The sequence below is a fragment of the Arthrobacter sp. AL05 genome, assembly GCF_029960715.1.
Lineage (GTDB): Bacteria > Actinomycetota > Actinomycetes > Actinomycetales > Micrococcaceae > Arthrobacter.
In genome coordinates, this window is sequence record NZ_JASBRC010000004.1 from 115,344 (window position 1) to 171,297 (window position 55,954).

54 protein-coding genes and 2 pseudogenes (2 of these 56 only partly in view) are annotated in these 55,954 nt (G+C 64.3%); 16 read left to right on the top strand and 40 right to left on the bottom strand.

Translation table 11 applies throughout. From position 1 onward, the window contains the following. Positions 1–210 carry the start of a succinyl-diaminopimelate desuccinylase gene (gene dapE, locus QK287_RS06865; protein ID WP_282359649.1) on the bottom strand. 945 nt of this gene lie to the left of the window's left edge, so the window shows 210 of its 1,155 coding nt (coding positions 1–210); its start codon is at positions 208–210; the stop codon falls past the left edge of the window. 136 nt (positions 211–346) lie between these two features. Between dapE and dapD the strand changes: the two genes are divergently transcribed. Both dapD and QK287_RS06875 read left to right on the top strand, forming a co-directional pair. After that, on the top strand, positions 347–1,357 hold the full coding sequence (gene dapD / locus QK287_RS06870) for a 2,3,4,5-tetrahydropyridine-2,6-dicarboxylate N-succinyltransferase (RefSeq protein ID WP_226776100.1): 1,011 nt from the start codon (positions 347–349) through the stop codon (positions 1,355–1,357). Between the two features lie 69 nt (positions 1,358–1,426). Further along, positions 1,427–2,278, top strand: a complete 852-nt coding sequence (locus QK287_RS06875; RefSeq protein ID WP_226776099.1) for a hypothetical protein — start codon at positions 1,427–1,429, stop codon at positions 2,276–2,278. Between the two features lie 42 nt (positions 2,279–2,320). Here the strand turns inward: QK287_RS06875 and QK287_RS06880 are convergent, their stop codons facing one another. The 5 genes from QK287_RS06880 to fdxA form a co-directional block, all read right to left on the bottom strand. Continuing rightward, on the bottom strand, positions 2,321–2,932 hold the full coding sequence (locus tag QK287_RS06880; RefSeq protein WP_226776098.1) for a hypothetical protein: 612 nt from the start codon (positions 2,930–2,932) through the stop codon (positions 2,321–2,323). Positions 2,933–2,989: 57 nt separating this feature from the next. Continuing rightward, a complete protein-coding gene (locus tag QK287_RS06885; RefSeq protein WP_226776097.1) occupies positions 2,990–3,628 on the bottom strand; it encodes a TetR family transcriptional regulator C-terminal domain-containing protein in 639 nt (212 codons plus the stop codon). Between the two features lie 175 nt (positions 3,629–3,803). Further along, positions 3,804–5,087: a citrate synthase gene (locus QK287_RS06890; RefSeq protein WP_226776096.1), complete on the bottom strand. Its 1,284-nt coding sequence runs from the start codon at positions 5,085–5,087 to the stop codon at positions 3,804–3,806. Between the two features lie 228 nt (positions 5,088–5,315). Next, positions 5,316–6,464, bottom strand: a complete 1,149-nt coding sequence (gene dapC / locus QK287_RS06895) for a succinyldiaminopimelate transaminase (protein WP_226776095.1) — start codon at positions 6,462–6,464, stop codon at positions 5,316–5,318. Positions 6,465–6,475: 11 nt separating this feature from the next. Further along, positions 6,476–6,802, bottom strand: a complete 327-nt coding sequence (fdxA, locus tag QK287_RS06900) for a ferredoxin (RefSeq protein WP_226776094.1) — start codon at positions 6,800–6,802, stop codon at positions 6,476–6,478. A gap of 167 nt (positions 6,803–6,969) precedes the next feature. On the opposite strand from fdxA, the gene QK287_RS06905 reads away from it, so the two are divergent. Further along, the gene (locus QK287_RS06905; protein WP_226776093.1) at positions 6,970–7,221 is read left to right on the top strand and encodes a hypothetical protein; all 252 of its coding nucleotides are present in this window, start codon (positions 6,970–6,972) and stop codon (positions 7,219–7,221) included. A 150-nt stretch (positions 7,222–7,371) separates the two neighbouring features. On the opposite strand, the gene QK287_RS06910 is transcribed toward QK287_RS06905, so the two are convergent. The 3 genes from QK287_RS06910 to typA all read right to left on the bottom strand — a co-directional run bounded on the left by QK287_RS06910 (position 7,372) and on the right by typA (position 10,821). Further along, positions 7,372–8,181, bottom strand: coding sequence for a type IV toxin-antitoxin system AbiEi family antitoxin domain-containing protein (locus tag QK287_RS06910; protein WP_226776092.1), 810 nt, complete (start codon positions 8,179–8,181; stop codon positions 7,372–7,374). 299 nt (positions 8,182–8,480) lie between these two features. Then, a complete protein-coding gene (locus QK287_RS06915; protein WP_226776091.1) occupies positions 8,481–8,858 on the bottom strand; it encodes a hypothetical protein in 378 nt (125 codons plus the stop codon). 34 nt (positions 8,859–8,892) lie between these two features. Beyond that, positions 8,893–10,821 carry a translational GTPase TypA gene (typA, locus tag QK287_RS06920; RefSeq protein ID WP_226776090.1) on the bottom strand — a complete coding sequence of 643 codons (1,929 nt, stop codon included), beginning with the start codon at positions 10,819–10,821 and terminating at the stop codon, positions 8,893–8,895. Between the two features lie 269 nt (positions 10,822–11,090). On the opposite strand from typA, the gene QK287_RS06925 reads away from it, so the two are divergent. Beyond that, the gene (locus tag QK287_RS06925; RefSeq protein WP_282359651.1) at positions 11,091–11,981 is read left to right on the top strand and encodes an SGNH/GDSL hydrolase family protein; all 891 of its coding nucleotides are present in this window, start codon (positions 11,091–11,093) and stop codon (positions 11,979–11,981) included. Positions 11,982–12,063: 82 nt separating this feature from the next. On the opposite strand, the gene QK287_RS06930 is transcribed toward QK287_RS06925, so the two are convergent. The 5 genes from QK287_RS06930 to QK287_RS06950 all read right to left on the bottom strand — a co-directional run bounded on the left by QK287_RS06930 (position 12,064) and on the right by QK287_RS06950 (position 19,632). Next, positions 12,064–13,776, bottom strand: a complete 1,713-nt coding sequence (locus tag QK287_RS06930) for an ABC transporter ATP-binding protein (protein WP_282359652.1) — start codon at positions 13,774–13,776, stop codon at positions 12,064–12,066. Positions 13,777–13,787: 11 nt separating this feature from the next. Continuing rightward, complete coding sequence (locus tag QK287_RS06935; protein WP_282359653.1) at positions 13,788–14,777, bottom strand: ABC transporter permease; 990 nt, start codon at positions 14,775–14,777, stop codon at positions 13,788–13,790. Further along, a complete protein-coding gene (locus tag QK287_RS06940) occupies positions 14,767–15,696 on the bottom strand; it encodes an ABC transporter permease (protein ID WP_226776086.1) in 930 nt (309 codons plus the stop codon). Before QK287_RS06940 ends, QK287_RS06935 begins: the two co-directional genes overlap by 11 nt. A gap of 219 nt (positions 15,697–15,915) precedes the next feature. Next, positions 15,916–17,553, bottom strand: a complete 1,638-nt coding sequence (locus QK287_RS06945; protein ID WP_282359654.1) for an ABC transporter substrate-binding protein — start codon at positions 17,551–17,553, stop codon at positions 15,916–15,918. A gap of 249 nt (positions 17,554–17,802) precedes the next feature. Next, positions 17,803–19,632 (bottom strand): ABC transporter ATP-binding protein, encoded by a 1,830-nt coding sequence (locus tag QK287_RS06950; protein WP_282359655.1) that lies wholly within the window; start codon positions 19,630–19,632, stop codon positions 17,803–17,805. 79 nt (positions 19,633–19,711) lie between these two features. Here QK287_RS06950 and QK287_RS06955 point away from each other — a divergent pair, with 79 nt between their 5' ends. Then, the gene (locus tag QK287_RS06955) at positions 19,712–20,341 is read left to right on the top strand and encodes a PH domain-containing protein (RefSeq protein WP_282359656.1); all 630 of its coding nucleotides are present in this window, start codon (positions 19,712–19,714) and stop codon (positions 20,339–20,341) included. Between the two features lie 39 nt (positions 20,342–20,380). On the opposite strand, the gene QK287_RS06960 is transcribed toward QK287_RS06955, so the two are convergent. From QK287_RS06960 to QK287_RS06985, 6 genes are all read right to left on the bottom strand, one after another. Further along, a complete protein-coding gene (locus QK287_RS06960) occupies positions 20,381–21,469 on the bottom strand; it encodes an ABC transporter permease (protein ID WP_226776082.1) in 1,089 nt (362 codons plus the stop codon). Further along, on the bottom strand, positions 21,466–23,007 hold the full coding sequence (locus QK287_RS06965) for an ABC transporter permease (RefSeq protein WP_226776081.1): 1,542 nt from the start codon (positions 23,005–23,007) through the stop codon (positions 21,466–21,468). The genes QK287_RS06960 and QK287_RS06965 overlap by 4 nt, the downstream gene beginning before the upstream one ends. 180 nt (positions 23,008–23,187) lie before the next feature. After that, positions 23,188–24,972: an ABC transporter family substrate-binding protein gene (locus tag QK287_RS06970; RefSeq protein ID WP_282359657.1), complete on the bottom strand. Its 1,785-nt coding sequence runs from the start codon at positions 24,970–24,972 to the stop codon at positions 23,188–23,190. 523 nt (positions 24,973–25,495) lie between these two features. After that, a complete protein-coding gene (locus tag QK287_RS06975) occupies positions 25,496–26,164 on the bottom strand; it encodes an SDR family NAD(P)-dependent oxidoreductase (protein ID WP_282359658.1) in 669 nt (222 codons plus the stop codon). 508 nt (positions 26,165–26,672) lie between these two features. Then, complete coding sequence (locus QK287_RS06980) at positions 26,673–26,828, bottom strand: hypothetical protein (protein WP_226776078.1); 156 nt, start codon at positions 26,826–26,828, stop codon at positions 26,673–26,675. A gap of 31 nt (positions 26,829–26,859) precedes the next feature. Beyond that, positions 26,860–27,021 carry a hypothetical protein gene (locus QK287_RS06985; protein ID WP_282359661.1) on the bottom strand — a complete coding sequence of 54 codons (162 nt, stop codon included), beginning with the start codon at positions 27,019–27,021 and terminating at the stop codon, positions 26,860–26,862. A 449-nt stretch (positions 27,022–27,470) separates the two neighbouring features. On the opposite strand from QK287_RS06985, the gene QK287_RS06990 reads away from it, so the two are divergent. Beyond that, the gene (locus QK287_RS06990) at positions 27,471–27,833 is read left to right on the top strand and encodes a DUF488 family protein (protein ID WP_282359662.1); all 363 of its coding nucleotides are present in this window, start codon (positions 27,471–27,473) and stop codon (positions 27,831–27,833) included. A gap of 396 nt (positions 27,834–28,229) precedes the next feature. Here the strand turns inward: QK287_RS06990 and QK287_RS06995 are convergent, their stop codons facing one another. Further along, positions 28,230–28,673 (bottom strand): hypothetical protein, encoded by a 444-nt coding sequence (locus tag QK287_RS06995; RefSeq protein ID WP_282359663.1) that lies wholly within the window; start codon positions 28,671–28,673, stop codon positions 28,230–28,232. Positions 28,674–29,799: 1,126 nt separating this feature from the next. Between QK287_RS06995 and QK287_RS07000 the strand changes: the two genes are divergently transcribed. From QK287_RS07000 to QK287_RS07015, 5 genes and pseudogenes are all read left to right on the top strand, one after another. Continuing rightward, complete coding sequence (locus tag QK287_RS07000; protein ID WP_282359664.1) at positions 29,800–30,213, top strand: hypothetical protein; 414 nt, start codon at positions 29,800–29,802, stop codon at positions 30,211–30,213. 64 nt (positions 30,214–30,277) lie between these two features. Beyond that, a complete protein-coding gene (locus tag QK287_RS07005; RefSeq protein WP_282359665.1) occupies positions 30,278–30,469 on the top strand; it encodes a hypothetical protein in 192 nt (63 codons plus the stop codon). A gap of 170 nt (positions 30,470–30,639) precedes the next feature. Further along, on the top strand, positions 30,640–31,062 hold the full coding sequence (locus QK287_RS18505; RefSeq protein WP_348774701.1) for a transposase family protein: 423 nt from the start codon (positions 30,640–30,642) through the stop codon (positions 31,060–31,062). Positions 31,063–31,130: 68 nt separating this feature from the next. After that, positions 31,131–31,961, top strand: a complete 831-nt coding sequence (locus QK287_RS18510) for an ISL3 family transposase (protein WP_348774700.1) — start codon at positions 31,131–31,133, stop codon at positions 31,959–31,961. A 15-nt stretch (positions 31,962–31,976) separates the two neighbouring features. Further along, positions 31,977–32,261: pseudogene (locus QK287_RS07015) on the top strand (transposase); the annotation flags it as partial. Between the two features lie 631 nt (positions 32,262–32,892). On the opposite strand, the gene QK287_RS07020 reads toward QK287_RS07015, so the two are convergent. The 6 genes and pseudogenes from QK287_RS07020 to ychF form a co-directional block, all read right to left on the bottom strand. Further along, entirely contained in the window at positions 32,893–33,282 is a 390-nt protein-coding gene (locus QK287_RS07020; RefSeq protein ID WP_282359666.1) for a hypothetical protein, read from the bottom strand. Between the two features lie 189 nt (positions 33,283–33,471). Beyond that, positions 33,472–33,927 (bottom strand): hypothetical protein, encoded by a 456-nt coding sequence (locus QK287_RS07025; protein WP_282359667.1) that lies wholly within the window; start codon positions 33,925–33,927, stop codon positions 33,472–33,474. Between the two features lie 236 nt (positions 33,928–34,163). After that, positions 34,164–34,673, bottom strand: a pseudogene (locus QK287_RS07030) (transposase); the annotation flags it as partial. Between the two features lie 423 nt (positions 34,674–35,096). Continuing rightward, a complete protein-coding gene (locus QK287_RS07035; protein WP_282359668.1) occupies positions 35,097–35,546 on the bottom strand; it encodes a hypothetical protein in 450 nt (149 codons plus the stop codon). Between the two features lie 25 nt (positions 35,547–35,571). Continuing rightward, positions 35,572–35,838: a DUF6507 family protein gene (locus tag QK287_RS07040; protein ID WP_348774699.1), complete on the bottom strand. Its 267-nt coding sequence runs from the start codon at positions 35,836–35,838 to the stop codon at positions 35,572–35,574. 309 nt (positions 35,839–36,147) lie between these two features. Next, a complete protein-coding gene (ychF, locus tag QK287_RS07045) occupies positions 36,148–37,233 on the bottom strand; it encodes a redox-regulated ATPase YchF (protein WP_282359670.1) in 1,086 nt (361 codons plus the stop codon). A gap of 91 nt (positions 37,234–37,324) precedes the next feature. Here ychF and QK287_RS07050 point away from each other — a divergent pair, with 91 nt between their 5' ends. Then, the gene (locus tag QK287_RS07050) at positions 37,325–38,605 is read left to right on the top strand and encodes a DNA recombination protein RmuC (RefSeq protein WP_282359671.1); all 1,281 of its coding nucleotides are present in this window, start codon (positions 37,325–37,327) and stop codon (positions 38,603–38,605) included. A 21-nt stretch (positions 38,606–38,626) separates the two neighbouring features. Here QK287_RS07050 and QK287_RS07055 read toward each other — a convergent pair whose 3' ends face one another. Beyond that, complete coding sequence (locus tag QK287_RS07055; protein ID WP_226776073.1) at positions 38,627–39,718, bottom strand: 4-hydroxy-3-methylbut-2-enyl diphosphate reductase; 1,092 nt, start codon at positions 39,716–39,718, stop codon at positions 38,627–38,629. A gap of 9 nt (positions 39,719–39,727) precedes the next feature. Then, positions 39,728–40,606, bottom strand: a complete 879-nt coding sequence (locus tag QK287_RS07060) for a hypothetical protein (protein ID WP_282359672.1) — start codon at positions 40,604–40,606, stop codon at positions 39,728–39,730. Positions 40,607–40,841: 235 nt separating this feature from the next. On the opposite strand from QK287_RS07060, the gene xseA reads away from it, so the two are divergent. After that, a complete protein-coding gene (gene xseA, locus QK287_RS07065) occupies positions 40,842–42,128 on the top strand; it encodes an exodeoxyribonuclease VII large subunit (protein ID WP_282359673.1) in 1,287 nt (428 codons plus the stop codon). Positions 42,129–42,224: 96 nt separating this feature from the next. Further along, complete coding sequence (locus tag QK287_RS07070; RefSeq protein WP_226776070.1) at positions 42,225–42,461, top strand: exodeoxyribonuclease VII small subunit; 237 nt, start codon at positions 42,225–42,227, stop codon at positions 42,459–42,461. Between the two features lie 15 nt (positions 42,462–42,476). On the opposite strand, the gene QK287_RS07075 is transcribed toward QK287_RS07070, so the two are convergent. The 9 genes from QK287_RS07075 to QK287_RS07115 all read right to left on the bottom strand — a co-directional run bounded on the left by QK287_RS07075 (position 42,477) and on the right by QK287_RS07115 (position 51,448). After that, a complete protein-coding gene (locus QK287_RS07075; protein ID WP_226776069.1) occupies positions 42,477–43,331 on the bottom strand; it encodes a PPK2 family polyphosphate kinase in 855 nt (284 codons plus the stop codon). Positions 43,332–43,406: 75 nt separating this feature from the next. Then, positions 43,407–44,627 carry a pyridoxal phosphate-dependent aminotransferase gene (locus tag QK287_RS07080; protein ID WP_226776068.1) on the bottom strand — a complete coding sequence of 407 codons (1,221 nt, stop codon included), beginning with the start codon at positions 44,625–44,627 and terminating at the stop codon, positions 43,407–43,409. A gap of 166 nt (positions 44,628–44,793) precedes the next feature. Beyond that, a complete protein-coding gene (locus tag QK287_RS07085; RefSeq protein ID WP_282359674.1) occupies positions 44,794–45,756 on the bottom strand; it encodes an ABC transporter substrate-binding protein in 963 nt (320 codons plus the stop codon). After that, positions 45,753–46,499 (bottom strand): ABC transporter permease, encoded by a 747-nt coding sequence (locus tag QK287_RS07090; RefSeq protein WP_282359675.1) that lies wholly within the window; start codon positions 46,497–46,499, stop codon positions 45,753–45,755. The genes QK287_RS07085 and QK287_RS07090 overlap by 4 nt, the downstream gene beginning before the upstream one ends. Further along, entirely contained in the window at positions 46,496–47,230 is a 735-nt protein-coding gene (locus QK287_RS07095; RefSeq protein WP_282359677.1) for an ABC transporter permease, read from the bottom strand. Before QK287_RS07095 ends, QK287_RS07090 begins: the two co-directional genes overlap by 4 nt. Then, complete coding sequence (locus tag QK287_RS07100; protein ID WP_282359678.1) at positions 47,230–48,324, bottom strand: ABC transporter ATP-binding protein; 1,095 nt, start codon at positions 48,322–48,324, stop codon at positions 47,230–47,232. The genes QK287_RS07095 and QK287_RS07100 overlap by 1 nt, the downstream gene beginning before the upstream one ends. Before the next feature lie 267 nt (positions 48,325–48,591). Next, on the bottom strand, positions 48,592–49,764 hold the full coding sequence (gene rsgA, locus QK287_RS07105) for a ribosome small subunit-dependent GTPase A (RefSeq protein WP_282359679.1): 1,173 nt from the start codon (positions 49,762–49,764) through the stop codon (positions 48,592–48,594). Between the two features lie 276 nt (positions 49,765–50,040). Continuing rightward, positions 50,041–50,493 carry an NUDIX hydrolase gene (locus QK287_RS07110; RefSeq protein WP_226776063.1) on the bottom strand — a complete coding sequence of 151 codons (453 nt, stop codon included), beginning with the start codon at positions 50,491–50,493 and terminating at the stop codon, positions 50,041–50,043. 25 nt (positions 50,494–50,518) lie between these two features. Continuing rightward, complete coding sequence (locus tag QK287_RS07115) at positions 50,519–51,448, bottom strand: BadF/BadG/BcrA/BcrD ATPase family protein (RefSeq protein WP_282359794.1); 930 nt, start codon at positions 51,446–51,448, stop codon at positions 50,519–50,521. A 51-nt stretch (positions 51,449–51,499) separates the two neighbouring features. Between QK287_RS07115 and QK287_RS07120 the strand changes: the two genes are divergently transcribed. After that, positions 51,500–52,552 (top strand): nitronate monooxygenase, encoded by a 1,053-nt coding sequence (locus QK287_RS07120; RefSeq protein ID WP_282359680.1) that lies wholly within the window; start codon positions 51,500–51,502, stop codon positions 52,550–52,552. 97 nt (positions 52,553–52,649) lie between these two features. Here QK287_RS07120 and QK287_RS07125 read toward each other — a convergent pair whose 3' ends face one another. Next, the gene (locus tag QK287_RS07125) at positions 52,650–53,699 is read right to left on the bottom strand and encodes a LysR family transcriptional regulator (protein WP_282359681.1); all 1,050 of its coding nucleotides are present in this window, start codon (positions 53,697–53,699) and stop codon (positions 52,650–52,652) included. 66 nt (positions 53,700–53,765) lie between these two features. Between QK287_RS07125 and QK287_RS07130 the strand changes: the two genes are divergently transcribed. Beyond that, positions 53,766–55,067 carry an MFS transporter gene (locus tag QK287_RS07130; protein ID WP_282359682.1) on the top strand — a complete coding sequence of 434 codons (1,302 nt, stop codon included), beginning with the start codon at positions 53,766–53,768 and terminating at the stop codon, positions 55,065–55,067. Here the strand turns inward: QK287_RS07130 and QK287_RS07135 are convergent. Next, positions 55,057–55,954, bottom strand: the 3' portion of a protein-coding gene (locus QK287_RS07135; protein WP_282359684.1) for a PLP-dependent aspartate aminotransferase family protein. The gene runs 266 nt beyond the window's last position; the window shows 898 of its 1,164 coding nt (coding positions 267–1,164); the start codon falls outside the window, past its right edge — the gene reads right to left on this strand; its stop codon occupies positions 55,057–55,059. The genes QK287_RS07130 and QK287_RS07135 overlap by 11 nt on opposite strands.

Consider the following 55,954-nt stretch of genomic DNA (forward strand, 5'->3'; position numbering starts at 1 on the left):
AATGATTGCGTCACCGTCGCGGACCACGTCCAGCCCGTTGATGGCACGCAGGGCATGCTCCACCGCGTCGGCCAGTTCCCCCTCAGCGCCGGAAACACTGTAAATGTCGATCAGCTGCGCTGTCAGCAGGGCAACGTCCTGGTGCAGGTCCAGGCGGGCGGCAGCGTGGGTGCGGGCGTTTGGGTGCAGGTTCGGGTCCGGGGCAGTCACCCTCCCACTTTATCCGCTGGCCTCCCTGGCCGTCCCGCGTATGCGGCATTCCGGGTAACCCCGTCAGCGTCAACCACCCGGTCATGTGGAAGGTGCCGGTTTCGGCCACCGCAGCCGCCGTCGATACACTGGGAACATGACTGAAACCGCTTCTTCCGCCGTGCCCGCCGACGCCCGCTCCGCCTACGGATACGGCGTTGCCACGATCGCGACCGGCAACGGTGCAGCCACCGTGCTGGATGTCTGGTTCCCGGCCCCGGCCCTGGGGACTGCGGCCGAGAGCCTCCGGGATGTAGCCAACGCGGACCAGGCGCTCCTCGAGATCGCCTCGACCGGCGCTGACGCTGACCGCGGCACCGAGCAGAAGGTCGTGTTCGTCCAGATCCACCTTGACGAAGCGCCCGCCGATACCGCAGACGCCTACTTGCGCCTGCATCTGCTCTCCCACCGCCTGGTCAGGCCGAACAGCATCAACCTGGACGGGATCTTCGGCAAGCTCCCCAACGTTGTGTGGACCAGCTTCGGGCCGGCCGCCGTTGAGGGCTTCGAACTGACCCGCGCCCGGCTGCGCAGGCGCGGCGCCGTCACCGTCTACGGCGTGGACAAGTTCCCCCGCATGGTCGACTATGTTGTCCCCTCCGGCGTGCGGATTGCCGACGCCGACCGCGTCCGCCTCGGTGCGTACCTGGCTGAAGGCACCACAGTGATGCACGAAGGATTTGTGAACTTCAACGCCGGTACGCTCGGCAGCTCGATGGTCGAAGGCCGTATTTCGGCCGGTGTGGTCGCCGGTGACGGGTCCGACGTCGGCGGCGGCGCCTCGATCATGGGGACCCTGTCCGGCGGCGGCAAGGAAAAGATTTCGCTGGGCGAACGCGTACTGCTGGGCGCCAATTCCGGGGTGGGCATCAGCATCGGCGATGACTCCGTCGTAGAGGCCGGCCTGTACGTGACGGCCGGCACCCGCGTCCGCGTGGTCGGCGCCAATGACGCCGACGGCGAAGACACCAGCCGGATCGTCAAGGCCGTTGAGCTCTCGGGTGTGCCCAATCTACTGTTCCGCCGCAACTCCTCCACCGGCGAGGTTGAGGTCCTCCCCCGTAAGGGCCAAACCGTTGAACTCAACGAGGCACTTCACGCAAACTAGGCCGGGGTGCGCAAAGATAAAACCGTCGGCAGAATACCGCGGCCCCGGCAGGGCCTGAGGGAGTAGTTCGTGGCACGCAGAGGCAGCTTGCGCCGTCGGCTTGTGCTGCTGCTGACCCTCGCGCTGGTCGCCGGCGGGATCTACACGGCCGTGACCTTCCTGCAGCGCTCGGAAGTCCTTATCACCGAACGTTGTACAGCTGTGGGTGGCAGCAGCGATGATCTTGCCGCGGATCAGGCCGCCAATGCCGGCTTGATCGCGGCCGTCGCCGTCCGGCGGGGCCTCCCGGCCCGGGCGGCCAGTATTGCCTTGGCCACGGCAATGCAGGAGTCCAAGCTCCGGAACATCGGCCACGGCGACGAAGCCGGCCCGGACTCGCGTGGCCTCTTCCAGCAGCGCCCCTCGCAGGGCTGGGGCACAACGGATCAGGTGATGGATCCCCACCATGCGAGCAACGCCTTCTACGATGCCCTGGTGAAGATCCCGGGCTTCCAGAACATGGCCATCACCGACGCCGCGCAGCGCGTCCAGCGATCGGCCTACCCGAACGCTTACGCGGCGCATGAGCCGATGGCCCGTGCTTTCGCCTCCGCACTGACCGGACAGACCCCCGCGGGCCTCGACTGCACCCTGCGGGACCCCGATGCGGCGGGCGACCCGGCCGCCGTGCAGGACAGGCTGACCGCCGACTTTGGCGCAATTCCTGCCACCACGGAGGCCCGGAGCCTTGTACTGGAAACCGAAGGTGCCCAGGCGTGGGCCGTCGCCCAGTGGGCGGTTGCCAACGCCAAGGTCCTCTCCGTCACGGAAGTCCAGGTCGACGGGCGCCAATGGAGCAGGCAGAAGCGCAACGGCTGGCAGCCGGCGGAAATGCCGGCCGGGCTTCTCAGGATCACCGTCGCCGAAGAGCCGGCGCGCTAAGCGGTGAGTTCGGTCCGCATGCAGTGCACGGACCGGCGGAACTCAGACCAGCAAATCCACCACGGGCTGCACAAAGCTGCGGAACAGCTCCGGCTGGGAGAGCAGCTCAGAGCTCATCACGATCTTGTCCGGCTCCAGATACCAGGCCCGGGGTTCTGCAAGTGGAAGTTCAATGATGGTCAGGGTGAAATCCCTGGCGGCCCGGCCCACCTCGAGCAGCCTGTCATCCACCATGTCCTGCAGCAGCTGCACCGACCCAGCGACTTCACGTTCAGCTTCCAACGTCAGGTACTCGCCGCGGCGTTCCCGGGCCCAGGACAGCGCAGCTCCAAAATGCGCCTGGAGTACCCGCCGGAGGGCAGGGGAATTGCCGAAGTCACGGAAGCCGGGCGGACCCAGTTCCGGCGACATCTCGGGATGCGCTTTCAGGAGTTGTTCCCACCACGCCTCCCATTCCGTCCTCAGCGCGCTAACCCCGCCCACCTCCGCGATGAGGTGTGTGTGGTCAGCGGGCCGGATTTTCGGCGCCGCGTGGCATAGGGCTGGATGCCCGGCGCCGTCCAGCCCGGCCGCGTCGCGAAGGTACAGTGCAATGAGCATGGGACCCGAAGTATCCATGGTGATCCGCCAACCCGGCCCGCCTGTGTGGTGCATCCAATTGCCTCCTTGGCACGACGTACGACTCCAGTGTATTCCTCGCGTCAGCCCAGGTTAATGGCTGCCGGGGTGGCTGCCCAGTCCGGTGAGATGGGCCTCCAGCACGTCGCTGCATACCTGCGCGGTCATCCATTCGGGCTGCAATAACGCGTGCATGGTGAGGCCGTCGAGGGTGGCCAGCAGCCGCTCAGCTTCGGTGACCAAACGCTGCTCGTCCTGGCTGGCGTCGGTTCCGGCCGCGGACGAAAGATCCATCACGAGCCGTCCGACGATCGCGGCGACGGCCCGGTGGCTCCGGTCTGCCTCCGCGGCGAGGAAAGGCTTGGTCCGCGCTGCGTTCTTAAAAGCCATCCAGACGCAGGCGTCGACAGCGCGTTCCTCGTCGAGCGGAAGGAACTCGCCCAGCAGGGTTAACACGCCCCGATGGTGTTCCGGGGTCCCGGGCCGGGTCCCGGCGAGGCGCTCGTCGGCGGACTCCAGCCTGCCGACGACCCGGTCCACAACCACTCCGAACGAATGGGCCAAAAGTTCGTCGCTGCTGGCGAAGTAATGGCGGACGGATCCGACAGCCAGTTCGGCCTCGTCTGCGACTTCGCGCAGCGACGCCCGTTCAAGTCCATCGGCTGCGACAATCCGGAAGACCGCTTCGACAACTTCCTGGCGCCGGATTGCGGCGTCGACAAATTTGGGCATTATTCCTTTTTAGCACGAATGTGCCCGCACGACGCCGGGGCGCACCGGCAACCGGCGTCCCACCTCGGCAAATGGTCACCACCGGACCCATGGGCACCATCCCGAGGAGAGATATATACGACGCCGGCCGCTCACCTCGTGGGGTGAGCGGCCGGCGTCGTACTTCTTGAGTGCATTACACGGAGGGGTAGTTGCGCTCCGGCTCGCCGATGTAGAGCTGCCGCGGACGGCCGATCTTGGTGTTGGGGTCACTGATCATTTCACGCCACTGGGCGATCCAGCCCGGCAGACGGCCGATCGCGAAGAGCACGGTGAACATCTTCTCGGGGAAACCCATGGCCTTGTAGATCAGGCCGGTGTAGAAGTCCACATTCGGGTAGAGCTTGCGCTGGATGAAGTAGTCGTCATTCAACGCCTTCTCTTCCAGGCGCAGGGCGATCTCGAGGAGTTCGTCGTTGCCGCCGAGCTTCGTGAGGATCTCGTGCGCCGTCGCCTTCACGATCTTGGCCCGGGGGTCGTAGTTCTTGTACACACGGTGTCCGAAGCCCATCAGCCGGACGCCGTCCTCCTTGTTCTTGACCTTCTCCATGTAGTCCTCGGGCTTGGTGCCGTCGGCCTGGATCTGGCGGAGCATCTTCAGTACGGCCTCGTTGGCGCCGCCGTGGGCAGGGCCGAAGAGGGCGTTGATGCCTGCGGAGACGGAGGCGAAGAGGTTGGCGTTGGAGGAACCAACGAGCCGGACCGTTGACGTCGAGCAGTTCTGCTCGTGGTCCGCATGCAGGATCAGGAGCAGGTCCAGTGCCTTGGCGACGACCGGGTCCACCTCGTACTGCTCGGCGGGCAAGCCGAAGCTCAATCGCAGGAAGTTCTCCACTAGGTTGTGCGAGTTGTCCGGGTAGAGCATTGGCTGGCCGATGCTCTTCTTCAGGGCGTACGCGGCAATAACCGGCATCTTGGCCAGCAGCCGGTAGGTAGAGACCTCCACCTGCTCGGCATTAAAAGGATCCAGCGAGTCCTGGTAGAACGTGGAAAGTGCGGACACCGCGGAGGACAGTACCGGCATCGGGTGGGCATCACGCGGGAAGCCGCTGAAGAAGCCCTTGAGCTCCTCGTGGAGCAGGGTGTGGTGGCGGATCCGCTGGTCAAAGGCTTCCAGCTCAGTGGGGGTCGGCAGGTTGCCGTAGATCAGCAGGAAGGAAACTTCCAGGAAGCTGGAGTGCTTGGCGAGCTGTTCGATCGGGTAGCCGCGGTAGCGCAGGATTCCGGCATCACCATCGATGTAGGTGATGGCGGAGGTGGTTGCCGCAGTGTTCATAAAGCCGGGGTCAAATGCAACGGCACCGGTCTGCTTCAGCAGCTTGGAAACGTCGTAGCCTTCGTTTCCTTCTACAACCTGGATGCGCGGGAGTTCAAGCTCTCCGCCGGCGTGCCGCAGGGTTGCGCTGGTGGTCTCAGTCATGGAGTCTCCTCTGAGGCCTCGGGGCCCCTGTAGAAAGCTGGTCCAACTTCTGGTGAAGCTGCCCACGGAACCTGTTTTAGCCACGGATTCCAACGGCTGCGCTGCCTTCTTGTGGAAAGCCACCATTGATAGTCAGTTAAAAACTACCGGCAGATCCCGGGTGGCACTAATCCAAGGCCACCAGGGACCGACCTAAACGCACCGGATGTGGCACGTGTCACAGCATTCCTACGGCCCCACGGCCAAACGGGCGGCCGCCGCGTCGATCCGTTCGTCACTTGCCGTCAGCGCAACCCGGATAAATCCGTTGCCCGCGTCACCGTAAAACACGCCCGGTCCCACTACGATTCCGCGGTCAGCGAGACGGCCGACGGTCTCCCAGGTGGCCTCTCCGGCGGTCGCCCAGAGGTAGAGACCTGCCCGGGACTCGTGAATCGCCAGCCCAAACCGTTCCAGTGCTGGCACAATGCGTTCACGGCGGCCGCGATAAAGGTCCTTTTGCGCCTGCACATGGACGTCGTCGCCGAGGGCGACGCGCATGGCTTCTTGGACCGGGTACGGAACGATCATCCCGGCGTGCTTGCGGCTGTTGACCAAGTTCGCCACGATGGCGGGGTCGCCAGCCACAAAAGCCGCGCGGTATCCGGCCAGGTTGGACTGTTTGCTCAGCGAGTACACAGCCAGGAGTCCCTCATGGGAGCCCTCCGCAACCTGGGGATCCAGGATACTGGGGACCGGGGAGCCCCCGCGCTGAACGTCCCATTCGCCCCAGCCGAGTTCGGCGTAGCACTCGTCCGAGGCGACGACGGCGCCGAGTTCGCGGGCCTGGCGTACGATGCGGCGCAGTGATTCGGCATCGCGGACGCTGCCGGTGGGGTTCGCCGGCGAGTTGACCCAGACCAAGCGCACCCGTGCCCGGGTTCCGGCATCGAGTTGATCGAGGTCGTCGGCCGGGACGTGCTCTGCCCCGGTAAATGTGGCACCGATATCGTAGGTGGGGTAGGCGACTGTGGGTCGGACAACGACGTCGCCCGGCTTCAGGCCGAGCAGGAGCGGGAGCCAGGCCACGAGTTCCTTGGAGCCCACCGTGGGCATAATGTCCTGTGGATCCAGGCCGGGGACGCCGCGTCGGCGTTCGAACCATGCCGCGATGGCTTCCCGGAGCTCTGCGGTGCCGTGGACTGTCGGGTAGCCGGGAGCGTTTGAGGCTGCACGCAGTGCTTCCTGCACCACCTCGGGAGTGGTGTCCACCGGGGTTCCGATGGACAGGTTGGCGACTCCCCCGGGGTGTTCTGCGGCCCTGGCCAGATACGGTGCCATGGCCTCCCACGGATAGTCGGGCAGGCTGAGACCGAAGTTTCGCAGCGCAGGTGCCACCGGGAACCGCCTTAGTTCTCTTGGTTCTGCGGAGGCAGGACAGCGATCATCGGGTGGTCCGTGTGGGTATTTCCGACCTTTGCGGCCCCGCCCGGGGACCCCAGCTCATCAAAGAATTCGACGTTGGCCTTGTAGTAGTCCGCCCACTCCTCGGGAGTGTCGTCCTCATAATAGATGGCTTCGACGGGGCAGACCGGCTCGCAGGCACCACAGTCCACGCACTCATCGGGGTGGATGTACAGGGAGCGTTCACCTTCATAGATGCAATCGACTGGGCATTCTTCAATACATGCCTTGTCCTTGACATCTACACACGGCTGCGCGATTACGTAGGTCACGTCCCTGGCCTCTCCACGTTGGTTCCGGCGGCTGCCGGATTACTGCTCCCGGCCTGAGCGCCGGGCTGCTGACTTCTGAGCCTATTATCTCCCAGCCGGTTCCCGCGAACCTAGCCGGGCGTCACACGGGCCCGTCCGATTGAATCAAGCCACCCTAGGATGAACAAGTGAGTTCACCGATGCCTTCGCCCCAAGAGTTCCTGGCCACCGCCGAGCCCGGCACCCGGGTGGTGGTCCGATACCGGATTGAGGGCGGATTCACAGATGCCCTGGGCGAGCTCATTGCGCGCGACGACGACGCGTGCACCGTCCGGACCCGCCGTTCCGACGACGTGATCCCCTTTCGGTTGGTGGTGGCCGCCAAAGAGGTCCCCCCTGCACCGCCGCGCCGGACCCCAACCGGACATGCCCTCCCGTGACCGTGGCCACTGGACATATCACCACTATGCCCACGACGCGCCGCCTCCAGTGGACATGCCCACCGGTTCGGCCCGCGAAAAGTGCACATGTCCTCCGCTAACCCGACCGCACTTGGCCCGCACAATTCCCCAGGCAGGGCATGTCCATTGCTAGGCGGCGACGGACGACCTGTTCAACGCGTCCCGAACCATGCCGATGAATTCCTCGGGCCGGTTCAGGAGTAACGAATAGCTGACGACAAGGATCGGTATGCCCCGCCGGGTCATCACGTTCCACCGACGCCGGTCCTCCTCGAAGCTTGTCCGGTCCATGTGGAAGCCAGCGCCGTCCGTCTCAATGCCAAGCTTGCCGTCCACCATAAGATCGATATGACCCATTCCGGGGATATTGACCTGGGACTCGACATGGAATCCGGCGCTCCGCAGCCAGTACCGGGCCATGCATTCGATGATGGACTGCGACTGCGGGACGATGGCGGACACGATTCGGCGCTCCCTCTCATCGTTTCGGCCACTCAGCCTGAGCCGCAGCCCGGACAGCGGTACGCCTTTGAGGGCGACGGCCGACTCCGCAATCACCAGGCCGTCAAGGTCCGGCAGGCATCGCAGGCTTTGAACGACAGTGTCCACCAAAGTGGGCGGCGCAGCGGACCGGTGGCATACGAAACCGGAGTAGCTGCGGCTATGGGGAACCGCGACATGAGGAAGCACTGGCGTCTTAAGAACCCACAGACCATGGAACTGCGCGGCCGTTGCACACGCAGGCTCGGCCGGCAGCGACCGAATGGCGATAAGCCGGGCATCGGCGGTGGTAAGCGCGTAAACGCCGCGGGCCACCCGGGATACGGCACCCGAGCCGAGCGCAGACTCGAGCTGAAAGCTCGAGACACCGGCGGCAGCGAGGTGTTTGGCGCGGGCGACGCCGTCGTATTTTGCCAGAACATCTATGGCAGTGACCATAAAAAAAGCGTGGCACCCGAGCGAACGGTCGGAACAGTGCCGTTCAACGCCATGTGCAAAAGAACGGGTCAAGCGTTCCGGGCAATTGCCGAACTTGTTCTGCGGTCAAGAATGAGCATGTCCGCAGCCGAAGGGGTGCCCAAGGGGTACCGAAGGATGAGCATGTCCGCCGCCGCGGACGACGGATGGATATAGTGCCCTCATGCGCACGCGTGGCACCGAAGAATGGGCATGTCCGCCGCAGAAGGGCACCGAAGAATGGGCATGTCCGACGGGCGAGAGGGTGCCGAGCAGCGGGCCTACCCCTGGATGCGCCGGTAGCGCAGACCCCACACCAGCATGCCGACGGTGACCACCGCGATGCCGTAGATCCAGAGGCTGCCGGCCAGGTCGCCAATGATCAGCCGCCTGCCGTTCTCCAGGGTGGACCACCAGCCCGTCAGCGCGTAGCAGATGACTCCGCAGACCGCCGTCGGAAGGGCGGAACGAAACCTGGCGCTGAGCCACAGCTCGACGGCGCCAAGCAGGACCAGCGCCGCAACCGCGCCCCACGGCACCTCGACGCCGCCCACCAGGATGTCCTGCCCATGCAGCGCGGTGCCCGCGAGGGCAACAAAAAGAGCTGCCGGCACGGCGGCGGCAATACCGCCTGCCATGCCGGCAGCTCCATTATTCACAAACCATCCTTCGTGACAGCGACGGGCGCTGTGACTAGACCTTCGCGCGTGCCCGGTTGGACTTGGCGCGCTGGTTGACGTCCAGGATGAGTTTCCGGATACGGATGGATTCCGGCGTCACCTCGACACACTCGTCTTCGCGGGCGAATTCGAGGGACTCTTCGAGGGTCAGGTCGCGCGGCGGCGTCAGGTTCTCGAAGGTGTCGGAGGAAGCCGCACGCATGTTGGTGAGCTTCTTTTCCTTGGTGATGTTGACGTCCATGTCGTCGGCCCGGGAGTTCTCGCCGACGATCTGGCCTTCGTAAACCTCGGAGGTGGGGCGGACGAAGAATGATCCGCGTTCCTGCAGGTTGATCATGGCGAACGGTGTAACAACACCTGCGCGGTCAGCGATCATCGAACCGTTGGTGCGGTACTCGATCGGACCGGCCCAAGGCTCGTAGCCCTCGGAGATGGACGCCGCGATGCCGGCGCCTCGGGTGTCAGTGAGGAACTTGGTACGGAAGCCGATCAGGCCACGGGCCGGAACGATGAATTCCATCCGGCACCAGCCGGTGCCGTGGTTCGCCATGTTCGTCATGCGGCCCTTACGGGCGGCCATGAGCTGGGTGACGGCGCCGAGGTACTCTTCCGGCACGTCGATGGTCATGTGCTCCATCGGCTCGTGCACCTTGCCGTCGACGGTCTTCGTGACCACCTGCGGCTTGCCGACGGTCAGTTCGAAGCCTTCGCGGCGCATCTGCTCAACCAGGATGGCCAAGGCGAGCTCACCACGGCCCTGGACTTCCCAGGCGTCCGGGCGCTCGGTCGGGAGCACCTTGATGGAGACGTTACCGATCAGTTCCTTGTCCAGACGGTCCTTGACCTGGCGGGCCGTGACCTTGGCGCCCTTGACCCGGCCGGCCAGCGGCGAGGTGTTGATACCGATGGTCATGGAGATGGCCGGATCGTCAACAGTGATCAGCGGCAGCGGCTGCGGGTTGTCCACGTCGGTCAGGGTCTCACCGATGGTGATCTCCTCGATGCCGGCGACGGCGACGATCTCGCCGGGGCCGGCGGACTCGGTCGGGACACGGTCCAGGGCCTTGGTGGCCAGCAGCTCGGTGATCTTGACGTTCTTCATTTCACCGTTCGCGCGGGCCCACGCAACGGTCTGGCCCTTGCGCAGGGTGCCGTTGTAGATACGCAGCAGTGCCAGGCGGCCCAGGAACGGGGAGGCATCCAGGTTGGTGACGTGCGCCTGGAGGACACCGTTCGGGTTGTACGTCGGCGCCGGAATGTGCTCAATGATGGCCTTGAACAGCGGCTCGAGGTCTTCGTTCTCGGGAGCCGAACCGTCTGCGGGCTGTTCGAGGGAGGCGCGGCCAACCTTGGCAGCGGCGTAGACAACGGGGACGTTGAGGATCTTGTCCAGGTCCAGGTCCGGAACTTCGTCGGCGAGGTCTGAGGCCAGGCCCAGGAGGAGGTCCATGGATTCGTGGACAACTTCTTCGATCCGTGCGTCAGGACGGTCGGTCTTGTTGACCAGGAGGATCACGGGCAGGTGGGCCGCGAGCGCCTTGCGCAGGACGAAGCGGGTCTGCGGCAGCGGGCCTTCAGAAGCGTCAACGAGGAGGACGACGCCGTCAACCATCGACAGGCCGCGCTCAACCTCGCCACCGAAGTCGGCGTGGCCGGGGGTGTCGATGACGTTGATGGTGATGGTCTCGCCGTTGGAGGACGGTCCGTTGTAGGCCACCGTGGTGTTCTTGGCCAGGATGGTGATGCCCTTTTCGCGCTCGAGGTCACCGGAGTCCATCACACGGTCTTCGAGGTGGTTGTGTGCGGCAAAGGAGTTGGTCTGCTTGAGCATGGCGTCGACCAGAGTGGTCTTGCCGTGGTCAACGTGGGCCACGATCGCGACGTTGCGCAGGTCACTGCGCGATGCAGTGGCTACCGCGGTGTTGGTGGTGGTTTCAGACATGCGTAATTGCTCGATTCAGTGGTGAAGTCAGCTGTTGTATCGCGACATTTCCAACCGGAACGCACGACGGATGCGCCCCTTTGGCACAGGGCACCTTCTTCCATTCTAAACGCTTGGGCATTTATTGGCCTAAAAACCCTCATTCCGGTCGGAAGGCCGGGTCAGGCACCACGGGAAATCGAGCGTTGACTGTGAGTAAAGTCACTGGCTTTTCCGTCCCTGATGCCCCATGCTTGCTCTGACAGCAGCAGCCAGCTCGGAGACATCAAATGCGCATCGCCCCGGCCCTGTCCCGCTTGGTTGCCCCGATAATCGCCGCAGGCGTCTTGGTGGGAGGCTGCGGGCAGATTCCCCCCGCCACGACCGCCAGCCCCGGTGCGGAAGCCGTCACTGGCCCTTCCGTCCGGAATGCCCAATCGGCAATTCCGGGCAGCCTGCGGCCCGGAACCGTCTTCCGGAATCCGGCCAGCGGCCGCAATGAGATGGTCGTGGCGGACATCTCCCGGACCGCGGTGCTGATTGGTGATTCACAGTCCGAACCCACATCGTCCTGGCCCCGGAGAGCACTGGCCAGCCTGGGATACGAGGTCCATTTCTGCGGCCGCGGGGGCACCGGCTTTGTCGCATCCAACGGAGCGACTGGTAACTACATCGACGCCCTGCAGCACGGTGACTGGCTGCTGCCCTACGGCTCACCGCCTCTTGTTGTGATCGAAGGCGGCGGCAATGATGCCTCCCGCGGGGCAAGCGATGCGCAGATTTCCGCCAACGCCGAGCGGCTGATCGCCAGCATCCGGCAACGCTACCCCGACGCACGGCTGGCCATGGTGGGGACCCTCGCCCGTGGGACGGCCAACGGCGGAGGACGCCGCAGCGAAGTCAACACGCTGCTGGGCACTGTGGCGGCCAGGAATTCAATCCCCTTTGTGGGCGTCGGCGACTGGTTGACGCGTTACAACCTCACCAATTCCATGGCCGACGGAGTCCACATGAACCCCGCAGGGCACACGGCACTGGGTCTTCTGCTGGCCGGCCGGCTGGACGACCTGGGGTTCAGGCCAGCGGGGTCCGTGTCCGCTGGCTCCGGGCAGGCGGGGTCCGTGTCCGCCGGCTCCGGGCAGGCGGAATCCGGTTCGACCGAATCCGCCGCCGGCCGCTAAGAACGCAGGCATTAAGCGGCAGGAGCCGGTGTCCGCCCCGCAGGCGGACACCGGCTCCTGCCGTGTGCTTCGGTCAATCAGCTCATGCCACTTCCGGAGGCAGCATCAGCCGCGCACCCGGGATGGCGTTGAGCAGTGCCTTTGTGTAGTCCTGCTGCGGCGCGTCGAAGACCTCATCCGTGGAGCCGGTCTCGACCAGCCTGCCCTTCTCCATGACGCAGACGTGGTCCGCGATCTGCCGCACCACAGCGAGGTCGTGGGTAATGAAGAGGTAGGTCAGACCCAACCGTGACTGCAGTTCCGCGAGCAGGTTCAGCACCTGGGCCTGCACCAGGACGTCGAGGGCCGAGACAGCCTCGTCGCAGATGATCACCTCGGGGTCCAGCGCCAGGGCACGCGCGATCGCCACGCGTTGACGCTGCCCGCCGGAGAGCTCGTTCGGATACCGCTGCATGGTGGACTGCGGCAGTGCCACCTGATCCAGCAACTCCCGGACCTTCTTTTCGCGGCTGGCTTTGTCCCCGATCTTGTGGGTCCGCAGCGGCTCCTCAATGGTCCGGAAGATGTTGTACATCGGGTCCAGGGATCCGTAGGGGTCTTGGAAGATCGGCTGTACCCGCCGGCGGAAGGCGAAGATTTCCTTGCTGTTCAGCGTGGAGGTGTCCACGCCGTCGAAGATGATCTTCCCCGCCGTGGGCTGCAGCAGGTTCAGCACCATCTGCGCCACCGTGGACTTGCCGGAACCCGACTCCCCCACAATTGCCGTTGTGGTTCCGCGCCTGACGCTGAAGGAGACATCGTCGACGGCGGCGAAGTCCGTCGACTTGCCGAAGCCGGAGCGCAGTTTGAAGACCTTTGTCAGGTTTTCAATCCTGAGGACTTCCTCAGTCATGGCCGGCTCCACCACAACGTCCGTTGCGGGCGACAGGACGTCAGCGCTTTCGACACCCAGTTCTTTCGCGACCTGGATACGCCGTGACGCCAGCGACGGCGCCGAGGCGACCAGCCGCTGGGTGTACGGGTGCTGCGGGTTCTGCAGCAGCTCCAGGGAAGGCCCGGATTCCACGACCTGGCCGCGGTACATCACCACGACCTTGTCGGCGCGTTCGGCGGCGAGGCCCAGGTCGTGGGTGATGAGCAGAACGGCCGTTCCGAGTTCGGTGGTCATCTTGTCCAGGTGGTCCAGGATCTGGCGCTGCACGGTCACGTCCAGGGCCGACGTCGGCTCATCGGCGATGAGCAGCCGCGGCTGGCAGGACAGGCCGATCGCGATCAGCGCACGCTGGCGCATGCCGCCGGAGAACTCGTGCGGGTACTGCTTGGCCCGCCGCGCCGCGTCGGGCAGCCCCGCCTCGGACAGGACCTTCGCGACGTCGTCCGGACCGCTGGGCAGGCCGTTGGCCTTGAGTGTCTCACGGACCTGGAAACCGATCTTCCAGACCGGGTTCAGGTTGGACATCGGGTCCTGCGGGACCATGCCGATGCTGCTGCCACGCAGTTTGATCATCCGCTTCTCGCTGGCGTTGGAAATATCCTCGCCGTCGAAAAGGATCTGCCCGGCCGAGACCCGGCCGTTGGAGGGCAGGAGCCCGATGGCGGCCAGCGCAGTCGTCGACTTGCCGGAGCCTGACTCACCGACGATGGCGACAGTCTCGCCGGGCATCACGGTGAGGTGCGCGTTCCGGACCGCATTGACGTCACCGTTGCTGGTCGCGAAGGTGATGGCCAGGTCGCGGATTTCCAGCAGCGGCCGCACAACGGTCTCCGCTTCGTGAATTTCGACAGAGGCGTTCATGGCGTCCCCTTTCATCGCTTGCGCGCTTTCGGATCCAAGGCATCACGGAGGGCATCGCCCAGCATGATGAAGCTCAGGACGGTTATGGACAGGGCGATGGCCGGGTAGAGCAACGGCATGGGGTTGGAGCGCAGCGATGACTGCGCCGACTGGATGTCGTTACCCCAGGACATAACGCTCGGCGGCAGCCCGATGCCAAGGAAGGACAGCGTGGATTCGGCCACGATGAAGGTGCCAAGCGAGATCGTGGCCACCACGATGATGGGGGCGAGCGCGTTGGGCATCACGTGGCGCAGGAGCGAGCGGAACCGGGAAACGCCCAGCGACCGCGCAGCCGTCACGAAGTCCGCGTTCCGGACCTCGATCACGGCACCGCGGGTGATTCGGGCGATCTGCGGCCAGCCGAAGATCACCAGGATTACCACCAGGGACCAGACGTTCCGGTTGGCCCGGAAAACGGGCAACTGGGTCAGTACGATGGCGCCGAGGATCAGCGGAAGGGCAAAGAAGATGTCATTGATGCGCGCCAGAATAGCGTCCACCCAGCCGCCGTAATAGCCGGCCAACGCGCCCATAACGCCGCCAATGACAAGCACGCCGATGGTGGTGAACAGCCCCACGATCACCGAGGACTGGGTCCCGTAGATCACGCGGGCATACACGTCGCAGCCCTGCCGGGTGAACCCGAGCGGGTGGCCTGCAGAGGTACCACCGTTGGAGTTCGCCAACTGGCAGGGCTCCGACTGCGGATTGATCGGGGAAAACAGCCCCGGGAAGACGCTGACCAGGACAACAACAACTATCAGGAACGCGGAAATCAGGAACAGCGGCTGGCGGCGGAGGTTTTTCCAGGCCTCCCCCCAGAGGCTCAGCGGCGCATTCTCGTCCTTGACCTTGTCGGTGACCTGGAGCGGGGTCTCGTCGAGGTCTGCGACGAAGTGTTCAGCCTCGCGGCCGGGCTGCGGCTTCCGGGCAGCGGGAACGGTGTTCTCAGGAGTCATAGCGGATCCTCGGGTCAAGCCAGGCGTAGAGCAGGTCAACGAGCAGGTTGGACACAACGTAGATCAGGACCAGGACGGTGACGATCGAGACCACCGTCGGACCCTCACCGGTTGTGACGGCCCGGTAGAGCCGGTTTCCGACGCCGGGAACGTTGAAGATTCCCTCAGTCACGATCGCGCCGCCCATCAGCGCGCCAAGATCAGCACCCAGGAAGGTGATCACCGGGATCAGCGAGTTGCGCAGGATGTGCACACGAACGACCCGGCCGCGGGACAGGCCCTTGGCGGTGGCTGTCCGGACGTAGTCCGCGCTCATGTTCTCGATCACGCTGGTCCGGGTCAGCCGGAGGACGTAGGCAAAGGAACCCAAGCCCAGCACGATGGCCGGCAGGATCAGGTCCTGGACGGTGGCGGCGGAGCTGACAGTGGGTTTGGCCCAGCCCAGCTGGACACCGATGAAGAACTGCATCAGGAAGCCCAGGACGAAGATCGGAATGCCGATCACGATCAGGGAAGCGACGAGCACCGTTGCGTCAAAAAGCTTGCCTTTGCGCAGGCCGGCCAGCAGGCCGAAGGCGATGCCGAAGACAGCTTCGAAAATGAGGGCCATCACGGCAAGCCGGGCTGTAACGGGGAAGACCTCGCCGAGCACGGTGGCGATCGGCCGGCCGGAGAAGTCCATGCCGAGGTCGAACGTGAGGATGCTCTTGAGGTACAGGAAATACTGGATCCAGAAGGGCTGGTCCAGGTTGTACTGGGCCCGCAGCTGGGCTGCCACGGACTCGTTGACCGGCTTGTCACCGAAGAGGGCGACGATCGGGTCGCCGGGAAGGCTGAAGACCAGGAAGTAGACCAGGAGGGTCGCTCCGAGGAAAACCGGGATCAGCTGCAGAAATCGCTTGAGAACATACGTCGCCATTAGCGGAGTACACCCCCGTCAGCGGGCATCCCGTTCAGGAATGCTGTGGAGTTGTTCATCGAAGAACCTTTTCACTATGAATACATGAGGGCGGCAGTGTCGTCCGTTGCCGGGGCCACGAATGGCTGCGCCCGGGAGCCGCGCCGTCAGGAGAGAAAGTTGTGGAAGCAGAACGACGGCGGAGGTGCCTTTCCAGGCATCCCCCGCCGTCGATCAGATTTACTTGCCGGTAATCGCGTAGTACAGCGGGACGCCGTCCCAGCCGTAGTCAACGTTGGTGACCTTGTCGCTCCAGCCGCCCTGGGCGACCTGGTACCAGAGCGGGATCGCCGGGAGGTCCTGAAGCAGGATCTCCTGGGCCTTGTTCATGGCCTTGTTGCCGTCGGCAACCGTGGCTGACTTGAGGCCGTCGGAGATGGCCTGGTCAAACTTCGTGTTGTTGTAGCGGGCATCGTTGGAGCCTGCGCCGGTCTTGTAGATCGGGCCGAGGAAGTTGTACAGCGACGGGTAGTCGGCCTGCCAGCCGGCGCGGATCGCACCGGTCAGGGTTCCGGCGGTGGCGTCGTTGCGGACTTCCTTGAAGGTGGCGTAGGGCTTGCCTTCGATCTTGATGCCCAGGGTGTTCTTGACCTGGTTGACCAGAGCCTCGACCCATGCCTTGTGTCCGCCCTTGTCGGCGTTGTAGGCAATCGTGAAGGTCTGGTTGGCATCCCACTTCTGGATGGCGTCGGCCTTGGCCCAGGTTTCCTTGGCCTTGTTGGCGTCAAACTTCAGGACGTCGGAACCCGGGATGGAGTCGCTGTAGCCGTCCAGCACCGGAGCCGTGAAGTCCTTGGCCGGCTGGCGGGCTTCGTTGAAGATCACCTTGGTGATCTCTTCGCGGTTGATGGCCATGGAAATGGCCTGGCGGCGCAGCTTGCCGGCCTCGCCGCTCCACTCCGGCAGGTACTCCGGGATGGCGATGGTCTGGTTACCGGCGTACGGCTTGTTGATGGTGCGGTCGCCGAGGTCCGACTTGAAGTTCAACAGGGCGCTGGTGGGGATGGTCTGGAGGATGTCCAGGTTGTTCCCCAGCAGGTCCTGGTAGGCAGCATCGTCGTTCTGGTAGATCTTGAACGTCACGCCGGCGTTCTTGGCTTTCCGCGGACCGTTGTAGTCCGGGTTCGGCACAAGCTGGATCTGCACGTTGTGCTGCCAGCCGCCGTCGGCCAGCTTGTAGGGACCGTTGCCGACCGGCTTCTCGCCGAAGCCCTTAGGGTCCGCGAGGGCGCCGGAAGGAACCGGCACAAACGCAGTGTAGCCAAGACGCAGCGGCCAGTCCGACTCGGGCTGCTTCAGTTCCACGGTGAACGTCTGGTCGTCAACGACCTTCAGCCCGGACATGGTCTCAACCGTCGAGCCTTCAGCGCTGGCCTCGTCGTAGCCCTTGATGCTTTCGAAGAAGCCTCCGCTGAGCTGGGCGTTCTTGGCGGCTGCACCGAAGTTCCAGGAGTCAACAAAGGACTTGGCCGTGATGGCCTCGCCGTTGGTGAACTTCTGGTCCTTTTTGATCTTGATCGTGAAGTTCTGGCCGTCCTTGCCTTCAATGGACTCGGCGAGTTCGTTGACCGGCTTGCCGCTGGGGTCGTAGCTGACCAGCCCGGCGAAGATCATGTCGATGACCTTTCCGCCGCCGACTTCGTTCGTGTCGGCCGGCATCAGCGGGCGCTGGGGCTCCGAGCCATCGGCCATGATGACCTTGCTGGTATCGCCGCCAGTGGTGCCGCCGCCAGCGGTAGTGCTGCCGCCGCATCCGGTCAGGGCGAGGGCGGCGATGGCCACCATGCCCAGTGCTTTGGAAGTGCGCGAAAAACGCATTCCGCCTCCTATGAGTTGTGGGAGTTCTTGAGGGAAAACTTGTGTTTCCCCGCGGCCCAGGCACAGAAATATCCTGTGACGTGGGCTACATATGGCACTAGCCTAACCCCACACTGTCCAGATGATGGAACTCTGTTGCCAAACCGTGACACAACAAAAGCGTGACTTCTACCGTCACGCGCCAGGTATTTCAAGTCACACGCTACTGGCTGGTACTATTCGGCGCCGGGCGATCTTAGTTATCGTCGATTAACTCTGTTCAGCTGCCAGCAACTGGGCCCGCAGCTCGCGGCGTTCCCGCTGTTTTTCCGGATCCGGCAGCGGAACTGCGGCCAGGAGCCGCTGGGTGTAGGATTCCTGCGGGTTCCGCAGGATCTGGTCCCGGGTGCCCTGTTCGACAATACGGCCGCGCTGCATCACGCAGATCCGGTCCGCGAGCACGTCGACGACGGCGAGGTCGTGGGTGACAAAAAGACAGGCAAAGCCAAGCTCCTGCTGCAGGGCCTGGAAGAGCTCGAGCACCTTGGCCTGGACGGAGACGTCAAGTGCAGACGTCGGTTCGTCGGCGACCATCAGTTTCGGCTTGAGCGAGAGCGCCCGCGCGATGCCAACGCGCTGCTTCTGGCCGCCGGAGAGCTCGTGCGGATAGCGGTTGCGGTAGTTCCTCGGGAGTTCCACCTGGTCAAGCAGCGCCTCGATCCGCTGCTGCAGCCCGGCGCCCTTCGCCACCCCGGCAAGGAACATCGGCTCGCCAATACTCTCGCCGATCGGAAGCCTCGGGTTCAGCGACGACGACGGATCCTGGAACACCATGCCAACGTGCCGACGCATCTCGTGAAGCTGCCGCCCGTTGCGCTTGGCGGCAGAAATGTCCTGGCCAACAACCTTCATGGTGCCGGCAGCCACCGGCAACAGCCCGACGGCGGCGCGGCCGATGGTGGTTTTCCCGGAGCCGGACTCCCCCACCAGCCCGACGACCTGGCCCGGATAGATCACCAGGCTGGCGCCCTCTACCGCACGGAATGCCGGCACCCGGCCCTGTTTGGGGTATTCGATGGCCACGCCAGTGAGCTCCAGCACGGGCTCGGCCTGGGGTTTGATGGCTTCCGCGGCGGCCAGGGCAGCCGCGTTGTTGTGCTCGCGTTGCCGGCGCTGCTCTTCCGGCCCGGAAGTGAGCTCAGTATGGGTGGCGGCGGCGAGCGCTGCGGTGACGTCCACCGCCCCGGTGGTGTCTGCGCCGCCCTGGCCGAGGTGCGGGACGGCGGCCAGCAGTGCCTTGGTGTACGGGTGCTGCGGGTTATGGAAGATCTCGGCGGCTGTGCCTGTTTCCACGATCACTCCCCCGCGCATCACGGCGATCCGGTCAGCCAGGTCGGCCACCACACCCATATCGTGGGTGATCAGGACGATGGCGCTGTCCAGCTTGTTGCGCAGATTACGCATCAGGTCCAGGATTTCTGCCTGCACCGTCACGTCCAGGGCAGTAGTGGGCTCATCGGCGATCAGCAGCTTTGGGTCGCAGGAGAGCGACTGGGCGATCATGGCGCGCTGGCGCTGGCCGCCGGAGAGCTGGTGGGGGTACGACCGGAACGCCTTTTCCGGATCCGGCAGCTCCACAAGTTCAAGCATACGCAGCGCCCGCAGCCGGGCTTCGTCGGGTGATACTTCGCTGTGAAGCCTCACCGTCTCAACGATCTGGGCGCCGACGGTATAGACCGGATTCAGTGCCGTCATGGGCTCCTGGAAGATCACGGCAACGTCCTTGCCCCGAACCGACCGGATGTTCGACTCGCTGATCCCGAGGAGTTCCTTCCCGGCAAGCTTTACGCTTCCGGTCACGCGGCTGTTATCGGGCAGCAGGCCGAGCAACGCCATTGAACTGGCGCTCTTACCGGAGCCGGATTCCCCCACGATGGCCAGTACTTCGCCGGCACGCACCTCATAGTTCAGCCCGATCGCTGCCGGAACCCACTTTTTGTCCACGCCAAAGTCGACACTCAGGCCGCGGACTTCCAGGACGGGCACCCCTTGGCCTGGTGCCGGATCAGCGGCCGGGCCGAGGGTGATGAAGTCAGTCATGATGGAGCCTTCCTTCCGCACGGGCGCCGGGGTCACCAAAAATTAGTGCTGGGGCCCGGAGTGCTGAATTATGGGGAGCATGAGCTCTGCGCCGTATGCCGGTAAAGTCGAAATCTTCAAAGCCCGCACCAACAAGTGGTTTGCGCTGCTGGCCTGGATGGTGGCCGCCGCCGGCATCGTCGTTGCCGTGGCCTCCGGGGGGCCCGGCGCCCTGGCCGGTATCGCCCCGCTGGTCCTGGTCGCTTTTCTTGGCTGGCAGCTGTTCTGGCGGCCCGCCGTCGTGGTCGACAATGCCGGGATCAGATTGGAAAACCCGTTCCGCACCATCGTGGTGCCGTGGGCGGCCCTGGTGCATGTGGACACCCGTTTCGCACTGACCCTCGTCACGGCCAAGAGAAGCTACACCTCCTGGGCCGCACCGGCGCCAGGGATCTGGGGCGGCCGGAACGCCCGCCCGGAAGATCTGCGCGGGCTCCCGGGAACAACGTACGGTCCCGGCCGGTCCGTCCGGCCGGGGGATCTCAGGAGCACCGATTCCGGTCAGGCCGCCCGGCTCGTGCGAGCACGCTGGGATGAGCTGGTCGAGTCCGGCCGGCTCGCGGCCGGGGACGCCGCCACCACACCGGCAAACGTGACATACCGCTGGCCGGCTGTCGGCGTCGACGTGCTGCTCCTGACGGCCAGCTACTGGGCTGTCGCCGGGTCCTAGCGGGTTGCCCGGCCTCCGGGACCGGAACGGGACCATGGTCTAGTGGCCCTTGGTTTCGTCAAATGCCGTCACCGGAACGGGATCCACAGTGGTGTCGGCCGCTTTCCTGGCGTTGAACTTCCTCTGGCGCGGATCGAACGCGTCGCGCAAGCCGTCGCCGATGAAGTTGATGCTGAGGCAGATCAGCACGATAAACAGGCCCGGGAACCAGAAGAGCCACGGCCGGGTGGCAAAAGCCTCCTGATTTTGCGAAATGAGCAGGCCCAGCGAGGTGTCCGGAGCTTTGACGCCGACGCCGAGGTAGCTCAGGGCAGTCTCCAGCAAGATGGCGGCTGACATGGTCAGGGTAACGTTGACGATCAGCACCCCGATGGCGTTGGGCAGGATGTGCTTGAAGATGATCCTGCCGTTGGACGCCCCGGAGATCCGCGCCGCATCGACGAACTCGCGCTCACGGAGGGTCAGAAACTCCCCGCGGACCAGACGAGCCAGCCCGACCCAGCTAACCAGGCCGAGGAAGACGCCCAGTACGAGGATCCCGTTGGAGTTCGCAAAGGCGGAAAACAAACTTCCTTCGTCCCGGCGCCCGGCAATCTGGGCGACGACAGCGGCGAGCAGCAGGACGGGAATGATGATAATGACATCCGTGATGCGCATTAGTACCGCTTCTACCCAGCCCCGGAAGTAGCCGGAAAGGCCGCCGATCACGGCGCCTAGAATCCCGGCGATCAAGCCGATCAGGACCATGATGGTGATGGACTGCTGCGCCCCGCGCATCGTCATGGCAAACAAGTCCCGGCCGATTCGATCCTGCCCGAACGGGTGTTCCCCCCAGGCAGGAGGCCACAGACCAGCGGTTGGAGCGCCGTCGTTCACCAGCGGGGAGACATCCAGGTGGTTGTACTTCCACCAGCCGGGTATTCCCGCGACACCAACGGAGGAGAAAGACAAGATGAAAATCAGCGCAAATACGGCCAGCCCGAGGAGCGCGCCGGTGTGACCGAAAAACCTCTTCCGGACAATCTGTCCCTGGCTGAGTCCAGACGGTTCAGGCTCGGACGACGCTGTTTCCTGGTCGCGAAGAGCCTGCTGTGCCAGGATCTGTTCCTCTTGCGTTGGCTGGCTCATGCTTTTATCCTCACGCGCGGATCGAGTGCGGAATACGCCAGGTCCGCAATTAGGTTGAAGACCATGGCGGTCACAGCGACGCAGACAAAAACGCCCATCACCGGGTTCGGGTCGATGTGGGTAATTCCGTCCAGAAAAAGGAATCCCATGCCCCTGACGGAGAACACACTCTCCGTGATGACGGCGCCGCCGATCAGCGCGCCAATATCGAAAGCGACAATTGTGGCAATCGGAATCAATGCATTGCGGAACGCGTGCCCCATAATCACGGACCGTTCAGAGAGCCCCTTGGCCCGCGCGGTGCGGATGTAATCCATGTTCATGATTTCGAGCATCGAGGACCGGGTAAAGCGGGTGTAGCTGGCCAGTGACACGAGGATCAACGCCACGGTCGGCAAAATCAGGTGGGTGAAGGTGTCAAGGCTGAGCACCCAGAAGTCCCCTTCGATATTTGGGGTACCGGCGCCGATCGTGGCGATCGGGCGCCCCCTGACCCGACTGTTGCTGAAGTAACTGGGCCACGCCTGCATAAAGCGGTCCAACACCACAAGCGCTCCCACCAGGAACGCGGTGATACCCGCCGCCCGCATTGACTGTCCGCGGTCGTATCCGCCCATAAAATAGCCGACGGCGACGCCTACCAGGACCGTGGCGAGAGCCAACAGGGCGATCATCAGCGCCGTTGCCTGGTCGAGCAGCGGTTGCACGGCGAAGTAGGAGATGACGCCCAGCGCCACCACAAGCAGTGCTGCCCGCAGGGCCCGGCGGTTCCGCAGGCCCGAAACCAGCACCGTCACAGCAACTGCGATGCCGGCCCCGGCGACCGCGATCACAACAGGCCCCAGCCCCGGCGTCTTGAACCATTCTGTGGCGGAAAAATAGATGAGGACGAGAGTAACAGCCACAAAAACGGTGCCGCCCGTCACGAGCCTGCGCCGCAGCTCCCCTCCGACGGCGACCGCAACGATCACGCCGGCGACGGCGCCGATCCCCAAGGCTGTGGGGATCGGTATTTCGGGGTTTCGCAGGAAGTCGTTGAAGCCGATCGCGCCGTACTCCTTCAGGAGCACCGCTACCCAGAAGATCGGCAGGGAAAAGAACAGGAAGGCCATAAAGGTCACACCGTAGTCGAGCGCACTGTACTGCCGAAGTGCCGTAATGATGCCCAGCGTGATACCGATCAGGATGGCCAGGATGGTCGCTCCGGTGACAAGTGTCAGCGTCTGGACGAGTGCTATGCCGAGGGCTTCGGTAATGGGTTGACCCGAAACGCTTTTGCCCAAGTCGCAGGAACCGGCAAAAGGAACGAGGCACTGGGCGGCACCGGCCAGCCATTTGAAATACCTGACAGGGGCAGGGGTGTCGAGGTCCAGCAACTCCGTGCGGGCGTTCATCAACTGCTGCTTGTTGGGGGCGTTGCTGGCCCGCAGATCAGCCAGCGGATCACCTGAGGACGCTGTCAGGAGATAAACGAGAAAGGACGCTCCCAGAAGAATCAGTGCGGCCGTGACCAGCCGTCTGACGATATAGGTCACCATTATGTATAAGCCTCAGGATCCAGGTCCGGGTCAGTCCGGGCCAATCGCAGAATCGCGCCGTGCCCCGGCCTTCAAATGCCAGTGGAGCCGGCAAAGTGCCGGTGGGTAGTCAGAAGGCGCCGGGGCCATAAAACTCGGCCCCGGCGCCCCTGCTAGGCGATTTGTTCGCTCAGCGTTGGATTACTTCCGGGACCAGTCCCAGACATTCCACCAGACGCCGGTCTGGTTCGGCATTGCGGTCACCCCGGTGATCTGGTCAGAGGATGCCTTGACATCCGGTGACTGGAACAGCGGAACGCCATACGCGGACTTCCAGATGGCCGCGTCAATTTTGGTCTGAAGCTCATCCTGCTTCGATTTATCCGTGGTGACGATCAATTCGTCCATGGCTTTGTCGGCTTCGGGATCAGAGAACAAGTTGAAGTTCGATCCACCTCCGGTTTTGAAGATCTGGGGAGTCCCCGAGACACCAACACCGGAGTTGATCCACCCGAAGATGGTCGCATCATAAGAGCCGTCGCCAAGGCTTGAGCTCCAGTCCGCTTTTCCGAGGCCGCCGTCGACAATCTTGAATCCTGCCTTCGTGGCGGACTCACGGATCAGCGAATAAGCATCCACCCGGTTGGGGTTGTCCTTGTTGTACATGATGCGGATCTCCGGCGTAGCACCGTTAAGGAGCTTTTTGGCACCGTCAATATCGACATCCTGGTACATCGACGACCCGTTCTTGGCAGCCGAGTCAGCGTAGGCGGCCTGGGCCGGCACAAAGATCTGCGAGTCGAGCGGCTTGGCCTGCGGATCGATCTTCTTGATGATCTTGTCCACAATGTCCTTGCGCGGAACTGTCTTCAAAAACGCTTCGCGAACGCTCTTCTCCGCCAGGGGGCCGGAGAAGTTCAGGTCAAGGTGATCGTAGGAGAGCTGGTTGCCCAAGAGCAGGTTGACCCCGCTGAGGGCCTTGATCTGGTCCACGGTGTCCGCTGAAGCCTGCGGATTGATAATGTCCACTTCGCCGTTTTTCAGTGCCTGCACCTGGGCCGGGGCAGCGCCGATGGTCCGGACCACGATTTCGTCCAGCTTCGGAGCGGGGCCCCAGTTGTAATCCTTGTTGCGGACCAGGGTGACTGACTGTTCCGGCACCACGGATTTGATGATGTAGGGACCGTTGGAGAGGTACAGGCTCGGGTCGCTGGGCAGCGTCTTCGACTCAAACCCGGTGCTCCAGAAATCAGCGACGGCCTTCAAGCCCTCGTTGACCGGCTGCGGTGACTTGCTGTCCCCGCGCTTAAGACCCTTGAGCAGATCCACCAGGGCCTGTGCGTCTTTCAGGCCCGCTTGCTTGGCCACTACATGGGCGGGAATATCGACGCCGCCGTTACCCGGGAAGCTGTACGCCAGTTCCCAATCGGAAAATGGCTTGGAATACTTGAGCGTCAGGCTCCGCCCGTCACTCCCGAGCTCGGGGAAGTCCGTCAGGTTCAACCCGGAAGTATCGGCCGCCGTCTTGAAATAGGTGGTGCCTGTCTTGGCTTCAGCATCGGCGTCGTCGTAGTATCCGGAACCTGAGGCCCAGGAAAGCAGAAGATCGGCGGCGCTCACCTGCGTGCCATCCGACCACTTCACCCCTTCGTTGACGGTGTACTTGACAGTCAACGGATTGTCGGAGAGTTTCTCGTACTTGCCGAACTTTTCGTTTTTGACGATGTTCAGTTTGTCGTCGATGTAAATGAAGCTGGAGTGGGTGGCGTAACCGACGTGTCCGTTCACGTCGGAGTTGCCATCCGCCGTTCCGGAGTTGAAGCTGCTGAAGCCGTTGGTTTCGGCAACAGCAACAGAGCCGCCCTGCTGGCCTCCAGCCGCAGCACTGGTGGGGGTTGTCCCGCCGCTGTTGCCGGCGCAGGCACTGAGTGCCAGCGCAGCAGCTGCTGCCACGCCCACTGCTTTGGAAATACGACCGAAGCGCATTCCGCCTCCTTGTTATAGGTGTGGTGGTGATCGGCGCCCGAGGCACCGGTCAGACGTCCGCACTCCCCCAGCGGCAGTGTGGTTCGTCTCACATGGGATGAAGCGTAAACCCAAAACCAGGCAAAGGGAGGGAAAGTTGACCACCAGTAAAGTTCGTTATCGAGCTGCAACAATCTGCTCCGCGCCAAGGCCGGAATTCCACCATTTCCTTGACGCGGTTTGTTCTCGCCGCTAACGTGCACGGGCACAAAAGAAGCCCCGATTCTGAAATCGGGGCTTCTCAAGTTAGACCTGCTGACCTGATGAATTCACCAGGCCATCACACGTTGAAGCTGAACTCCACCACGTTCCGTAAGCGAATATCTCCTGCTCGGAGCGGTTCCGAGCAGGAGCCAGGTGGATTCCATGCCCCGGCCGTCAGCAATGAACCCACTTCAGAATCCATCCGACTCTCTAGCGCTGTATTCGGAAGGCCAGGCTCGCCTACTTGAGCCGTGGCCTTCGCATTCAGCGCTCAGTTTCATCATCTCGGCCGCGTCTGGAAGGCGGTGCTGGGCAGATCCTTCTCGCCATCGACGATCGCGTTGATGATCCGCGCTGCAACGAGGTCTGGATCCAGCGGCGCTCCGAATCGCGGCGCTGACCCGGCGATCGGGTGCTCGGACAGCGCGGTGCCTGTGTGGCCTGGGCGGGCATCCACGAGTCGGATGCCCGCGCGACGATACTCGCGCGCCGCTGCGACAACAAAAGCCGCGAGCCCAGCTTTCGACGCCGAGTATGCTGCCAGACCGGCGACGGGTGTCTCAGCGACAACGCCGCTCAGTGTTACCACGAAGGGCTCCCGGCCGTCATGTGCCGAGGCCGCGAGGTAGGGCTGGCTCTGGGTAATGAGCTGGATCGCACTGGTCGTGTTCACAGCGAACAGTTCGTCCACCGTGGCGGGTTCAAGGTCTGATGCGGCGCCGAAGGCGACGACCCCGGACGCAACCACCAGCCCGTCGAGACGTCCGTGCTGCGCATTCGTGGCATCCAGCACCTCCCGAATCACAGAAGGTGAACGTAGATCGTGCCCAGCAGACTTTGACGACCGGGCAACAATGGCGCCGCTACTCTCCAGCTGATCGGCGATCCGCGAGCCGAGCCCGCCGGTGGCGCCGACTACCAGAACAACCGCACCCTGAAGATTCGTCATGGGGTAGATCCTAAATCACGTGCGGCAGGCAGCCCAGCCCGAGTCGGTTTGCTGAGGTTGGACGACTGCGGTATTCCCCAGACAGCGAGGCAAGCTTCACGCGCACCCCGGCGTGAAGCGCCCCAAGTTTCATGCCACAGCCTTGAGAGTTGGAGAGATGTATGTCATGCCCCGCGGCCGCGCACCCCTTGGTGCTGCAATTTATGGGCATCCGCGGCACCGACGCACACCCGCGTGTTACACAATAAGTACACCGAACCCACGGGTGCTCAAATCGCACAAACACAATCGGCCCCATGCCGAAGCAGCGTGGCAGTCTCAATAATTCATTGAGCTGTGCAAGGTAAATGATCCATCGGGGGCATCCGGCTCCGGCTCGGTCCGGATAGGCATGTCCTTGAGAACCCGATTGAACCAACTTCGTTATTGGAAGGGACACAGTGGTACCTCTTCTTTTCGACGGCGGCCGCTGAATGTGACCGCCCAGACGGCAGCCAGCTGCTCCGCCCTATCGTGCGATGGGGAGGATCGGGTATGAATAGCCGCCCCACCAGTAGGGGGCAAAGCCGAAGTAGCTGTACGAGTTCTGGTGGTACTTTTTGTCGTTGACCAGTTCTGGGTCGTACGGCGGTGCACCGGCCACCCGCTCCTTAGTTTGTGCCATTAACGCCGGCCGTGACTGGGCACGCGGGCTCTTAGCCGAACGCTCCGACTCCGTCGATCGACGGAGCGGGCTCCTTGAGGTCCTTGACGGGCTCGGTTTCGACCCGGCGCCGGACGGCGATGTCGTCCAGGTGCGGCGGTGCCCATTCCGCGATGCTGCACGGCGTCACCCGCTGGTGGTCTGCTCGGTCCACCTTGGACTCGTGCAACAGTTACGCGACGGCGACGGCGACACGCCGCCGGACGTGCGTCTGCTCCCCTTTGTTCAACCAAGTCTGTGCGTCATTACCCTGACCTGATTCGTCCACCGCCACCGAACCGATTGATGTTAGGCTCCGGGCTTGGATCGATAGCGGTGACGGTGCCGCCCTGTCCTTCGACCATTAGCGGACGACCACACCCGATGCAAGGCGCCGCGCAGCAAGGAAAGAGCGGTTGGCACCCGAGGGTCTCGGCGACCAGGTCACTCTCGCAAGCCTGCTGAGCGGTCCGGTGCATCCTCATGGTGATGTGGCTCCTGCAGGGATCGGGAGAGCATAATGTCACCGAGGACAAAGACCCACAGGGTTTTTGGCCGCTTCCGGCGTCGCTTTCCCAAGAAAGGTATCGGTGCCGTGCCGCAAGTCAGCGAGGAGGCTGGGGAATGTCGACTACAACTGATGTTCAGGTGCGCCGGGTCTATGATCCGATCAGGGACGACGACGGCGTCCGGGTTCTGGTAGACCACATCTGGCCCCGCGGGATGACCAAGGCCAAGGCGGCACTGGACGAGTGGTGCAAAGACGTCTCCCCGTCAACGGAGCTGCGCAAATGGTACGGCCACGACCCTGCCAAGTTCGACGAGTTTGCCAAGCGCTACAAGGCCGAGCTTAAAGAACCCGCCCGGGCGCAGGCGCTTAACCATCTGAGCGAACTCGCCAAGGACCAACGGCTGACGTTGCTGACGGCAACCAAAGCCGCCGACATCAGTGAAGCCCATGTCTTGGCCGACCTGATCGGACGGTAGCCAAGGTGCATCCGGCGCACCTCAGGAGAAGGAATTCCGGAAGGAACCGATCCATGACTTGGAACCGGACAACCACTGACGCGTCCGGAGCTGGAGACTGACCCGGATTTCGTTGACTCGAGACCTTAGACCGACGAGGGGACGTCCGGTTAATTGGTTCTGGGACTTGACCTTGGGCCGTCATTCTTTGTACGGCAAACATGCTGACAACATCGGTGGCAACGGGTCTCAGAAAGCGCATGGCCGCCAAGAACATGTGTTCTTGGCGGCCATCGCAAAAGGTCTCGTGAGGTCAGGAACTACACATTGAACCTGAACTCCACCACGTTCAGCAGTCGAACAACGTCACGGGCGGCCTTTCGTGCGTCTCAGAACGGGATGTCGAGGATGACGGCTTCACTGGACGGGGCGCCTAAATGGGTCGGGCCACCACCAACGATGCCGCGACCGGCGCTCAGCCCTGCGGCGGGCCGCGTCGAGATAGTCCTTGAGCGCCGGATCAAAGACCGACTGAGGCAGATTCAGCGTCGCACGGCTCAACTGGCATCCTGCCAGCAGATCGCTGATCTCCCCCGGGATCATCCGCATCCCCTGACTACCTTTCACGGACCGCCTGAGCCGTTCGCCCTGCTCCGTGAGCCGCATCCCCCAGGACGAGTCGACCTCAGCAAGGCCGGAACCGACCAGGATTGCTATTGCCGTCTCTACCCGTTCCCTTGAAGGGACGTCGGCCTGCAGCATGTCCCACCCCGGCAGCAGCGTACTGAGCGTCGAGGAGCGCTTCGCATCACGTAGCAGGGTCATGAGCGTCGCAGCGTCAGACATTTCCATGCGATTCATGCCGTTCAGGCTAGCGCACTCCGAGCAACCCCTCCTCGGGAGCGATCTCCATCTCGGAAGAACGCTACGTTCCCCAACGCAGATTGGCTCCTATTTCTCAGTCGATGTGACCGAGCGACTCGCTTGAAACCACAATGGCGGTCCCGTACTCAACCCACTCCTCCCGGCGGCCCTCCCGAAAAAGTCGGGAGGCTGTTCGCTGACACTCCTGCAAGTCGTTCCACGGACCACGGGGGCTACCTCCCATAGCATCCGCGAGGCGTTTCGCCTCAACAACACGGGATTCTCCTGGCTGGGTATGCACTTGGTACATGTAATCAGGCTCTTCAGAATTGAGAGTGTAGTCAGCGCTGCCGCGTGAGAGGTGCGGGGCGGGGGTGAGGGCCTTGGGAGAGAATCGGATTGTCTAGATCGTAATTTTTAAGGGCCTGCTTCTACGCGTCGAAACCGGCGAAACCCTCAGCGGCTGCCCGGAGTGCGGCGTCATCGCGATCGGCCACGGCCGCCGTCAATATGAACCGGGTCTGGAAAGATGCAGCTATTGGTGCTGTCGGTGGTGGGCTTGGTGGCACCGCGGGGGGATTTCTGGCGCGGGGGGCGAACGCTGCCCGCGTGGCGACGTCGGCGGGTTCAACCTCACGCGTGGTGACCACGAGCAACGCTGTATTGCGTAGCTCCGTGGTCCGGTCCTCCCTGGCCGCAGGCACGGGCGGTTCAGGCAGCAATGTGGTGTCTTACGCTTTGGACGATAATGAAGTCCAGACGATCAATGGTTATTTCGCCACGGCCGGCACCGGTTTCGTGACCGCAGCTGGCGGCTCTGCTGTGTTCAGTAAGCTTGGATAATCATTCGGAACAGTGTTGCCAACCGCCTTCCGGGGTCGATGGGTCCAGTCTCAAGCGGTCAGCACGCTGGCGCACCCGATAACTGGGGATCAATTTTGACGGAGGACCTAACGAATCGGTTAGGTGGGTCTGTCGTTGGTGCGGTCAATACGGGACTGCAGCCAGGTGATGCTAGGCGCGAGGATTTGTTAAACGGCGCGGTCCAGGGGTTTGCCAACGGTTCCGCTGGGCCCGGGAGTGGACGTCGTGCGAGTGGCTGGTGATCGGAATGGGAGATGGAATGGTTAAGACGGACGACGGTTCGGGGCGTATACCCAAGCGGCCGACGTTGAAGTGGTATTGGAACGTGCTGGGAGTCTTAGTTCTCGGGTTCGGTGCTTTTGTTTTGCTGCTTTCCGTATGGGATTCGATCGGTGTCGAGACTATCCGTTGCGAAATACTCACCGCGAAACCGGAAACGAGTTCTGGCGGATCTAGGGGTTCGGCATCGACGGCGGGGGTTTTCGTTGAGACGGCGAACTGCGGAAGTATCTATGTGTCTCCGAGGGTGACTTTTGACAATCAAGACGAGGTTGCTGCGTCTTTCAAGCCTGGCAGTGAATACGATTTTGATATTGGCTGGTTCTCGCGAGTACTGACTAAGGGAATCCGGAATGAAACCCCATCTGTGCAGGATTATCGGATGGTGAAATGAGAGCCGTTGTTTAGCGACTGACGGTCGAGAAGCGAGTGCCCATGATGTCATGTCGGGCATTTGAATGACGCGGGGGAGCGTACCCGGCGGGGCCGGTCTGAGTGTGTTGTCCGGGCTGGCGGGTGTGTTGCTGACCGGGATCACCCTGACCGGCAACGGCGGCCTTGACGTCGCGGGTCTGGAAAGCTCGGGGCGCGGGCGATTGACCCAGTACGACAGCTCCTTCCGGGGAGCGTTCGCTGCGGCCGGTCACTGAATGGACCAGCAGGCATATCTGGTCCTTCGCAGATGAGCGTGGTTAGAGGGTTCTGAGACTGGCGCCGTGGCGTAGGCCGTTCCGGGTGCGGCGTGGTGCGGCGGGAAAGAGGTCAGGGCCTCTTTGAATTGGTAGCGACCAAGCAACCAATACCCAGAAGAGACCCTGACATGAATAACTCTATGTCTTGCTCCGACGGCCGGTGGCGCACGCGCGCGGATGCGCTGCTCGGTGTCGAGGGCATCCACGTCAACTCCGTCACGACATCCGGGACCGGCCTGGTGCTGCGCGTTGAAACCGGGGAGGACGTCACTGGCTGCCCGGACTGCGGTGTTGTTGCGGTCGGCCATGGCCGCCGGCAGGTCCGGCTCCATGACATTCCCTGTTTCGGCCGTCCGGTGCGGCTGCTGTGGGCCAAGCGTCTCTGGCGGTGCCCGGACCCGGACTGCCCGAAGACCACGTTCACCGAAGAGCACCCACTGGCCGGTCCCCGGGCGAAACTCACCAACCGTTCCGTGAACTGGGCGACCGATGCGCTCCAGCATTTCGCCACGTCGGTCTCGGCCCTGGCCCACCAGCTCGGCGTCTCCTAGCACACGGTCTGGCACGGGATCAGGGCAGAGGCCGCACGGCGGATCGCTGACAGGGGCGACTGAAGGGTGTGGATGCGCTGGGCGTCGATGAACATGTCTGGGCTCATACCGGTCCGCCCGGCACGGGGATGGTCACCGGGATCGTGGACCACACCCGCGATGCTGACGGCGTTGTTCACGCCCGGCTGCTGGACCTCGTTCCGGGACGTTCCGGAAAGGCCTACGCCGACTGGCTCAAAGACCGCGGTACCGGGTTCACCGCCGGGATCAAGACAGCCGCGCTGGATCCGTTCCGCGGCTACGCGAACGCGATTCGCGACGAACTGCCCGAAGCCATCACGGTTCTGGATGCGTTCCATGTCGTGAAGCTGGGTTCGGCCATGGTGGATGAGGTCCGCCGCCGGGTCCAGCAGGACACCCTGGGACACCGCGGCCGCAAGGGCGATCCGCTCTACGGGATCCGCCGGACCCTGCAGATCGGCGCCGAACACCTCACCGAGAAACAGGCTTCACGGCTCGACGCGAAACTCTCCGCCGGGGACCCGGACCACGAAGTCACCCTCGCCTGGCAGTGCTACCAGAAGCTCCGCAATATCTACCACGCCCGCCCGGAACACGGCAGGGCACTCGTGGCTGAGGTGATCGCGTCGTTCCTGACCTGCCCCCTCCCGGAAGTGGCCCGGCTCGGCCGGACCCTGCGGGCCTGGAAAGCCGCGGTCCTGGCCTACTTCGACACCAACGGCGCCTCCAACGGCCCCACCGAAGCGATCAACGGCGTCATCGAAACCACCCGCAGAATCGCCCGCGGCTTCCGCAACTTCACCAACTACCGGCTCAGATGCCTGCTCGCCGCCGGCGGACATCGCCCCTACCGGGCGAAACAAACAAACCATGCCTAAATGCGAAGGGCCACCAAAGGCCGGGAGATGATGCAAGCTGTCATTGACTCCCTAAGCGCTGGCGTCCCCGCCGCGTTGACCGAGCTCAGGACTCTCGGGCGAACCCTCAAACGCAGCGCCCGAGACGTGCTGGCCTACTCTGACCGACCCGGCACATCGAACGGCCCCACCGAAGCCATCAATGGCCGGCTCGAACACCTCCGCGGCTCCGCCCTCGGCTTCCGCAACCTCACCAACTATGTCGCCAGGTCACTGCTGGAATCCGGAGGATTCAGACCGAAACTACACTCTCAATTCTGAAGAGCCTTATTTCCGTGCTTGAGATCATTCTCAGTAAGTGAACCACAAGATTTATTCGCCACTTCTCGGGAACTCGTATCTTCGCTCAATGCGGCAACCACCCCTGTTCTTTTCCAACGGCGTTTGCCAGTTCAGTCAACGTCCCTGCGTAGCTTGGAGGGAGATCAGGTTCCAGGACAGTCACCTCCCACACCCGAGTAGAGCGACCCGCTTCAAACGCCGGGCTCGGCGACGACGAAGCCAACTAGTACGCCTTGCCACCACGCGGTCTAGCCACACCAAGCTGTGGGGCTTGGGAGTCTCGCACCAACAGGATTCGGGGGCTCGCGAGCAAAGTAACTGCTCGACGTTCTTCTGTCGCGGCTTTTATACGCTATTCAAATCGGAAACGACCGTCCCCCACGGGTACCAAACCCACCCCGACTGGCTATTATTGAAGAGCTTCTGGGCGCGGCTGATGCAATCGTAGGCATCTTGACGTGCGTCATCCTTCCCAGGGACAAGTTCCCTGAGTAATTCCTTCGTACCCAGTCTTTTTTCCTGCATCCCGGGTTTTATAAATTCGTATGTCCACCGGTTCGTCAGTCCAAAAATGCCAACTTTTTCATACTCGACAGCCCTTAAAAAGATCTTAGGATAAGACATTTTGTTCCTTCAAGTCCCAGGCGGGCTGGTGGTCTCTTGTGTATCGCTGATATCCTGAAACGCGACGGAATTTCATGTTGTAATACGGACTAGATTCTAGGGGGTCGAGAAAGTCGGGCCGAAGACTTTCGTCCGGGGATCCGATGTCTACCAAATTTTTGCCCTGCATCATTTGATAATCGATCCACTTTTTATTCGCCCAAATATGTATACCGTCTCGCACTTCGGGGGAAAAGTGGGCATCCGTAAAGTCGTAGCCTGATGCACCTTTATAATATCCCATTCCATGCGCATCAGTGTAAGGCGCCACACGGTATTTCATGACTCTGCCCATGGCCATCGTTCCAGCGTCGGGACGGGCGGTGACTGCCCTCATCACCTTCTGCCCAATCTTATGTCCGGCGGCGCCACCAACACCGCCAAGGCCCGCTCCGCACACTGCTCCCTGCGTAGTCGCGCCGAATGCACCTGTGACAGTGTGGGGGCCGGGGCCCGTGCAGTAACCATAGGTACCTTCGACACTGCCACTGATGCCCCCTGAACCTGCCGCGGCCGCAACCACGCTCTACATCCCTGTAGGGCCGGCTCGAGATGCCAATGCTGCGGTGCCGACCCCCCCGAACCCGCCCAAGACAGCGCTGAACCCGACCTGCAAAGGGTCTACCTCACCAGTTGTGGCCTTTTGAATGATCATGTCGGCACCGGCACCGACGAGCATCATTCCCACGGGCCCGCCCACGCCGGTGGCGATCATGACGCCACCGGCAATGACCATGGCACCCCCGGCCAGATACTCCCAGTTCTCGCCGAGCCAGTTCCCGGCGGCGGCGAACGCTCCCCGGGAGGAGCCGTCGTAGGCCTTCAGCTCCTCACCAGTGAGCGGACGCAGCCCGGTGGGGTCGGTGGACAGGAAACCCCGGGTTGCCGGGTCGTACGCCCGCGCCCCGAGCCATTCCAGACCCGCGACGTCCAGTCCGCCGTTGCCGGTCAGGGTGATCCCTGCCGGCAGCGTACCTGCCAACCCGGATACAGCACCCAAACCAGCGGCATCAGCACCGGCAGTGCCACCCGGACCCGGGGCAGGGGCTGTCGGCGCGCCGATAACAGCCCACGGGTCGGTCTGGTCGGTGGGCCGGGCGGCGCGCCAGCCCGGCGCGGTCCAGGCGTCGCCGATCCCGGTGACACCACCAGGCAACGACAGAACCTGCCCGCCACCGATACCGGTGACGGTGGGGATCGGGCGTGCGGTCGGCAACGCTGCCGCACCAGCTCGGCCGAGCACTCGGTCTGTTCCGCGGCGAGATCGGCGTGGATGCGCCGGTAGCCGTAGGTGCCCTCGGACTCCTCGAAGAAGTGCTGGATCCGCTCGGTCAGGCCCTGCCGGCGGGCCGAGGTGGCCGATTGAGGACGGGCGGCCCAGACCGAATTCAGGTTGGCGGGCTCACTTTTCTGGGAGTCGATGTATTCGTACTTGCTCACTACCGCTGCTCCCGCGCGAAGTAAGCGGTGGCTTTTCAGGAAAGCAGTCTCCGCCCGTAGCTCCTGATTTCCCCTCTCGAGCTCCTTCAGCCGGGCCCGTTCCGGCACTGTCAGATCCGCCTCCGTGCCGCCGTTGGCCTCACGGTACTTGACCAGCCAGTTCCGGAGCGTCTCGGGGCCGACACCGTACGCGGTGGCCACGTCCTTGATCGGCTTGGACGTGTTGATCACCTCCCGGCACAACTCGTCCCTGAACTCCTGGGTAAATCGCTTCCGTGATGCGGTCATGCTGATCTCTACTTTCGGTAGACCCCCATTTTAAGAGGGCCCACTGTCCGAGATCTCCGCGGCAGCCCAGACACTGTGTGTTACAGGAGGCGATTTAGCTCCAGCAGGCGCCCGCTGGGCGAACACACCGGCCGCAACGGTATCGGGGCCAGAAACGCTCACTATCGACCCGGTTCGGACCGCAGCCCGGCTCCGTCGCACAGCAAGGGTCCTGGACATCAACTCTTAGGTGGAACAACTACGATGCCTGGGGCGCATTGGGATAGGTCCCGCAACCGAGGGAGCATTGTCTCACACTCCTGCGCAACGGCTACCGGTTCTTCACGAGTCCGCCAACGCCGTGGCAAAGGTGTCTGGCAAGTATCCGAAATGATTTATTCAGATAACTTGTGCAGCTGATAAAGTCGCCGAACGGCGGTCTAGCTACACATTGAATATAAATTCCACCACGATGAGCTGGTCCTTGACCATAGTTTTCTTCTCGACCGATGTCGGGAACGCGTCAATGTCTGCATCCAGTTGCTGCACTCCGCGGCCATAGGCCTCCAGCCGCTGCCGCAGGTCCCGGCAGGTTGACGAGAAAGCCCTCAGAGACTGGGATGTCTGCTGGGCGTCCTCCGCGACTCGTGCCGCCAGCGGTGAAACCCTGGAGAAGGCCGCCAGAACGGTGGGGGACTCCTCGGAGGCATAGGAGGCGCCTAATCCCGTCCAGGTCTGCGCCGCGGTGTCCATGCCATTGCGGAATGCCGCAGCGTGGATGGTGAGATCGGCGGCTGCGGAGTCGAGCGAATCGGAGTCGGGCAGACGGAACCCCCCGGAGGGATCCAGTCCGGAGGCTCCGACAGCTGTGCAAACCTCTGGCGCTAAGACCACGTCGCTAACCCTTCAACTTCGGCGATTACTGGGGCAGGGGCCGGTGACGAGTGCCCGGCATTTCAGTATCGGAGCCGGCCATAGCCGCGCTTCGCTGGGCCCCGGCGGCCATATCGAGGTCGCCCTGAGCGTAGAAACTAACTGCCTGCACCGTCGACGAGACGATCGTCCCGGTCCGGGCCAGCGCTTCCCTGGTGTTCGGGCCGAGAGTGTTGGTAACAACGTCGTTCAGGGCCGCTACAACGACTCCCCCGGGGATTGATGACGCGGCGAGGGCAACTGCCTGCTCCATACCGGAAACCGCCGGTTCCACCGCCTCAGCCCTGGCCCCATAAGGAAACGACCGAGATGGCCCCCTCCCCGGTCGGCATCAAGGGGTTAGCTGTGAAATGACTCGTGAGCGCTGGTAAGGGAAAGACCCGCATCGCCTCGCGTTGGAGTCGCAGGTCATTGGGTATCCGAGGAAAAAGCCCGAAATTTCCTATGCACCCGGACTCCGTCCGAAGGTCCTTGACGCTACGACTATCAATTCTGTTACAAGAAATGCCGCCCTCGTTCGTTTTCACGGAGGGCGGCATTTCAACTGATTCAGGCGAAGAATCTACACATTAAATCTAAATTCAACCACGTCGCCGTCGGCCATCACGTATTCCTTGCCTTCTATCCGGACCTTGCCCCGGGACTTCGCCTCGGCCATGGAACCGGCTTCGATGAGATCGTTGAAGGAGACGACCTCGGCCTTAATGAATCCGCGCTGGAAATCAGAATGGATCACGCCGGCGGCCTGCGGGGCCGTATCACCCTGGTGGATGGTCCACGCCCGGGTTTCCTTGGGGCCGGCCGTCAGGTAAGTCTGGAGTCCAAGGGTGTGGAAGCCGACGCGCGCCAGCTGGTCGAGTCCGGATTCTTCCTGGCCGTTCAGTTCCAGCATCTCGCGGGCTTCCTCCTCGTCCAGTTCCACGAGGTCGGACTCGAGCTTGGCGTCGAGGAAGATGGCGTCTGCCGGGGCAACCATGGCCCGCAGTTCTTCCTGCTTCTCGGGGCTGCCGAGGATACCTTCGTCCGCGTTGAAAACGTAGATAAATGGCTTGGCCGTGAGGAGGCTGAGCTCCCTGAGGTGTTCCATCTCCAGCTTGTCGCTCTTGACCGAGGAGAAGATGGTGTCGCCGCGTTCCAGGACGGCCTGGGCCGCCTGGATGGCTGCAAGTTCAGCCGCTTCCCGCTTCTTGATCTTGACTTCTTTTTCGATCCGGGGAATTGCATTTTCAATGGTCTGCAAGTCAGCCAGGATCAGTTCGGTGTTGATGGTCTCCATGTCGGAGCGGGGATCCACCTTGCCGTCGACGTGGATGACGTCGGGATCAGCGAACACACGGACAACCTGCGCGATGGCCTCGGCCTCGCGGATGTTGGCAAGGAACTTGTTTCCCAGGCCTTCGCCCTCCGAGGCGCCCTTGACGATACCGGCGATGTCCACAAACGACACCGGAGCCGGCAGCAGACGCTGGGACCCAAAGACGGCGGCCAGCTTGGCGAGCCGCGGGTCCGGCAGGTTGACCACACCAACGTTGGGCTCGATCGTGGCGAACGGGTAGTTCGCTGCGAGCACCTGGTTGCGGGTCAGTGCGTTGAAAAGAGTTGATTTGCCGACGTTGGGCAGTCCGACGATGCCAATAGTAAGAGCCACGAGGACCAATTCTACCCGCTTGCGGCCCGGGACCGGGACCGCTGCCGGGAGTCGGACGCAAACTGTCACAGGGGCATGCCAGAGTGAAGGCATGGACGCTTTTGCACTGATCCTTTCACTTCTGATGCTTCTCATTGGCGCCGTCGCCGGCGCCGTCGTGGCCTACCTGCTGGTGCGGCGACGAACCGCCGCGGTGGAGCACGACTTCGACGCCGTCTCGGGCCGGCTTGCCGAGGTCAGCGCCCAGTTCGCCGCGGCGGACGCCGAGCGGCGACTGCTGGCAGCCCAGAACCGGGAACTCGGCGAATCCCGGAACCAGGACGGCAGCGTACTGCGGGCCCTGGCCCCGGTGGCGGAGAAGCTCACGGCCGTTCAGCGGCAGGTTTCGCTCCTGGAACGCGACCGCCTGGAACAGTACGGGCAGCTCGCGCAGCAGTTGCAGGAAGCCCGCCTTTCCGACGAACAGCTGCTGCGCTCAACGCATGCCCTTGAGTCCGCGCTGCGGTCCAACAGCGCCCGCGGACAGTGGGGTGAGGTCCAGTTGCGCCGCGTGGTCGAGGCCGCGGGGATGCTGCGCCATGTGGATTTCCACGAGCAGGTCCACAGCGGGCAGGCCCACGGCGCAACCGAGGCCAGTGTCCGGCCAGACCTGGTGGTGCAGCTTCCCGGTCAGAAGCAACTCGTCGTCGACGCGAAGGTACCGCTCACGTCCTATCTGGCGGCACAGGAGCTTGGTGCGTCCGCCGCGGGCCCGCCCCACCCACAGTCGCTGGGCGGGCAGCAGGCTCATCTCCTGGCCCATGCCAAGGCCTTGAAGGCCCATGTGGACGCGCTGAGCGGGAAAAAGTACTGGGACATTCCGGGCAACTCCCCGGAACTTGTGGTCTGTTTCCTGCCGGCCGAATCGATTCTCGCGGCCGCGCTGTCCGCGGACCCGGCCCTGCTGGACTATGCCCTGTCCAAGAATGTGGTGCTGGCATCGCCCTCAACCTTGTTGGCAGTGCTGAAATCCGTAGCCTTCACCTGGCGTCAAGACGTCCTGACGGACAGCGCCCGGGAGCTGTTCGAACTTGCCCGCCAGCTGTACGAACGGATGGGAACGCTCGGTGAGAACGTCACCAAGCTCGGCTCCTCGCTGAAAACCTCCGTGGAACGCTACAACTCCCTGGTGGGAACCCTGGAGGCGCGGGTGCTGCCGACGGCCCGGAAGCTCAATGCCCTGGACGCCGCAGGTCTGGTCACACCTGCTGCCGTGGAGGTGACGCCGCGTTCCGTGGCCGCCCCCGAACTCCAGCCCGGGAACGGTTCCGGGACCTCGGCCGGGAACCCCGGCAGCGACTCGGGCGAGGAGGTCCGGGAATCGGCAGCCTAGCCGGCCCGGGGCCGGGAGTTCCTAAGAGGTCTGGGTGGTGCGTGCCCCGCGGCCGCCGAGGGCACGGGTGACGTCCCCGGCCTGCTTCAACGTGGCGCGAAGTTCTTTCGGCAGCGAGAAAAGCAGGTCTTCCTCGGCCGTGACGACTTCCTCGACGGTGCCGTAGCCGTAGTCAGCCAGCAGTCGCAGGACGTCCTTGACCAGGACTTCCGGAACCGAGGCGCCCGAGGTCACACCAACGGTCGCCACCCCTTCGAACCAGGATTCGTCGACCTCGTTGGCGAAATCCACCCGGTAGGAAGCCTTCGCGCCGTACTCCAGCGCCACTTCCACGAGCCGGACAGAGTTCGACGAGTTTGCCGATCCGACGACGATGACCAAGTCGGCCTGGGGTGAGATCTTCTTGATGGCGACCTGTCGGTTAGTTGTCGCGTAGCAGATGTCGTCGCTGGGCGGATCCTGCAGGGTGGGGAACCGTTCCTTGAGGAGCCGGACGGTTTCCATCGTTTCGTCAACGCTGAGCGTGGTCTGGGAAAGCCAGATGACCTTTTCCGGGTCCCGGACCGTAACCTTGCCGACCTCGTGCGGGCCGTTGATGATTTGGATGTGCTCGGGAGCCTCGCCTGCCGTTCCCTCGACTTCCTCATGGCCGTCATGGCCGATTAGGAGGATGTCGAAGTCGTCCTTCGCGAAGCGCACGGCTTCTTTGTGCACCTTGGTGACGAGCGGGCAGGTCGCGTCGATGGTCCGCAGACCCCGGTCCTCGGCAGACTGGACCACAGCCGGCGAGACGCCGTGGGCAGAGAAGATCACCAGGGCACCCTCGGGGACCTCGTCGGTCTCGTCAACGAAGATTGCCCCTTTTTCCTCCAAGGAGCTCACCACGTGCACGTTGTGGACGATCTGCTTGCGGACGTAAACCGGAGGGCCGTAGTGCTCCAGCGCTTTTTCCACCGCGATGACTGCCCGGTCGACGCCGGCGCAGTAGCCGCGCGGCGCGGCGAGCAGAACCCTTTTGGGGCCCGCTACGGCGGCTGCCGCCAGCACTTCCTCCGGCGAACGCCGACGGCGCGGGACGGTTGGCATCGGAATGGACACGGCTGTGGAGGTCATGCCCCAATGCTACCGGTGTTGAGGGACCTGCTGCTGTGCCAGCGGTTGCGGCACCCGGCGGTGGGGGCGGGCGCGCAGGATCAGGCCGGCCGCGAGCAAGACGCCGCCAGCCGCCGCTGCCGCCAGGATCCACTGGCCGAAACTTGAGCTGGCAGCGGAGACGAACTCGCTCTTGAAGATCTCCGCGACCGCGTTGCCGCTGGACGTTCCCTTCACCGCACTCCCGGCTGCGCCGGCAGCAAGCTGCCAGGCTCCGGCCAGCACGAGGGCACCGAGCCCGATCCCGGCGAGGACTGTGGGGCGCCGCCGGGCGGCCACGAAGGCCAGCGCGAAGGAGATGAGGGCGCCGGCGGCGAGCGGGTAGCCAATCGGAGCGACAGCGGAGACCCGGTCCAGGATCTGCCGGTGCTTCGGTTGCCCAAGGGTAATCGGCAGCTGGTCAGGGGCCGTCAGCTGCAAGGAGGTGGCTTCCGCCACCTGGTTCGCCACCAGACCGACGAGTGGGGCGAGGTCCAGCGTCAATGAGGTTCCGGTGCCCGTGCCGGCGGGACGAGCCTTGGGGTCGGCGAAATTCAGCCGGTGGCTCTTGCGCAGGGTTTCGGTCCAGGCCTCGGGATAGCCGGGCATGGCCGTGAGGGACTTGGCGGCACGTTGCAAGACTGGCGTAACGAGTCCACTGATCGCCGGGGGAATTTGATCCGCGCCGAGGCTGCCGACCGCGGCGCCGGCCAGCCGCTGCTGGAACGCCGGGTCCTTGCCCAGCGGGGCGGCGAACGCCACAAAACCGTCCTCCTGCACGATATTCCGATCCACCCACATGGCTGGAATAGCGACAGCCGTAAGGACAAGACCGATGATTACCGCTACGGCCGAAACAAAAGTGCGCACAAGGATTCCTAGGAAATTGACGGGTAGTGCCATCTTACGGGGGGCGTCCTGCCGAACAATAAAGTCGCGCCCCCATGGTAGGCCTATGGATAGAGTTGAACCCGACACATTCGAGTTGTCCGCCGCTGGCCCTTCCTGATGCGCAATCGCCGAGAAGGACCCGTGCGGGCCGCCCCGCCCCGGCAAAGGACACCTATCCATATGCACCAGGCCATCCCCGTACCGGGGTACCGGCATGTCTGAGGACGCCGCAGCAGCCACGACCGTTCCGGCCACGGCGGCAGAAACCAGCCCCGACAATCCTTGGCCCTTGCAGCTGTTGTCCCAAAAGCTCAAGACGCACATTGACCGCGCCCCGTCCGCCTGGGTCGAAGGCCAAGTGATCGAACTGAACCGGCGGGGCACCAACGCCTACCTCACGCTGCGAGACATCGACGCCGAAATCTCCCTGCCTGCGTCGGTCTGGACTAATGTGCTGGACCGGCAGGAAAGCCCGCTGGAACGAGGCTCCCGGGTCGTAGCCCTGCTCAAGGCGGAATTGTGGCTCAAGACCGGCAGGTTGAACATGTCGGTAAAGGACATCCGGCCGGTTGGCCTTGGTGACCTGCTCGCACGGATCGAGCGGCTCCGGCATGCCCTGGCGGCGGAAGGGCTCTTCTCCGATGCCCGCAAGAAGCGCCTGCCGCTGCTTCCGCACCGGATCGGCCTGATCACCGGGCGCAACTCGGACGCCAAGAAGGATGTGCTGCGCAACGCAGCACTGCGCTGGCCCGCTGTGGAATTCGAAGTCCGAGAGGTGGCTGTCCAGGGCAACACTGCGGTCGCACAGGTCATCGCCGCACTCCGCGAACTGGATGCGGACCCGGCGGTGGACGTCATCGTGATCGCCCGCGGCGGCGGTGCGTTGGAGGATCTGCTGCCGTTCAGCAACGAGGAACTTATCCGTGCGGTGTCCGTCGCGTCCACACCGATAGTGAGCGCGATCGGCCACGAGGCGGACCGGCCGATTCTTGACGATGTCGCGGATCTGCGCGCCTCCACCCCGACCGACGCTGCCAAGCGGATCGTCCCGGACGTCGTCGAGGAGCTCGCCCGGGTCCGTCAGGCCCGGGAGCAGCTTCGGCGCGGTGTCACCCGACTGGTGGAACGCGAAACGGACCGGTTGGCGGCGTTGAGATCCCGTCCTGTGCTGGCGTCCCCCGACGTTATGGTCAGGAGCCGGTACGACGACGTCGAACGGCTCACCGGCCGTTCCCGGGCCGCGGTCACCACCGCCGTCGTGCGGGCGTCCGACCAGCTGGTGCACCTGAAGGCCCAGGTCCGGGCCCTCTCGCCGCAGAAAACCCTGGACCGGGGATATGCGGTAGTGCAGCTCGCCGTCGGCGGTTCGACCCCGGGCACCGGGCACGGCGTTGTGCGGCACCCCGAGCAGGCTCCGCCCGGCACTCCCCTCACCGTTCGCGTGGCCGGTGGCCGGTTCACCGCAGAGTCGACCGGTGGCCAGGAACCCGCCGAAGACTAAGTCCGGTGCCGGCAAAGCGGGTCACCGCAGAATCAAAACCCCGCCCGGCCAGCCCCGATCAATTCCTTCCCCCGACGCAACAAGGAGCAGCACACCATGGCAGCAGAAACCACGCCCGGCAACGACATTGATGCCCTGAGCTATGAGGAAGCCCGCGAGGAACTCGTCGGGGTCGTCAGCAGACTCGAGGCAGGCGGCGTAAGCCTTGAGGAGTCGCTGTCTTTGTGGGAACGCGGCGAGGCTCTGGCCAAACGCTGCGAACAATGGCTCGAGGGTGCCCGCAAGCGCCTGTCCGCGGCCCGGGACCTAGCCGCCCGGGACAGCCCGGAGTAGTCCCGGCACGGCCGCTCAGGAGCGCTCCACAAGGTCCCGCTCCAGTGCGACGTCAAGCTCGGGAACCGGCCACTCCAGCTTCAGCCCGTCCATCGCGTCCAGCAGCAGCTGCTGGACGGCGATCCGGGCGTACCATTTCTTGTTGGCCGGCACGACATGCCAGGGTGAAGCGCTGGAATTCGTGTGGTCGAAAGCCGCCTGGTAGGCAGCCATGTAGTCGTCCCAGAACGCGCGTTCTTTAAGGTCGTTGCTGCTGTACTTCCAAAGTTTGGCCGGATCGTCCAGCCGGGCGAGCAACCGCTCCTTCTGCTCATCGGGGCTGATGTGGAGCATCACCTTAACGATCTTCGTCCCGGCGGCGGTCTGCCGGGCTTCGAATTCGTTGATGGCCTGGTAGCGGCGTTCGAGTTCCTTCGGATCCGCCCAACGGTGGACGCGGTGGATCAGGACGTCCTCGTAGTGGGACCGGTCAAAGACTCCCACCATGCCGGCCGCGGGCACTTCCTTCTCGATCCGCCACAGGAAGTCATACGACTTCTCCTCGTCAGTGGGGGCCTTAAACGACCTCAACTGGACCCCCTGCGGGTTCATGGTGCCCATCACGTGGTTCACGATTCCACCCTTGCCAGCGGTGTCCATGGCCTGCAGGATCAACAGGAGGCGCTTGGTGCCGCCGAACCGGGACTCGGCAAAGAGCTGCTCCTGGAACACCGTCAGGTTATCGTCCAGGTCGGAGAGCAGCAGCTCGCCATCACTTTTGTCCCCCGGGTATCCCGGGGTGGCGTCCGGATCCACGTCCTTCAGCCTGAAACCCTTACCCACCTTCAAAGTCTCAGAAGGGTGCTGCTTGAATCTCACGATGTCTGACATCCCTTGCCTCTTTCCGGTTCAGGCAGCCTCCGTTCGGAACGCCGGACAACCGCCCGCGCCGCTGCTCAGTTCAGGCTAGTTCCCCTTGTACCGGCTCAGGAAGTCCGCCATACGGTTGATGGCCTCCTCCAGATCCTTCACAAGCGGCAGGGTGACCATCCGGAAGTGGTCGGGGCGGACCCAGTTGAAGGCGCGGCCGTGGGAGACAAGGATCTTTTGTTCACGCAGCAGGTCCAGGACAAACTTCTCATCGTCGCGGATGCGGTAAACCTCAGGATCGAGCTTGGGGAAGAGGTACATCGCCCCCCGTGCCTGCTGCGTGCTGACCCCGGGAATGGCGTTGAGCATGTCATAGGCCTTGTTACGCTGCTCGAGCAGCCGGCCGCCCGGCAGGATCAGATCGTTGATGCTCTGGTATCCGCCCAGCGCCGTCTGGATCGCGTGCTGCGCCGGGACGTTCGCGCACAGACGCATGTTCGCCAGCAGGTTGATGCCCTCGAGATAATCCGCGGCTTCCTTTTTTGGTCCGGAAATAGCCATCCACCCCGCCCGGTAGCCGCACACCCGGTAGGCCTTGGACAGTCCGCTGAAAGTCAGGCACAGGACGTCGTCACCGGTAAGGCTGGCCATGTTCACGTGCACGGCGTCCTCATAGAGGATCTTTTCGTAGATCTCGTCGGCGAACAGCACCAGTCCGTGCTTTTCGGCCAGGACCACAATCTTCTTGAGCGTTTCCTCTGGATAGACGGCGCCGGTGGGGTTGTTGGGGTTGATCACCACGATGCCCTTGGTGCGCGGGGTGATTTTCGCTTCGAGGTCCTCCAGGTCGGGCTGCCAGCCGGACTCCTCATCGCACAGGTAGTGCACCGGCCGGCCGCCGGCCAGGGCCACGGAGGCCGTCCAGAGCGGGTAGTCCGGCGTGGGGATGAGGACCTCGTCGCCGTCGTCCAGCAGCGCCATCAAGGACATGGTGATAAGTTCGCTGACGCCGTTGCCAAGGTAGATGTCATCGACGTGGATGTTCTGGATCCCGCGGGTCTGGTAGTACTGGGAGACAGCTGTCCGGGCCGAGAAGATGCCACGGGAGTCGCTGTAGCCCTGGGCGTGCGGCAGGTGTCGGATCATGTCCACCAGGATCGCGTCCGGCGCTTCAAACCCAAACGGGGCCGGATTTCCGATGTTCAGTTTGAGGATCCGATGACCCTCCGCCTCCATTTGCTGGGCGGCCTGAAGGATTGGTCCACGGATGTCGTAAAGGACATTATGAAGCTTGGTGGACTGCTTGAATTCTGCCATTCATCAAATATGCCATATGGCGGATGTAGTTCCGGCGAGATCTGACTCACAACACCGGGCCGCCGTCACAGGCGGAAAAACCGCGACGGCGGCCGCCGGCCCGCCCCGCATCCGCAGGGAAGTCCGGCCACCGCCGTCGTTCCTCAGAAAAAGCCGGGGGCAGGCCCTACTTGACCAGTCCCTTGTCCTTGAGCCAGGCCGCAGCAGCGTCCTTCGGGTTTTGCTTCTGGCTGCCGCTGACAGCCCGGTTGAGGTTAATCAGGTCTTCGGTGGTGAGAACCTTCGAGACCGCGTTCAGGGTTTCCTTCGCCTTGTCCGTCATCTTGGCCTTGTTGTACAGCGGGAGGACCTGCTGGGCGATGAAGTTGTCCTTCGGGTCCTCGAGCACCACCAGGTCGTTGTCTGCGATGGACGGAGTGGTGGTGTAGATGTCGGCTACCTGGACCTGGTCCGAGAGGAGGGCCTTGAGCGTGACGGCACCCCCGCCGTCGCTGAACGGTTCCAGCTTCTTGGGCACGCAGTCGTAGTTCTTCTTCAGGCCGGGGAGCCCGTAGGCGCGCTCCGCGAAGGTCGCCGGGGCACCCACCACGATTTCGCTGCAGACTTTGGCGAGGTCCTCGATCGACTTCAACTGGTACTTCTCCGCAGTGGCCTTGGTCACAACCATCGCGTCCTTGTCCTCTGCCTTGGAAGCCTCCAGCACGGCCAGTCCCTCAGGCAGCTTCTCCGAGAGTGCCTTGTAGATGTCTCCCGCGGAGACCTCCGTGGCGTCCTTGCTCACGTGCAGCAGCAGGTTTCCGCTGTAATCGGGAATGACGTCCACTGATCCGTCCTGGACCGCCTTGAAATAAACCTCGCGGGAACCGATGTTCGGCTTGGTGCTTGCCGTGACGCCGGCCCCGTTCAGTGCACCGGCGTAGACCTCGGCGACGATCTGGCTTTCAGGGAAATCGGCCGAACCGATTACGAGGGCCGCGCCGGAACCGGAGCCGGTTCCGGCAGAGGCGGGTGCGGTGGAGAGCGGATCGGATGAGCCGCCGCAGGCGGACAATGCCATGGCCAGGCCGACGCCGGCGGCCAGGCCGCCGAATGCGCGCCTGCCGAGTGCTCGTTGGCGGGTTTCCTTCATGACGTACCTCCTTGAACAACAGTCCCCGCTGGTACGGGGTCTGTGAGATCAACCGCAGCCTGATGGCTTCGGTTTGGCTGTGATGCGGTTCCCCGGGACAGGAAGAGCCGCTGGATGAGGGCAAGGGCCAGGTCGACGGTGATCGCGAGGCCGGCGATGAGCAGGGAGCCGCCCAGCATCTGCGGGAAGTCTGAGAGCACAAGCCCGTCGAACAAGTAGCGGCCAAGCCCCCCCAGGTTGATATATGCGACGACCGAGACGGTGGCGATGGCCTGGAGTGTACCGGTCCGGAATCCGCCGTACATCACGGGCAGCGCGTTGGGAAACTCGGCCCGGAAGAGCACCTGGAGTTCGGTCATGCCCATGGCCCGCGCGGCGTCGACGACGTTCCGGTCCACACTGGAAATGCCGGCATAGGTGCCGGCGAGCAGCGGCGGCACGGTCAGGATCACAAGCGCCCAGATCGGCGGCATCAGTCCGATGCCGGCCAGCAGGACAAAGAGCGTCAGCAGGCCGAGGGTCGGCAGCGCACGCAGGGCGCCGGCGAGAGCAACAACGGCGACCCGCCCGCGCCCGGTATGCCCGACGTAGAGGCCGATAGGCACCGCAATGGCGGTGGCGATCAGCATCACCAGGCCGGTGTACAGCAGGTGCTCCACGAGACGTTCCGGGATGCCGGCCCTGCCCGTCCAGTGCTTGGGGTCGCCGAGCCATGCGAAGGTTTCGGTCACGACGTTGCTCATGCGTTTCCCCCGCCCGTCTTGGGACGGGCGAACCGGAGCGCCGCGGCCTTGGTCCCCGGCGTGTGGTGGCCGGATTCGGTGCCGGCAGCCGGGGCGGCCGCGGCACGGTTCCAGGGTGTCAGCAGCCGCTCCAGCAGGACCAGGACAGCGTCCATCACCAGCGCGAGAATCAGGATGGCGATGATGCCCACCATCACTTCGGTGACGAAATCGCGCTGCAGCCCGGAGGTGAAAAGCATACCGAGGTTGCCGATGCCCAGCAGGGCCGCGACGCTGACCAGTGAGATGTTACTTACTGAGACGACGCGCAATCCGGCAAAAAGCACCGGCAGGGAAAGCGGCAGATCGATCTGCAGGAAGCGGGCAAAGGGCTTGAAGCCCATGGCGACCGCCGCCTGCCGGAGGTCCTCGTCGACGGAGTCAAAAGCATCCAGGGTGGCACGTACCAGCAGGGCGACGGCATAGAGGGTCAGGGCAACAACCACGTTGACCGGGTCCAGGATCCGCGTCCCCAGCACGGTCGGCAGGATGATAAAAAGCGCCAGGGACGGGATGGTGTACAGCAGTGAGGACGCCGTCACCAGCACGGACCGCAGTCCGCGGTTCTGCCGCGCAAATTGTGCCACCGGCACTGCAATCAGCACTCCGAAAACCATCGGCAAGATGGCCAGGACGAGGTGTTGCCCGGCGAGCCTGTAGACCTGAGCGCTGTTTGCCAGGAACCATTCCATCAGAGCGCGCCGTGCCGGACGTGCCGGTCCGATTCGATCACGGCGAGGACTTCTTCAGCGGTGATAACGCCGGCCACCCGGCCGTCCTCGTCCACGACGACGCCGAGACCGGAGGGCGAGGACAGGGCCGCGTCGAGCGCGCGGCGGAGCGTGTCGCCCTTGCGGAAGAGAGACCCGCCGGGAACCGATTCGGACCCCATGCCCGGGCCCGACCAGCCCAGCGGACGCAGGTCGTGACCGACCAGCAGTTGCCAACCGGCGGCGTCGTTGCCGGCGAGTTTGAGTTCATCGGCAGTAACGGTCCTGGCAGGGTGCACTGTGACGCCGTCGGACGGGCTGAAAGCGAGGTGGCGGAAGCCGCGGTCCCGGCCCACAAACGAGGCCACAAAGTCGTTGGCGGGGGCACGCAGGATCTCTTCCGGAGTTGCGTACTGCGCCAGTTTGCCACCCAGGCCAAAGACAGCCACCTTGTCCCCCAGCACCGTGGCCTCGTCAATGTCGTGCGTGACGAACACGATGGTCTTGGCCAGGTCGCGCTGTAGCCGCAGGAGTTCCTGCTGCAATTCGTCGCGGACCACCGGGTCCACGGCGCTGAAAGGCTCATCCATCAGCAGCACGGGCGGGTCCGCGGCAAGCGCACGCGCCACTCCCACACGCTGCTGCTGGCCGCCGGACAGCTGAGAGGGATACCGTTTGCCCAGCGCGGACGCCAGCCCGACGACGTCGAGAAGTTCGTGTGCGCGTTTGAGCGCCTCGGCCTTGGACACGCCGTTGAGCCGGGGAACCGTGGCGATATTGTCCAGTACCGAGCGGTGCGGCATCAGCCCGGAAGACTGCATCACGTAGCCCATGGAGCGGCGCAGCTTCGCCGCCGGCCCTGTCGTAACGTCCTCGCCACCCACTGTGATGGATCCCGACGTCGGCTCGACCATCCGATTGATCATCCGCAGCGAGGTGGTCTTGCCGCACCCCGACGGCCCGACAAAGACCGTAATGGCTGCCTTGTCGATGGACATGGTCAGGTCATCGACGGCCGGCGCGCCGCCCTGGTACTGCTTGGTGACGTTCTGGAACTCGATCATGGCTTCAGCCATTTCCGGGCTTACCTAACTGTTGGCGGCAATATCGGACGGTCCAGCTTGCTGATCTTAGGCATGCTGATTTTTGACTGTAAAGCAGTAGGACCCAGCGTAGCCAGCGCTACTGACAAAGTCAGGAAAAAGCAGTGAAATCGTCAAGGGCGCTGTTGCTGACTTAATGATTCGTAGGGCGGCCGGTTTTGGATGGGTGCCGCAGGAAAAAACTTCCGCCGCGGCACCCACCCTTGCGCTACGGCACATCCCGCGGCACCCTGCGCAGTGTCACCGGTGCCGCCGGCCGGCCCCTGGCTGCCCGCTCCGGCCTCTCCTGCCGCGTCTTACACCTTGGTTTTCCGCAGCCTCGTGGCTGTCCCGCGCCGCCGCCCGCTGGCTTTTACCGGCGTCGGCGATCTGTTGCTGCCGCCCCCGCGCAAAAGCGCGGTCGGCGGCAGCATCATGCCGCCGGGACAGGGCTTTGAGTTCACGCTGCAGTTTCAGGTAGCTCTCCCAGCGGCGGTCATCGAGGGATCCGTCACCGAGTGCGCCCTGCACGGCACAGCCGGGTTCGCTGCCGTGGGCGCAATCGGAAAACCGGCACCGTGCGAAGAGCTCCTCGAGATCGCCGAACATTTGCGCCATCCCGCCGTCGGCATCGAAGAGCCCGAAGCCTCGAACCCCCGGAGTGTCCATCAGCACCGCACCGCCGGGCAGAGGCACCAGTTCGCGGGAGGTGGTGGTGTGCTTTCCTTTGCCGTCACCGGCGCGGACTGCTCCCGTATCCTGGACCCGGACGCCGGCGAGGGCGTTGATAAGAGTCGACTTACCGGCCCCCGAAGGGCCCAGCAGCACAAGGGTGCCGCCGGGCGGGAGGTGGCCCAGCAGTTCGTCGAGGCCGTCACGCTGTTCCGCGGAGGTGGTGATTACCGCGACGCCGGCGGCCTGGCGAATTACGGTGCCAACGACGTCGTCCGCGATGTCGGCAAGGTCCGCTTTGGTGATGATGACCATCGGTGTGGCACCCGAGTCCCACGCGGCGACGAGGGTCCGTTCCAGCCGGTTATGGCTAAGCGGCCGGTCCACGGGCACCACAATGCCGACGACATCCATGTTGGCGGCGAGGACCTGTGCCTCGGACGAGCCTTCAAAGGCGCGTTTGCGGCTCAGTTCCGAGTGCCGCGGGAGAATCCCGGTGATGGCAGCCTCTCCAGCCGCGTTGGATCCCAGCCAGGCCCAGTCCCCGGTGACGGGCAGTGCGCCGTTGCCGGGGTAGGGCAAGTGGAGGGTCGTATCGCAGGTGGCGATGAGGACCAGGTTTCGGTCCACCCTGATGATCCGCCCCGTGCCGGTGCCGCCGGGCACAGGGTGGGCCGCGTACCGATCGGCGATGCCGGCAGTGAAGCCGTAGGCCGCGGGGCCCACAAGCAGTTGCTTGGTTTTGGCCGGGCTGGCGCCCATGGCGCCTGGACGTGCAGAAGAAGATCTCAACGAGGAACCCTTAGGTGGGCCCCGGTGCGCGTGCCGCGCTGGGGGTTCGTTTGAACCTCGCCGAGTTAGGGCTGGCGGTTGCTGCTGACCGGGGAAAAAATATGGGGCTGGCTGGTGGTGGCGCGCAGTGCGCACAGTTCGGTTGCAGTCATCATCTCCACCTCCCGCGTCACTTCCAGAATGCCGCCGCATATTTTGCCGACGGTCCCAGCCTAACCGGGCTCCCCCGCCCTGGCTAGGACGCCGTCAGGAGACTTTTCCGTTGACTGGCCGCTCGCGGCGGAGCCGGAGCGCCGCGTCGACGAGCGAGACCTTGTTCAGCCCTTCGACCTCGGCCAACGGAATCCAGGCCGCGTGTGTGGTGCTGCCGTCCACCTCGTGCCGTAAGTGCCCGCCGGTGACCGTCGCCTCGTAGACGAGCCGGAGCGATTGGAAGTCCCGTTCACCGCCGTCGATCCGGATCTCAGCCGGCCAATGGCCAACATCAATCCCCAGCATGGCACCGACTTCGGCGTGGTACCCCGTCTCCTCGTAAACCTCACGGCGGCAGCCGTCGACAGGGTGCTCGGCCAGGTCAAGGCCGCCCCCCGGCAGGGTCCAGCCTTCCTTGCCACCTTGCTTCCAATACGCCAGGAGGATGGCGCCGTCGCGGATGATGACCGCGTACGCGGCGGGGCGGGTGTCGAAGTTCAGGCTCATTGCTCCAGCGTAGTAGCCGGCCGGATCAGCCTCGGCGCTGCTCGGCTACCAGCCGCAGCACTCCAAAGACGGGGTCCTGCGCCAGGACGCGGACGTCGGTGATGCCCGCATCGGCCAGCGCGGCCCGGAAGGATTCCTGCAGGAGCTGCACGTTCATACCCAGTCCGCCGCCCAGGATTACCGGGCCCTGGCTGCCCAACTGCCGGACCGTCTGCACCGCGAGGGAAGCGAGATCCCGTCCGGCCTGGTCCACCAGCTCCTGGCTGGCGGCGTGGCCGGCGAGGGCGGCATCGACCACCAGCCGGGCCCGCTCGGCCCAATACCGGCGCCCCGTGTCCGCAGAATGGAACAGCGCGATCAGTTTGTTGGGTTCATCCGCACCGCAGGATGCCAGCAGCGCCGTGGTGAGCTGGTCCGGTTCCAGCCCCTGATTCATCCGGCGAAGGCTGTGGCGTACCGCCTCACGGCCCAGCCAGTAGCCGCTGCCCTCGTCTCCGAGCAGGTAGCCCCAGCCGCCGGCCCGGGCTTCCTCGCCGCCACTGTTCCGGCCCCAAGCAGCCGAGCCCGTTCCGCCAATAACAGCGACGCCGGTGGTGGCGCCGCCGGCCGCCAGCAGGAGCCGCGAATCGTGGACCACTGTGATGCGGGCACCCGGCACGTTAGGGGCGATCAGGGCGGCGAGCGCCGCGGCGTCGTCATCGGTATCGATGCCACCGGCGCCCGCATAGACCTGGGAAACCTTGCCGCCGCCGATCCTGGCGAAGAGCTCCACGAGGTTCAGGGCAGCCTCTTCGCGGCTGACATTTTGGACGTTGGAGCTGCCTACGGATTCGTCGGCCACTGCCTTGCCGGCCTCAAAGCGCACGCCGCGCGTCTTGGTCCCGCCGATATCAAGGCCGATCACGGCACCCGTGGCGGGCGCGGTCGGGAGAACAGGGTCCGCCGCCGGCGGGATGTCAGAATGAGTCACCGGACCAGACTACTGAATCACCGACAGGAGTGAGCAATGTCGCACCACATCTTCGACTCGCGCATCATCGCCGCCCCGATGGCCGGCGGAGCATCAACTCCGGACTTTGTGAAAGCGGTGCACGATGCCGGCGGCTTGGGTTTCCTGGCCGCAGGCTACAAAACCGTGGAGGCCATGCAGGCGGAGATCCGCAGCTCGCGCGCCCTCGGGGGCCGGTTCGGGATCAATGTCTTTGTGCCGGACCCCGCCCAGCTGCCACCGTCCGCAGCGTTACGCGCGCAGCTTGAGGACTATCGCGGCAGCCTGCGCGCGGATGCCCTCCGGTACGGCATTGATATCCCGCCGCTGCGGCTTGATGACAACGACCAGTGGCCGGGCAAAGTCGAGTTATTGATGGCAGATCCGGTGGAACTGGTCAGCTTTGTGTTCGGCCTGCCGGGCACCGACGTGGTGCGCGCGCTGCATCGGGCCGGCTCCGCTGTGCTTGCGACCGTCACGACGGTTTCCGAGGCGCTGGAGGCCGCAGGACAGGGCGTGGACGCACTGGTGGTGCAGCACGGCAGCGCCGGCGGCCACAGTGCGGCCTTTCAGCCGGGCGCCACGGGGCGCGGCCACAACCGCGGCGGCGGCGGCGGCGGGCCAGGCTCGACGGCGGAACTTGTCACAGCGGTGCGGGCCGCCGTCGGGATCCCGCTGGTGGCTGCCGGCGGAGTGATGGACCGGGCGGGAGTCGAGGAGGTTCTGGCCGCGGGGGCCCAGGCGGCGCAGCTGGGCACCGCGTTCCTCCGCACGGCCGAAAGCGGCGCCCGGCAGCTGCATAAGGATGCCCTCGCCAGTCCGCACTTCACCCGGACGGCGCTGACCCGGGCCTTCACCGGACGGCCGGCCCGGGCCTTGGTTAACGACTTTGTCCGGGACCATCCCGATGCCCCGGACGCTTACCCGGCTGTGCACCACCTGACCGCCCCGCTGCGCGCCGCTGCTGCCGCCGCAGGGGACGGAGAGCGGGTCAACCTCTGGGCCGGGACGGGCTGGCAACGGGCCCGGGCCGGATCCGTTGCGGAGGTAGTGGCGGAGCTGCTGGGCTGACGGCCGGAAGGGATACCGCCGGCTCGCGGCTTTCGGACGTACTCGCGGTTTCGATGCGGCGAGCCCGGATCGAACCCGCTAGCGGATGACGGCGGTTTCAGGCGCCGGAGCGCTCGCGGACGAAGCCTGCCAGGAGTGCAGGGCCTTCACTGAGCACCAGCTCCCGGAACAGGCGCACCGGGTACGGCTCGGGGCCTGCTCCCCCGCGCCGTTCCCGCCAGGCCAGGCCAATCTCCCGAAAGGCGAGGCCTGAATCCAGTGCGAGCTCCACCCAGCCAAGGTCGCCGGGCTGCGCGGCGCCCTCGGGGGCAGGGGCAGGGCCGCCGGGGGCAGGGGCAGGGCCGCCGGGGGCAGGGGCAGGGCCGCCGGGCGGGAGGATGCTGACGCCGAGCCCTGCCGAGACGAGTCCCCTGGCGGTGTGGGTGTCCTGGCTCTCGAACGCGATGCGGGGCCGGAAACCAGCTTCCCGGAACAACGCGTCTGTCAGCGAGCGCATGCCATAGCCGGGACCCATCGCCACGAAGGGTTCGCCCCGGATCTCCGCCAGAGCGGCCCGACGGCGTCCCGCGAGCGGGTGCCTGTGGTGCACAACGAGCCGCAACGGTTCCCGGTACAGGGCAGCGGAGGAGATCAGCCGGCCGGGAACCGCGACAGGGGCGGTCAGCGCCAGGTCTGCCGCACCGGCAGCCAACTCCGCCAGGCAACCGGCCCGTGCCCCCTGGCTGAGGTCGAAGGCCGGCTGGGGATGCCGGACGCGGAAGGCGCTGATCAACAGCGGCAGCATTGCCTCCCCGAAGGTGTGCTGGAAGGACACCGCGATCCGGCCCCGTGCCACCTCCGACTCATGCCGGACCAGGTCCAGGCCGGACTGGAACTCGCCCAGCGCAGCCTCGATATGCGGAAGGAGCGCCCTGGCCGCGGAGGTCAGCCGCACGCCGCGGCCGTCACGGATCAGCAGTTCGGTTCCGATGATGCTGCTGGCCCTCGCGATTCCCCGGCTGACTGTCGATTGTGGCAGTCCCAGCACTTCTGCCGTCGCAGTAATGTGCTGGGTCCGTCCGAGCTCGGCCAGCAAAGGAAGCAGCGGCAGCAGCTGGGCCATCTGTTTGTGCTCCACGCCCGTCGACCAATCTTTCCATCGTTCCATATTTGCTATTGATTCTATGGGAAACATGCATTGGAGACATGCCTTTGGGGAGCCTATCCTGAGATCATGCCCCGACGCCTGCGCCGCCAACTCCCCACCGCAGGCTCCGCGGCAACACCGGGCGTCATCGGCGTGGCGGGGCCGGCCTGGCCAGGGCACGCCAGGGGATCCGCGGCCTACACGAAGATTCTTGCCGGACTGGCCTTTGCCGGCGTCGCCACCTTCGCGCAGTTGTACTCCACCCAGGCGGTCCTGCCGATGATGGCAACGGAGTTGCAGGTCACGGCAGCCGAGGCGGCACTGACGATCTCCGTAGCCACTGCGGGGCTTGCCGTGACGGTACTTCCTTGGTCGTTCCTGGCCGACCGCATCGGCCGCGTCCGTGCCATGATGTGGGGCATCTCGGCGGCGACGGTCCTGGGCCTGATGGTCCCGCTCGCCGCCAGCCTCCCGATCTTGCTGGGCCTGCGGATGCTCGAAGGAATGGCCCTGGGCGGCATCCCCGCCATCGCCATTGCATACCTGCATGAGGAGGTCAACAAGGCCCACGCGGCGCTGGCGGCCGGAACATATGTCGCCGGCACCACCCTGGGCGGGCTGGCCGGCCGGCTGGTTGCCGGCTTTGTCGGCGAACTCTGGGGTTGGCGGGCCGCTGCCCTGGCCGTATCGCTCCTCGCGGCCGCGGCGGCCGCCATGTTCCTGCTCCTGGTGCCCCGGGCCAGGGGCTTCACGGCGGCAACGGCCGGCGGCTTTCGCGGCGCGCTCCGCACTCTGGCCGGACACGCCCGGAACCCGCGCCTGATGGCCCTCTACATCCAGGCATTCCTGCTGATGGGCGGATTCGTGGCCGTCTACAACTACCTTGGCTTCCGGCTTTCCGGGGAACCCTTTGGCCTGCCGGCCACTATTGTCAGCCTGATCTTCCTGGCCTACCTTGCCGGCACTGTCTCCTCCCGCTGGGCCGGCGGACTCACTGCGCGGTTCGGGCGGCGCACTGTGCTGATCGCAGGAACGATGCTGATGGTGGCCGGCCTGGCCCTGACACTGCTTCAATTGCTGGCGCCCATCCTGGTGGGCCTGCTGCTGTTCACAGCCGGCTTTTTCGCGGCGCACAGCGTCGGCGCTGGCTGGACCGGGGTAATTGCCAGGACCGGCAGGGCCCAGGCAGCCTCGCTCTACAACCTCGCCTACTACCTCGGATCCAGCGTCATCGGCTGGGCCGGCGGACTGGTCTTCCAGTCACTTGGCTGGGCGGCCCTGGCCCTGGCCGTGATCGGGCTGGCCGGCACGACGGCTGTGATCACCGCCGTCGTGCACCCCGCCCGGCAGGCGGCCCCGGCCGCTGCTCCGGCTCCGGCTAGCGGGTAGCTTCGATGGCCTGCACGAGGTCAGCCACAACGTCGGCCGGGTCTTCCAGGCCAATCGAGACCCGCAGCAGGCTGGCATTCGGTTTAGCCTCGGCTGCAACCGGCCGGTGCGTCAGCCCAGCCGGATGCTGGATCAGGGTGTCGATGCCGCCGAGCGAAACCGCATGCGTAATCATGCCGACCGCACCGGGAATCCGTTCGGCCTGCTCAGCGCTGCCCACCTCGAACGCGATCAGCGAGCCCGGACCCGCCATCTGGCTGCCGATCAGCCCCTGCGGATCGCACTCGGGCAGCCCAGGGTAGAAGACACGCCGAACGAGCCCGTGCCCGGCCAGGGCGACCGCAACCTTCTGCGCACTGGCTTGCTGAGCGCGCACCCGGACCGGGAGCGTGGCGAGGCCGCGGTGGAGCAGGTAGGCCGGCCACGGTGTGAGAATGCCGCCGGTGACGGCCCGGATCTGGCGCAGCCGCGTGCTCCATTCGGGAGCGGCAGCCACCACACCGCCCATCGCATCGCCATGTCCGCCGAGGAACTTGGTGGCGCTGTGCAGGACCATATCGGCACCAAGGTCGAAGGGCTGCTGAAGGATGGGGCTCGCGAAAGTGTTGTCAACCAGAAGCGGGACGCCGTCCGCCGCTGCGGCCACCCGGGCAATATCGACGAGTTCCAGGCTCGGGTTAGCCGGCGTCTCAAGGATCACCAGTCCGGTATCGGGCCGGAGCGCGGCGTGCACACCGTCCGGGGTGGCGAATGTAACGTCATTGCCAAGCACCCCCGATGCCAGCAGATAGTCGCTCCCGCCGTACAGCGGCCGCACCGCGACCACATGCTTCTTTTCGGTCGCGACGACCGCTAGCAATACAGCACTAAGCGCGGCCATACCGGTG

What these genes read in the sequence shown, in the direction of transcription:
- QK287_RS06945 (WP_282359654.1), bottom strand. Translation starts at nt 17,553, where the DNA reads ATGCGTTTTTCGCGCACTTCCAAAGCACTGGGCATGGTGGCCATCGCC.
- QK287_RS06960 (WP_226776082.1), bottom strand. Translation starts at nt 21,469, where the DNA reads ATGAGCCAGCCAACGCAAGAGGAACAGATCCTGGCACAGCAGGCTCTT.
- QK287_RS07000 (WP_282359664.1), top strand. Translation starts at nt 29,800, where the DNA reads ATGGTTAAGACGGACGACGGTTCGGGGCGTATACCCAAGCGGCCGACG.
- QK287_RS06925 (WP_282359651.1), top strand. Translation starts at nt 11,091, where the DNA reads ATGCGCATCGCCCCGGCCCTGTCCCGCTTGGTTGCCCCGATAATCGCC.
- QK287_RS06990 (WP_282359662.1), top strand. Translation starts at nt 27,471, where the DNA reads ATGTCGACTACAACTGATGTTCAGGTGCGCCGGGTCTATGATCCGATC.
- QK287_RS07055 (WP_226776073.1), bottom strand. Translation starts at nt 39,718, where the DNA reads ATGACCTCCACAGCCGTGTCCATTCCGATGCCAACCGTCCCGCGCCGT.
- QK287_RS07020 (WP_282359666.1), bottom strand. Translation starts at nt 33,282, where the DNA reads ATGAGGGCAGTCACCGCCCGTCCCGACGCTGGAACGATGGCCATGGGC.
- QK287_RS07085 (WP_282359674.1), bottom strand. Translation starts at nt 45,756, where the DNA reads ATGAAGGAAACCCGCCAACGAGCACTCGGCAGGCGCGCATTCGGCGGC.
- QK287_RS07130 (WP_282359682.1), top strand. Translation starts at nt 53,766, where the DNA reads ATGCCCCGACGCCTGCGCCGCCAACTCCCCACCGCAGGCTCCGCGGCA.
- QK287_RS06890 (WP_226776096.1), bottom strand. Translation starts at nt 5,087, where the DNA reads ATGACTGAGACCACCAGCGCAACCCTGCGGCACGCCGGCGGAGAGCTT.
- QK287_RS06940 (WP_226776086.1), bottom strand. Translation starts at nt 15,696, where the DNA reads ATGGCGACGTATGTTCTCAAGCGATTTCTGCAGCTGATCCCGGTTTTC.
- QK287_RS06975 (WP_282359658.1), bottom strand. Translation starts at nt 26,164, where the DNA reads ATGACGAATCTTCAGGGTGCGGTTGTTCTGGTAGTCGGCGCCACCGGC.
- QK287_RS07125 (WP_282359681.1), bottom strand. Translation starts at nt 53,699, where the DNA reads ATGGAACGATGGAAAGATTGGTCGACGGGCGTGGAGCACAAACAGATG.
- QK287_RS07070 (WP_226776070.1), top strand. Translation starts at nt 42,225, where the DNA reads ATGGCAGCAGAAACCACGCCCGGCAACGACATTGATGCCCTGAGCTAT.
- QK287_RS06965 (WP_226776081.1), bottom strand. Translation starts at nt 23,007, where the DNA reads ATGGTGACCTATATCGTCAGACGGCTGGTCACGGCCGCACTGATTCTT.
- QK287_RS07075 (WP_226776069.1), bottom strand. Translation starts at nt 43,331, where the DNA reads ATGTCAGACATCGTGAGATTCAAGCAGCACCCTTCTGAGACTTTGAAG.
- QK287_RS06995 (WP_282359663.1), bottom strand. Translation starts at nt 28,673, where the DNA reads ATGAATCGCATGGAAATGTCTGACGCTGCGACGCTCATGACCCTGCTA.
- QK287_RS07005 (WP_282359665.1), top strand. Translation starts at nt 30,278, where the DNA reads ATGACGCGGGGGAGCGTACCCGGCGGGGCCGGTCTGAGTGTGTTGTCC.
- xseA (WP_282359673.1), top strand. Translation starts at nt 40,842, where the DNA reads ATGTCTGAGGACGCCGCAGCAGCCACGACCGTTCCGGCCACGGCGGCA.
- QK287_RS06950 (WP_282359655.1), bottom strand. Translation starts at nt 19,632, where the DNA reads ATGACTGACTTCATCACCCTCGGCCCGGCCGCTGATCCGGCACCAGGC.
- QK287_RS07095 (WP_282359677.1), bottom strand. Translation starts at nt 47,230, where the DNA reads ATGGAATGGTTCCTGGCAAACAGCGCTCAGGTCTACAGGCTCGCCGGG.
- QK287_RS06910 (WP_226776092.1), bottom strand. Translation starts at nt 8,181, where the DNA reads ATGGTCACTGCCATAGATGTTCTGGCAAAATACGACGGCGTCGCCCGC.
- dapD (WP_226776100.1), top strand. Translation starts at nt 347, where the DNA reads ATGACTGAAACCGCTTCTTCCGCCGTGCCCGCCGACGCCCGCTCCGCC.
- QK287_RS07110 (WP_226776063.1), bottom strand. Translation starts at nt 50,493, where the DNA reads ATGAGCCTGAACTTCGACACCCGCCCCGCCGCGTACGCGGTCATCATC.
- QK287_RS07050 (WP_282359671.1), top strand. Translation starts at nt 37,325, where the DNA reads ATGGACGCTTTTGCACTGATCCTTTCACTTCTGATGCTTCTCATTGGC.
- QK287_RS06955 (WP_282359656.1), top strand. Translation starts at nt 19,712, where the DNA reads ATGAGCTCTGCGCCGTATGCCGGTAAAGTCGAAATCTTCAAAGCCCGC.
- QK287_RS18505 (WP_348774701.1), top strand. Translation starts at nt 30,640, where the DNA reads ATGAATAACTCTATGTCTTGCTCCGACGGCCGGTGGCGCACGCGCGCG.
- QK287_RS06980 (WP_226776078.1), bottom strand. Translation starts at nt 26,828, where the DNA reads ATGGCACAAACTAAGGAGCGGGTGGCCGGTGCACCGCCGTACGACCCA.
- QK287_RS07100 (WP_282359678.1), bottom strand. Translation starts at nt 48,324, where the DNA reads ATGGCTGAAGCCATGATCGAGTTCCAGAACGTCACCAAGCAGTACCAG.
- typA (WP_226776090.1), bottom strand. Translation starts at nt 10,821, where the DNA reads ATGTCTGAAACCACCACCAACACCGCGGTAGCCACTGCATCGCGCAGT.
- QK287_RS06880 (WP_226776098.1), bottom strand. Translation starts at nt 2,932, where the DNA reads ATGCACCACACAGGCGGGCCGGGTTGGCGGATCACCATGGATACTTCG.
- QK287_RS07090 (WP_282359675.1), bottom strand. Translation starts at nt 46,499, where the DNA reads ATGAGCAACGTCGTGACCGAAACCTTCGCATGGCTCGGCGACCCCAAG.
- QK287_RS06885 (WP_226776097.1), bottom strand. Translation starts at nt 3,628, where the DNA reads ATGCCCAAATTTGTCGACGCCGCAATCCGGCGCCAGGAAGTTGTCGAA.
- QK287_RS07120 (WP_282359680.1), top strand. Translation starts at nt 51,500, where the DNA reads ATGTCGCACCACATCTTCGACTCGCGCATCATCGCCGCCCCGATGGCC.
- QK287_RS07080 (WP_226776068.1), bottom strand. Translation starts at nt 44,627, where the DNA reads ATGGCAGAATTCAAGCAGTCCACCAAGCTTCATAATGTCCTTTACGAC.
- QK287_RS06970 (WP_282359657.1), bottom strand. Translation starts at nt 24,972, where the DNA reads ATGCGCTTCGGTCGTATTTCCAAAGCAGTGGGCGTGGCAGCAGCTGCT.
- QK287_RS07040 (WP_348774699.1), bottom strand. Translation starts at nt 35,838, where the DNA reads ATGGAGCAGGCAGTTGCCCTCGCCGCGTCATCAATCCCCGGGGGAGTC.
- rsgA (WP_282359679.1), bottom strand. Translation starts at nt 49,764, where the DNA reads ATGGGCGCCAGCCCGGCCAAAACCAAGCAACTGCTTGTGGGCCCCGCG.
- QK287_RS06930 (WP_282359652.1), bottom strand. Translation starts at nt 13,776, where the DNA reads ATGAACGCCTCTGTCGAAATTCACGAAGCGGAGACCGTTGTGCGGCCG.
- QK287_RS06935 (WP_282359653.1), bottom strand. Translation starts at nt 14,777, where the DNA reads ATGACTCCTGAGAACACCGTTCCCGCTGCCCGGAAGCCGCAGCCCGGC.